The sequence below is a fragment of the Micromonospora sp. C28SCA-DRY-2 genome (genome assembly GCF_030519475.1).
GTDB lineage: Bacteria > Actinomycetota > Actinomycetes > Mycobacteriales > Micromonosporaceae > Micromonospora.
The window spans coordinates 801,448-857,614 of sequence record NZ_JAUMKD010000003.1 but is presented as its reverse complement, the minus strand read 5'-3'; the positions used below and the strand labels follow the sequence as shown (position 1 = coordinate 857,614).

The following is a 56,167-nucleotide window of genomic DNA, read 5'->3' as shown; positions in this document are numbered from 1 at the left end:
CAGGGAGAGCCGCACCCCGTGCGGTACGACAGTGACGCCCCGCTCGCGCAGCGCCGCCAGGCCGACCGGCAGCGGACCGGCCGCCGGCACGGACTCCGCCACCACCTCCACGAAGCGCAGGCCGGGCAGCTCGGCGACGAAGCCGGCGATCTCGGGGCGCCAGCCGATGCCCACCCCGGTCGGGCCGGTCATCCGCCGCACCCCCCGCCTCCGCAGCCGCCGCCCCCGCAGGAGCTGCCGCCGCCGCAACCGGAGCTGCTGCCGCCACCGCAGCCGCCGGTGCCGCCGCTGTTGCCCAGCGCCTGCCGCTGGATCTCGGCCTGCTCGGCGAAGCCCGGATCCATCGCCCAGAGCGCGGCGGTGCCGAACAGCGCGACGCCCATCGCGGCGCCGGCCGCGCCGTAGGTGGCGTACGCGGGGGAGGAGGCCGGGGCGAGGTGGACGTGCCGCTGGCGCAGGGTGCGCAGCGCGGCCCGGCCGGCCCGGGTCCGGTACGGCGCCCGGACCAGGATCAGGAAGGCCACGAAGATCCCCGCCAGGCTGAGCAGCAGGTAGCCGACCGGCTTGTCGCCGGAGAGCCCGGCGAAGAGCCGGAACACCCCGACGGCCAGCAGGATCAGCAGACCCATCGCCCCGCGCCGGGCGGATTCCCGGCCGGCCGGCGAGAGGGCGAGCCCGCGCTGTTCGAGGTCGCCGCCGAGCTGGGTGAGGGCCGAGGCCACCCACTGGTCCCGGCGCAGGTCCGCGACCCTGGTCCGGCGGCCGGCCGCGTTGTGGACGGCCTGGGCCAGCGGCGTGGCACCCGCGGGCATCGGCCCGGTGGTGACCAGGCGGCGGTCCCGGCCGACGCCGACGGAACCGGTGCCGCGCAGGGCGCCCAGCGTGGCGTGCACGGCCAGCGCCGCGCCGCCGTTGAGGTAGGCGGCCTGCTCCGGGCTGAGCTGGTCGTAGCCGGGTTGCCGGGAGCCGGCGAGCACCCGGGCCCGGTGGATCGCGCCGAGGACCGCCACCAGGACGGCCGCGGCGAGGTAGAAGCGCAGGAAGGTCGGACCGGGGATGCCCCAGGTGTCGCCCGGTGCGGCAAGGACGGACATCGGCTGCTCCTGTCGCCGGAGGGATCGGCGGCCCCATTGTGGAGCAGGACCGCCACGCCGCACCGCCCGGTGCCACCCCGCCCGGCGTGGCGCGATTCCGGCCCGCGCCGGCTGCGGCGGGGTACGCCCCTGCGCTGAAAGGCCGGGCGTCAGCGCCGGCGGACCGCCTCCTCGACCAGGTCCAGCACCCGGCCGAGGTCGCCGGCCGGCCGGCCCATGGCCAGGTGCAGCACCAGCCCGTCGTAGGCGAGTTCCAGGAACTGGGCCAGCACGTCGATCGGGACGTCCTCGCGCAGCACGCCGGCCTCCCGCTGGCGGGCCAGCCGCTCCCGGGTCGCCTCGGCGATGGCGGCCGACCGCTCCGCCCACCGCTTGGCGAACGCCGGGTCGGTGCGCAGCCGCCGGGACACCTCCAGTTGGCTGCCGAGCCAGCCGGTGGTGTCCGGGGAGACCGCCCCGGCCAGCAGGTCGCGCATCACCTGGACCAGACCGTTGCGGGCCACCGTCTCGACCATCACCGCGGCGTCGTCCTCGGCGACGGCGAGGAAGAGCGAGTCCTTGTCGCGGAAGTGGTGGAAGATCGCGCCCCGGGACAGCCGGGTGGCCTCCTCCAGCCGGCGCACGGTGGCGCCCTCGTAGCCGTGCCGGGCGAAACACGCCCGCGCGGCGGCAAGGATCTCCTGCCGGCGCGCGTCGAGCTGGTCCTGACTTACTCTGGGCACGGGTCGATCGTGTCAGGTCACCCCGCGTACTGCAAACCGTACGTACGGCTTGGATCCGGCGGTTGGTCGATCACCGCGCCGCCGCGGCCCGGCTACGATCGCGCCGTGACGCCACCCCCCGCTCCCACCGCCCTGCCCGCCGCGCCGCTGACCGTGGCGGCCGTCCAGGCCGGACCCGTCCCCGGCGACGTGGCCGGCAACGCGGCCACCGCCGGCCGGCTGGCCCGTCGGGCGGCCGACCAGGGTGCCCGGGTGGCGGTGCTGCCGGAACTCTTCCTGCCCGCGTACCACCCGCCGGTGCTGGCGGCCGACCCGGCCGGCACGGACGTCGCGGCCGATCCGGCGGCGGGCGTCGACGACCCGCGGCTGGACCCCTTGCGGGCTGCCGCCCGCGACGGCGGCACGGTGGTGGTGGTCGGCGCGGCGGTCCGGCACCCGGACGGCCGGCGGACCATCTCCTCGCTCGTCGTGGATCGCACCGGCGGTGTCCGGGTCGGGTACGACAAGCAGCAGCTCTGGGGCGGCGAGCGGGAGCTGTTCGTGCCCGGCCGGCGCGGCGCCACCCTGCTGGTCGACGACTGGCGGTTCGGGCTCGGCATCTGCTACGACGGCTGCTTCCCGGAGCACGGCCGGGCCGCCGCGGCCGACGGGGCGCACGCCTACCTCTGCCCGAGCGGCTACCTGGCCGGCTCGGAACACCGCCGCGACCTCTACTACCCGGCCCGGGCGCTGGACAACACCATGTACGTGGTCTTCGCCAACTCCGTAGGCGGCGAACCGCCGTGGCGGTTCAACGGCGGCGCGGCGGTCTACGACCCGGAGGGCCGCCCGCTGGCACGCGGCGCGGACACCGGCGAGGACGTGCTGGTCGCGACGCTCGACCCGACCGCCCTGGCGGCCACCCGGACGGCCCACTCCATGCTGGTCGACCGCCTCGCGGACCAGGGAGCGGCCCGTGCGGTGCTCACCGCCTGACCGGAGTCGGCGCCCCGCCGGGCCCTGTCGGCCGTGCACCGGTGTCCCGTAGGGTGCCCGAGTGCCGCTGCTCCTGCTGGACCTGGACAACACCCTGCTCGACCGGGCCGGCCCGTTCCGCGCCTGGGGTGAACGGTTCCTGGACGGCATCGGCGCGCCGCCGGCCGACATCGACTGGCTGATCTCCATCGACGCCGACGGGCTCACCGACAAGTGGGACGTGGCCGACGCCATCCGGGACCGGTACGGGCTGCGCATCCCCTCCATCGACCTGGTGGAGGAGCTGTACGAGGGAGTGGTGGCCAACGTCCGGCTGGACCCGCTGGTGGCCTGCGCGCTGCGGATCGCCGACGACGCCGGGTGGGTGCCGGTGGTGGTCAGCAACGGCACGGTCCGCCAGCAGGAGGCGATGATCCGGCGGACCGGGCTGGACCGGTTCGTGGCCGACTGGGTGATCTCCGAGGAGGCCGGGGTCAGCAAGCCCAACCCGAGGATCTTCGCGCTGGCCGCCCAGCGGGTCCGGATGCCGCTGCGCGGCGCATGGGTGGTCGGCGACAGCCCGGAGACGGACATCGGCGGCGCCACCGCCGTCGGCCTGCCCAGCGTCTGGCTGCACCGCGGGCGCACCTGGACCGACCCACGGTTCGCGCCGACCCGGACGGCGGACGGCCTGATCGCCGCCGTCGCCACCGTGCTCGCCGGCTGAGCCCGCGGCGCGGCCGGCGAGGCCGCCGCGACGGTAATTCGGTTGACCAGGCGCGACCCGGGTCGCGAGCATGGTCGGCGCATCGTGCACCCGGGCGCGCGCCCGGTCGAGGAGAGGGGGTCGGTCATGGCCGTCTTCGCAGGTCGCTTCCACCTGCCTCCATCAGCCTCGAGCAAGGGATCACCACCGCAGTGCGCGATCACGACCTTCCGGCGCGCGAGCGCCGTACCCGCGGCAAGCGCCGCTTCGACGACGACGAACCGACCTTCCTGAAGCGCGGGCGGGCCCCCGAGCCCGTCCTCGCCGACCCGGACGCCGAGCCGGACCCGGAGACCGGGGAGAGCTGGTCCTCCTGGGACGACGCCGTGCACGGCCCGCAACCCCACCCGGACTGGCTGGTCACCGAACTGGCCGCCAAGGACACCGAACTCGGTGTGCTGAAGACCGGCAAGGAGGCGGACGTCCACCTGGTCCGCCGGGCGGTGCCCGGCACCGACCGGTCCTGCCTGTTGGCGGTCAAGCGCTACCGGGACGCCGAGCACCGGATGTTCCACCGCGACGCCGGCTACCTGGAGGGGCGCCGGGTCCGCCGGTCCCGGGAGATGCGGGCGATGACCGGCCGGACCGCGTTCGGCCGGCAGATGATCGCCGGGCAGTGGGCGGCGGCCGAGTTCGCCGCGCTGGCCCGGCTCTGGGAGATCGGCGCCGCGCACGGCCGGATCGCCGTGCCGTACCCCGTGCAGTTGCGGGGCACCGAGCTGATGCTGGAGTTCCTGGGCGAGCCCGAGGAGGGGAGGGCCGCGCCCCGGCTGGCCCAGTTGCGGCCCGATCCGGCGCAGTTGCGCGACCTGTGGGAGCAGTTGGTCGACGCGCTGGTCGTGCTGGCCCGCGCCGGCTACGCGCACGGCGACCTGTCGCCGTACAACCTGCTGGTGCACCGGGGGCGGCTGGTGCTGATCGACCTGCCCCAGGTGGTCGACGTGGTGGCCAACCCGCAGGGCCCGGACTTCCTGGCCCGCGACGTCCGGGTGGTCAGCACCTGGTTCGCGGCGCGCGGCCGGGGTCTCACTGGAGGTAGCGCTCGACCTCCGGCTTGGGCCGTACGCCCTGGGCGTCCGGGTCGCCATGGGTCTGCCGGGCCGCCCGCCGGCGGCGCAGCAGGTCCCAGCACTGGTCGAGGGACTCCTCCAGCTCGCGCAGCCGCTCGCGGGCCGCGTCGTCGGTGCCCGTCTCGTTGGCCTGCGCGTCCGCGCGCAGCCGGTGCTCCTCGTCGACCAGCTCGGAGATCCGGTTCAGGATGGTCTTGTCGTCCATGCCCATGAGCCTGGCACAGGGGGCCGGGACACGCGCGGATTCATCCCCGGCCGATCGCGCGCGGTCCCGGCCCGGCCGGCCGCTGCGGTAGGTTGCCGGGTCATGACCGTCACCGTCCGCCCCGCCGGCACCGACGACGCGGAGCCGGTCGCCGCGCTGCTGCGCGCGGCCAGCCCGCTGATCGCCACCCCGGAACTGGTCCGCTGGCAGCTCACCGGCGCGCCGGCCGCGGAACGCTTCGGGCTGCTGGTCGCCGAGGCCGGTGGCGAGGCGGCCGGGGTGGCCCGTACCGGGCTGCTGCACGAGAGCGGGGAGCCCGACTGGGGCTTCGTCAACCTGGTCGTGCACCCCGGGTGGCGGGGTCGCGGCGTGGGCTCCGCGCTGCTCGCCGCCGCCGAGGCGCGGCTCGCCGGGCTGGGCGTGCGGCGGGCGTACGCCCGGGTGGTCGACGAGGCGGCGGCGCTGGCCTTCGCCGAGCGGCACGGCTACCAGCGCGGCCGGCGTTCGTTGCTGCTCGGCCTGGACCTGGCCGCCGCGGTGCTGCCCGAGCCCCCGCCGCTGGCGTTGCCGGTGCGGCTCGCCACGGCCGCCGACCTCGGCGACCCGCGCCCGCTCTACGAGGCGGACCTGGACGCCGCCCGGGACGAGCCCGGCGACGTCGGCATGGTGGAGGTCGGTTACGCCGACTGGCGCTCGGCGTACTGGGAGCGGCCGGACCTGGACCGGGGGCTGACCACGGTGGCGGTGGTGGACGGTGCGGTGGTCGCCTTCAGCGTGGCGCTGACCGACGGCCGGGACCGCTACCAGTCGGGGATGACCGGCACCCGCCGCGACTGGCGCGGCCGGGGGCTGGCCCGGGCGGTCAAGGACGCGTCGTTGCGGGCGGCCCGGGCCGCCGGCTACCGGACCGCCCTCACCGTCAACGACGCCGGCAACGACGCGATGCTGACCCTCAACCGGTGGCACGGCTACCGGCCGATCGCTGCCGAGTACCGCTACCTGCGGGATCTGCGCCCCTGAGCGTTCCCACGTCAATCCCTTCTGGAGTGCGGCAATGCCGACCGCGAAAATTTCTCTTGGTACGACTAGAGAAACTTGACGCGGCAATGGCATGCTCGGCGAAACGCTTACTGCACACAGTCGTGCCGCGACGCACGGTTGCCGAAGGGGGCACAGAGCACCGTGGGAGTGCCACACACCGCGCCGGTCCATACCAGACGAGCGGACGCGGTCCCACTGCGCCAGGTGGTGCCGAGCCTGCTCCGTGACCCGGCGCAGGCGCTGGTCGAGTTCGGGGAACGGTCCCGGGGCGAGGTGGTCAAGCTCAACCTCGGCTCGTTCCGTCCCTACCTGGTCACCCGGCCGGAGCACCTGCAGCAGGTGCTCCGGGAGAAGGCCGCCAACTACGTCCGGGCCGGCGACGGGCTCCAGTGGCGGCCGCTGAAGCGGTTGTTCGGCGAGGGCATCCTCAGCGACGGCGAGTACTGGTCGAACAGCCGGCACATCCTCCAGCCGCTGTTCACCGCGCGGCGGATCGACAACCTGGTCGACCGGCTGGCCGAGGCGATCGAGGACGCGGTCGACGAGCTGGACGCCCCGGCCCGGGCCGGCCAGCCGGTCGACATGGGCACCGAGCAGGCCCGGATCGTCTGCTCGGCGATCATGCGGGTCTTCTTCGCCGACAAGATCTCCGTGCCGGACGCCATGAAGATCATGGAGGCGCAGGACGCGATCGCCTGGTCGGTGATGCCGCGCATCATGGTGCCGTGGGCCCCGCTGGCCATGCCGATGCCCGGTGACCGCGCGTTCCGCCGGGCCGTCCGGCTCATCGACGACACGCTGATGCCGATCGTCCGGGCCTCCCGGGCGACCGCCGACTCCGACGGCGACGACATCATCTCCACCCTCTGGCGCGGCCGCGCCGAGGACGGCAGCCGCCTCGACGAGCGCCAGGTCCGCAACGACACGGTGGCCATGGTGGCCACCACCACCGAGACCACGATCAGCGTGCTGACCTGGCTCTGGCCGCACATCGAGCAGGACCCGGTGATCGCCGAGCGGCTCTACGAGGAGATCGACCGGGTGGTCGGCGACGCCCCGGTACGCCGCGAGCACCTGCGCGAGCTGCGCTACACCCGGCAGGTCCTCGACGAGCTGCTCCGGCTCTACCCGATCGGCTGGCTCTTCCCGCGCCGGGCGGTCGAGGCCGACGTCCTCGGCGGGGTGCGGATCGAGGCCGGCGCCACCCTCGTGGTGAGCCCGCTGATCACCCACCGGATGTCGATGTTCTGGGACCGGCCGGAGGTCTTCGACCCCGACCGGTTCGCCCCGGAGCGGGCCCGTAGCCGGCACCGGTACGCGCACTTCCCGTTCGGCGGCGGCCCGCACCAGTGCCTCGGCATGCACCTGTTCTACCTCGAGGCAACGCTCATCGTGGCGACCCTGCTGAGCCGCTACCGGTTCCGCCTCCAGCGCCCGGCGGTGCCCGGCATCAAGGTGGCCGCCGCGCTGCGGCCCCTGGAGCGGGTCGAGCTGACCCTGCGCCCGGTGCGGAGCGCCGCGGCATGAGCGCCCGACCCGCGTCGCCGCCGTCCGACGGCGGCGACCAGATCGCGCTGGCCGCCGAACAGGGCCGGATCTGCGCCCTCGCCGCCAAGGGGCAACGCGACCTGGCCGAACGCGCCGCCGCGTACCCGGAACTCTTCCCGCCCCGGCCGTTCGACCCGGCGTTGTTCGGCAACGTCGCGATGGCCATCGCCTTCGGCGCCCCGTGGTGCGACCTTGACCAGCTGCGGATCACGAACCGGGCGGTGCTCTGGGGCTTCGCCGTCGACTGGCAGGTCGACTACGTCGCCAAGGGCCGGGACGAGATCGACCGGCTGGCCGCGAACTGCCTGGCGGTGGCCGACGGCGCCGCCCCGGCCGGCGACGACCCGCTCGGCCGGTTCCTGGCCGAGCTGCGCGACGAGCTGGCCGCCGTGCCGGCGTACCGGACCCACGCGCCGGTGTGGCGGGCCGAGCTGCGCAAGGTGCTCGACGCCATGGCGCGGGAGTGGGACTGGAAGCAGGCGGCCGGCGCCGCTGGCCTGCCCACCCTCGACGAGTACCTGGACAACGCCGACAACCTGGCCTGCACGGTGGTCAACGTCGTGCACTGGATCCACTCCGACGACCCGGTGACGCTCGCCCACCTGGACGCGCTGGTGGTGGCCAGCGCCGAGGTGCAGCGGATCCTGCGCCTGGTCAACGACCTCGGCACCTACGAGCGGGACCTGCGCTGGGGCGACCTCAACGCGCTGTTGCTGGTGGACGACCCGGCCGTGGTGCGGCGGCGGATCGACGAGCTGGTCGCCCGCGCCCGCGAGCTGCTGGCCCCGCTGCGGGACAGCTGCCCGGTGCAGGCCGACTACCTGGCCCGGCAGATCGGCTTCAGCAGCGGCTTCTACCGTTCCACCGACTTCTGGGGCACGCTGTGACCGCCTCGGAGCTCGGCACCAGGGCGGGGTCCGAGGTCGCCGCGGCGGCCCGGGAACTGCTCGCCGCGCTGGCCCTGGAGCCGGCCGGCCGGGTGACCGCGTCGGTGTACGAGACCGGCCGGCTGGTCGCCGACGCGCCCTGGCTCACCGGCCACGACCGGCGGTTGGCGTACCTGCTGGGCAACCAGCGCCGCGACGGCGGGTGGGGTGCGCCCGGCGGCTACGCCCTGGTGCCCACGGCCAGCGCGGTGGAGGCGCTGCTCGCCACGTTGCGCGCCGGCGGCGGCAGCGGGCCGGGTGAGCCGTCCTGGACCGATCTGGCCGGCGCGGCCCGGCGCGGGCTGGACGCGCTCCGCGGGTGGCTCGCCGACGGGCTGCCGCTGCCGGACACCCCGGCCGCCGACCTGATCGTGCCGGCGCTGGTCGAGCGGATCGACGCCCACCTGGAGTGGTTCGACGAGCGCCCCGGCACCGGCCCGGACGGCTGGGCCGGCCGGCGCCTGCCGGCGGTGGACCGGCGGCGGCTGGACGGCCTCGGCGCGCTGCTGGCCAGTGGCCGGCCGGTGCCGCAGAAACTCCAGCACGCCTTCGAGGTGCTCGGCCCGGCCGCCCGGGGGCGGCCCGACGTCGCGCCGGTCGCCGGCGCGGTGGGTGCCTCGCCGGCCGCCACCGCCGCGTGGGTCGGCGGCACCCCGGACGCGGCGGACCCGGCCGTGCGGGCCTACCTGACCGAGGCGGTCCGCCCGCACGGCGGCCCGGTGCCCTGCTGCACCCCGATCACGGTCTTCGAGCGGGCCTGGGCGCTGAGCAACCTGGCCCGGGCCGGGGTGCCGGTACGGCCGGCGCCGAAGCTGGTCGCGGAGCTGGCCGGCGCGCTCGGCCCGCAGGGCACCCCGACCGGGCCGGGCCTGCCGGCCGATGCCGACACCACCTCGGTCACCCTGTACGCGCTGGCCCGGCTCGGCCACCCGGTGGACCCGGCCAGCCTGCTGAACTACGACGTGGGCAGCCACTTCTGCACCTGGCGCGGCGAGGACGGGCGGTCGGTGACCACCAACGCGCACGTGCTGGAGGCGCTGGGCTGGCACGCCCGGCACACCACGACCGGCGCCGCCCGCTACGGCGAGCGGGTCACCGCGCTCGCCGGCTGGCTGCGCGAGCAGCAGCAGCCGGACGGGCGGTGGGCCGACCGCTGGCACGCCTCGCCGTACTACGCCACCTCGTGCGCGGTGCTGGCGTTGACCGGGTACGCGCCGGCCGAGCTGGCCGGGGCGGCGGTGGACCGGGCGGTGGACTGGGTGGTGGCCACCCAGCGGCCGGACGGGTCGTGGGGGCGCTGGAGCGGCACCGTGGAGGAGACCGCGTACGCGCTGCACGTGCTGCTCGGCGCCGACCGGCCGGCGCGGCCGGGGGTGCCGGAGGCGGCCCGCCGGGGCCTGCACCAGCTGGCCACGATGGACGGCCGGCGCGACGATCCGCCACTGTGGCACGACAAGGACCTCTACGCTCCCGTGCTGATCGTCCGGTCGGCCGTGCTCGCCGCCCGGCAGCTCGCGCTGACCAGATCGGACCTGCTCGGGGCGGGTGGGGCGGGGCGGCGCGCGGCCGCCCCGGACGATTCCATGATCAGGAGCGCTTGAGTGACGAAGCGGACGCTGCTAGCGTGCGCCGGGGTCGATGCGTGCGCGCACGTGCGCCACTGACTGACGGATCACACAGGCCACGCCAGGGACGGTGTAATGGGTTCCCGCAGTTCGAATCTGCGTACCAAGGTTGTCGCCCTGCTCGCCTCGCTGGTCGCGCTCTGGAGCTTCACCGCCTGGGTGACCATCCGGGACGGCGTGAACCTGCTCGGCGTGCAGGCGTTGGACAGCAAGGTCTTCAACCCCACCGAGCCGCTGCTGCTGCAGCTGCAGCTGGAACGCCGGACGTCGCTGACCTTCCTCGGGCGCCCCGACGACGGTCAGCGCGCGGCCCTGGCCGAGGTGCGGCAGCGCACCGACCAGCTGGCCGCCGAGTTCACCGAGTCCATCGACAGCTGGCAGGTCGCCGCGCTCGGCAGCGACACGCTGGACCAGCGGCTCGACGAACTGGTCGGCGGGCTCGACGAGCTGTCGGCCACCCGTACCGCTGTCGACGACAAGAGCATCGACCGGGCCGAGGCCGGTGGCGCGTTCACCGAGCTGATCGAGTCGATCTACCGCGTCTACGACGCGCTCGGCAACCTCGACGACGAGCAGGCCGCCGAGGACACCGCCGCGCTGATCGGCCTGAACCGGGCCCGGGAACTGCTGTCCCAGGAGGACGCCCTGCTCGCCGGCGTGCTGGCCGCCGGGCGGATCACCCCGGCGGAGCGGGCGGAGTTCACCCGGATCGTCGGTGCCCGGCAGTTCACCGCCGCCCAGTCGATCGTCCGGCTGCCCGCCGCCGACCAGCGCCGCTACGACCAGATGTCCACCGGCGAGACCTTCCGCCGGCTGGCCGACCTGGAGAACCAGGTCATGCAGAGCGACGCCGGCACCCGGCCGCCGGTCGAGGCGGCGGAGTGGAACGACACCACCGGCCCGGCGCTGACCGAGATCGGCGACGTGGTGCTCGCCGGCGGTGACGACATCGTCGACCGGGCCACCCCGATCGCGATCGGCGTCATCGTCCGGCTGGTGCTCGCCGCCGGCCTCGGCCTGCTCGCCGTCGTCGCCTCGATCATCGTGTCGATCACCACGGCCCGGGCCCTGGTGCGCCAGCTGGAGCGGTTGCGCGAGGCGGCCTTCCGGCTGGCCAACGAGCGGCTGCCCAGCGTGGTCGAGCGGCTCGGCCACGGCGAGGAGGTCGACGTGGCCAAGGAGGCGCCGCCGCTGGAGTTCGGCGACGACGAGATCGGCCAGGTGGGCAAGGCCTTCAACGCGGTGCAGGAGACGGCGATCCGGACCGCTGTCGAGCAGGCCGAGCTGCGCCGCAACGTCCGCGAGGTGTTCCTCAGCCTGGCCCGGCGCACCCAGGCGCTGGTGCACCGCCAGCTCACCCTGCTCGACGCGATGGAGCGGCGGGAGCAGGACGCCGAGGAGCTGGAGGACCTGTTCCGGGTCGACCACCTGGCCACCCGGATGCGGCGCAACGCGGAGAACCTGATCGTGCTCTCCGGCTCCACGCCCGGCCGCGCCTGGCGGCGCAACGTGCCGATGGTCGACGTGGTCCGCGGCGCGGTCGCCGAGGTCGAGGACTACACCCGGGTCAACGTGCTGCCGCTCGGGCCGGTGTCGCTGACCGGCCGCGCGGTCGGTGACGTCATCCACCTGCTCGCCGAGCTGATCGAGAACGGCCTGTCCTTCTCGCCGCCGCACACCACCGTGGAGGTGCGCGGCCAGATGGTGGCCAACGGCTTCGCCATCGAGATCGAGGACCGTGGCCTGGGCATGAGCGAGGAGGACCTGGCCGCCGCGAACCACCGGATCGTGGACCAGTCCGAGCTCAACCTGGCCAACGCCGCCCGGCTCGGCCTGTACGTGGTGAGCCGGCTGACCGAGCGGCACGGCATCCGGGTGCAGCTGAAGGAGTCCGCGTACGGCGGCACGACCGCTGTCGTGCTGATCCCGGCCGACCTGGTCACCGCCGACGACGCCGACCCGAGCACCTCCGGCGGTTTCCCGGTGGGTGCCCCGGCGGCGGCGCCCGCCGTCACCGCCGGTCCGGCCGCGCCGGCCGGCGAACAGCCGCCCGCCCCGCTGGTGGCGCCGGTGGCGCTGGCCGAGCCGCCGGTCGTCGCCGAGCCGGCGGAACCGGCCCCGGTGGCCACGGTGGGCGGCGACGGCGGTGCCGACGACGGCGGTGCGGGCGAGGGTGACGGAGGTGCGGACGGCGGGCTGCCCACCCGGACCCGGGGCCGGAGCCTGCCGGCCGGCGAGGACCCGCTGCCCACCCGCGCCCGGCGCTGGTCGGAGCAGGCGGCGCTGGACGGGCCGACCTTCCCGACCGGCCTGCCGATGGCGGCCGCCCGGTCCGACCTGGACGCCGCGCCGACCGGTTCCCCGGCCGGTCCGCCGCCCGCCGGCGAGGTCGCGCCGGCGACCGACGGTGGCCCGGAGGCCGCCGTCCCCCAGCCGCGACCGGCCCGGACCGACTCCGGGCTGCCGGTCCGGGTCCGGCAGGCCAACATCGTGCCCGAGCTGCGCGACGAGCCGGCCGCCCCGGACGACGACGAGGACGTGGTCCGCCCACCCGAGCAGGTACGCCGGATGATGAGCTCCTACCAGACCGGCACCCGGCGCGGGCGTACGGACGCGGCGCGACTGCTCGGCGGGCCCGGCGCCAGGCCGGACTCCGGGCCCGACCCCGACGAGCAACAAGCGACCTGACCGGTGCGGGCGGTGCGGGTACCCCGCTCGCGACGTGACGGTCAGCCCCACACGAGCACGGCGACAACAGCCGGGGGAGAAGAGGACGACGAGTGGCGCAGAAGACGGCTTCGAGTGCCGACCTGACGTGGTTGCTGGATGATCTGGTCGGCCGGGTTAAGCAGGCCGAGCATGCGGTCGCGCTCTCGACGGACGGCCTGCTGATGGCCTCCTCGCAGGGGCTCAGCCGCGACGACGGAGAGCACCTCGCGGCGATGGCGGCCGGGATCCAGAGCCTGGCCCGGGGCGCCGGCAAGCGCTTCGGCGGCGGGCAGGTGCAGCAGACCATCATTGAGATGCAGTCCTCGTTCCTGTTCGTCACAGCCGCCGGGCGCAACGCCTGCCTCGCGGTGCTGGCCAGCGAGGACGCCGACGTCGGCCTGATCGCGTACGAGATGGCGATGCTGGTCACCCGGGTCGGCAAGTTCGTCGCCTCGCCGACACGCAACGCCGAGCAGTCGGCCGGCGAGAAGTAGCCGCGATGACCGTGCAGGGAGAGTCCGCGGAACATCAGTGGGTGGACGACCATGCGGGTCCGGTGGTGCGTCCGTACGCGGTGACGCGTGGCCGGGCCCGCCCGGTCACCGGCACGTTCGACCTGATCTCCCTGGTGACGGCGACCCGGGCCGACGTGACGCCGGAGGTCGGCCTGGGCCCGGAGCACCTGGCGATCGTCGGGCTCTGCCAGCGGATGCAGTCCGTCGCCGAGATCGCCGCCCACCTGGATCTGCCGGTGGGCACCATCCGCGTCCTGCTCGGCGATCTGGTGGCCCGCAACCTGGTGCAGGTCCGCGAGCCGCGGAACACGGCCGGCCTTCCCGACAACAGCGTTTTCGAGGCGGTAATCAATGGACTACGGGCACTCTGAGCGGCCGGCGGGAGCGACCCCACTGCCCACCGCGATCAAGATCCTGGTCGCGGGCGGCTTCGGCGTGGGCAAGACCACCATGGTCGGTGCGGTCAGCGAGACGCGCCCGTTGCGCACCGAGGAGGTGCTGACCGAGAGCGGCGTCGGCATCGACGACCTCTCCGGCGTGGAGAGCAAGACCACCACCACGGTGGCGATGGACTTCGGCCGGATCACCATCAGCGACGACCTGGTGCTCTACCTGTTCGGCACCCCCGGCCAGGACCGGTTCTGGTTCGTCTGGGACGAGCTGGCGCTCGGCGCGATCGGCGCGGTCGTGTTGGCGGACACCCGCCGGCTGGCCGACTGCTTCCCCTCCATCGACTACTTCGAGGGGCGGGGCACCCCGTTCGTGGTGGCGGTGAACTGCTTCGAGGGCGCCCGGCAGTACCGGCTGGACGAGGTGCAGGCGGCCCTCAACCTGGACCCGGGGGTGCCGGTGCTGCTCTGCGACGCCCGGCAGCGGGAGTCCAGCAAGGAGGTGCTCATCACGCTGATGGAGCACGCCATGAAGGTCCGGGACGCCCGCCGCCGCGCCGAGTGACCCGGCCCGGTCCGGCCGCCGGTCGCCCGGCGCCGGCAACCTGAGGCGTACGCCGAAGGGCCCCTTCCCGCTCGCGCGGGAAGGGGCCCTTCCGTCGTCACCGTCAGCTGGCGATCATGCGGCGCAGCACGTACTGCAGGATGCCGCCGTGCCGGTAGTAGTCCGCCTCACCGGGGGTGTCGATCCGGACCACCGCGTCGAACTCGATACCGGTGTCGGTGCTGACCTTGACAGTACGCGGCGTCTCGCCGTCGTTCAGCGCGGTCACCCCGCTGATCGAGAACGTCTCGGTGCCGGTGAGCCCGAGCGACTCGGCGGTCTCGCCGGCCGGGAACTGCAGCGGCAGCACGCCCATGCCGATCAGGTTCGAGCGGTGGATCCGCTCGTACGACTCGGCGATGACCGCCTTCACGCCGAGCAGCATGGTGCCCTTGGCCGCCCAGTCCCGCGACGAACCCGAGCCGTACTCCTTGCCGGCCAGCACGACCAGCGGCACGCCGGCCTCCTGGTAGGCCACCGAGGCGTCGTAGATCGAGGTCTGCTCGCCGGTCAGGTGGTTGACCGTGAAGCCGCCCTCGACGCCCGGCACCAGCTGGTTGCGCAGCCGGATGTTGGCGAAGGTGCCCCGGATCATCACCTCGTGGTTGCCCCGGCGGGAACCGTACGAGTTGAACTCGTGCCGCGGCACGCCGTGCTCGGCGAGGTACTTCCCGGCGGGGGAGTCGGCCTTGATGGAGCCGGCCGGCGAGATGTGGTCGGTGGTCACCGAGTCGCCCAGCTTGGCCAGCACCCGGGCGCCGGCGATGTCGGTGACCGCCTTCGGCTCCCGCTCCATGCCCTCGAAGTACGGGGGCTTGCGGACGTAGGTCGACTCGCCCTCCCAGGCGAAGGTGTCGCCGGTCGGGGTCGGCAGCGACTGCCACCGCTCGTCGCCGGCGAAGACGTCGGCGTACGCCGAGCTGAACCCGGAGGCGCCGATCGCCGAGGCGATGACGTCCTGGATCTCGGCGCTGCTCGGCCAGATGTCGCGCAGGAAGACCGGGTTGCCCTGGCTGTCCTCGCCGATCGGCTCGTTGGCCAGGTCGATGTCCATCGTGCCGGCCAGCGCGTACGCGACCACCAGCGGCGGGGACGCCAGGTAGTTCATCTTGACGTCCGGGTTGATCCGGCCCTCGAAGTTGCGGTTGCCGGAGAGCACCGAGACGACGGCCAGGTCGGCGTCGTTGACCGCGGCCGAGATCTCCTCGGGCAGCGGGCCGGAGTTGCCGATGCAGGTGGTGCAGCCGTAGCCGACCAGGTGGAAGCCGAGCTTCTCCAGGTAGGGGGTGAGGCCGGCCCGCTCGTAGTAGTCCATGACGACCTTGGAGCCGGGCGCCAGGGTGGTCTTCACCCACGGCTTGCGGGCCAGCCCCTTCTCCACCGCGTTCCGGGCCAGCAGCGCGGCACCGATCATGACCTGCGGGTTGGAGGTGTTGGTGCAGGAGGTGATCGCGGCGATCACCACGGCGCCGTGGTCCAGCTCGAACTCGGTGCCGTCCGCGCCGGTGACCCGGACCGGGTTGGTGGCCCGGCCGCCGGCCCCCACCGCTGCCGTCTCCAGGTCGCGCGGGGCGTCGGCCGGGTCGTTGACGCCGTTGGCGGGGGAGTCGCTGGCCGGGAAGGACTCGGCGCTGGCCTCGTCGGCGTGGCCGACCACCCCGAACGGCTTCTCCTGCTGCGGTACGCCCGCGGCGCGGCCCCGGTCGCCACCGGTCTCGTCGGCGGCCACGTAGTCCTTCAGGGCCGAGCGGAACAGCGTCTTGGCGCTGCCCAGCGGCACCCGGTCCTGCGGGCGCTTCGGGCCGGCCAGGGACGGCTCGATGGTGCTCAGGTCCAGCTCCAGCCGCTCCGAGTACTCCGGCTCGGCGTCCGGGTCGTGCCAGAGGCCCTGCTCCTTGGCGTACGCCTCGACCAGCGCGACCTGCTGCGGGTCGCGGCCGGTCAGCTCCAGGTAGCGGACGGTCTCAGCGTCGATCGGGAAGATCGCCACGGTGGAGCCGTACTCCGGCGACATGTTGCCGATGGTCGCCCGGTTGGCCAGCGGCACGGCGCTCACGCCGGGGCCGTAGAACTCGACGAACTTGCCGACCACACCGTGCTTGCGCAGCATCTCGGTGATGGTGAGCACCAGGTCGGTGGCGGTGGTGCCGGCGGGCATCTCGCCGGAGAGCTTGAAGCCGACGACCCGCGGGATCAGCATGCTGACCGGCTGGCCGAGCATCGCGGCCTCGGCCTCGATGCCGCCGACGCCCCAGCCCAGCACGCCCAGGCCGTTGACCATCGTGGTGTGCGAGTCGGTGCCGACGACCGTGTCCGGGTACGCCTGCCCGTTGCGCTCCATGATGGTGCGCGCCAGGTACTCGATGTTCACCTGGTGCACGATGCCGGTGCCCGGCGGGACCACCTTGAACTCGTTGAACGCGGTCTGGCCCCAGCGCAGGAACTGGTAGCGCTCCTTGTTGCGCTCGTACTCCAGCTCGACGTTGCGCTGGAAGGCGTCCTCGCGGCCGAACAGGTCGGCGATGACCGAGTGGTCGATCACCAGCTCGGCCGGGGCGAGCGGGTTGACCTTGGTCGGGTCGCCGCCGAGGTCGCGTACCGCCTCGCGCATGGTGGCCAGGTCGACCACGCAGGGCACGCCGGTGAAGTCCTGCATGAGCACCCGCGCCGGGGTGAACTGGATCTCCACGCTCGGGTCGGCGGTGGGGTCCCACGCGCCGAGCTGCCGGATGTGGTCGGCGGTGATGTTCGCGCCGTCCTCGGTCCGCAGCAGGTTCTCCAGCAGGATCTTCAGGCTGTAGGGCAGCCGCTCGTGGCCGTCCACCTTGCCGATCTTGAAAATCTCGTAGCTCGCGTCTCCGACGCGTAGCTGGGTCTTCGCACCGAAGGTGTCGAGGCTCGCCACGTCGTACTCCTTCACACCAGCGACCGTGAGTAGTCCTGAGCAGTCTGTCGCACCGGCCGGAGTGCCGCCGTGGTTAGGTGACACTTACCGCCGATTCTCGCTTTCAACAAAACCGTACGTCCGTCTTGCTAAAGGCGCAACCTCGTGCCATGGTTCGGGACGAGGAGGTACCACCATGATCCATCACGTCCAGCTCGCCTGCCCGCGCGGCTCCGAGGATGCGTCCCGGTCCTTCTACGTCGGCCTGCCCGGCCTCACCGAGAAGCCCAAGCCGCCGGCGCTCGCGGCCCGCGGCGGCTGCTGGTTCACCGGGTACGGCGCCGAACTCCACCTGGGCGTCGAGGACGACTTCCGGCCCGCCCGCAAGGCGCACCCCGCCCTGCTCCGGCCGGACCTGGACGCGCTCGCCGACCGGCTCGCCGCCGCCGGTCACCCCGTCACCTGGGGCGATGGCGAGCTACCCGGGATGCGCCGGTTCCACACCGAGGACGTACACGGCAACCGGCTGGAGTTCCTCGCCCCGCTCGACTGACTGCGCGGCGGGCGCGTCGGGGTGGCCGTGCGCAGCCCCGGGGTCGAGCCCGCCGGCGGCGTCCGGCCCGGCGCGGGGGGAGCGTCGCCCGTTCAGGCCGTGCCGGCGGCGCGGCGCACGGCCTCGTCCAGCGCCTCAGGGGTACGACCGACCAGCGCGCCGCCGTCGTCGAGCAGCAGGATCGGTCGCTGGATCAGCTCGGGCGAGGCGACCATCGCCTCGATCCAGCGCGGCTCGGCCGCCGTGTCGCGCGGCCAGTCGGCCATCCCCCGGGAAGCCGCCGCCGGCTCCTGGAGCCGACAGATGTCCCAGGGACGCGCGTCCAGCCGGCGCAGCACGTCGGTCAGTTCCTCGACGGTCGGCGGCTGGTCCAGGTAGGGCCGGACCTGGTAGCCGACACCGGCCTCGTCCAGTGCGGAGCGGGCACCGGCGCTCTTGGAGCAGGCGGGGTTGTTCCAGATCTCCATGCCCGCCATGGTGCCAGCCACCCGTCGAGCCGCGCCCGCCCCGGTACCCCCACCGATCGGCTCGCACGAGGTCCGGGATATAGGGGCCTCGGGGTGCCCGGGAGGCCACCACCTGCGGGATGTTGCGGGGATCTGCCTGGCGGGTACCGGTCGATCGGCCCGGTCGGGCCGGTTGGGGGCCGGGCCGGTCGGGCCGGTTGGGCCGGTTGGGGCCGGGTCGGTCGGGGCGGGTTGGGGGGATCGGGTCAGGCCGGTCTGAGTGGGTCGGCCGCGCCGGTCGGGGGTGGTTGGGGCGGGCCGGGGCGATCGGGACGGGTCGGTCGGGCCGGTCGGGTGGGTCGGTCCGCGCCGGTCGCGCCGGTTGGGGCGGGCCGGGGCGATCGGGACGGGTCGGTCAGGCCGGTCGGGGCGGGCCGGTCGCGCCGATCGGGGCGGTCGGAGTCGGTCGGCTGGGCGTGTCGCGGCCGCGGCGGGCGGTTGCGCGCTGGCGTGATACCTGGGCGTCATAAATATGCCGCTGAGGTATCACGCCCTCGGTCGATTGGCCGGCGCTTGGCCGTCCCCGGGACGCCGGCGGCCTGCGCCCTGGCCCGGGTTGCGTTCGGCTGGGTTGATCCACTCCATGTCCGGGATATGGCGGCATCCCGAGCCTGCGGACACCGCGATATCCCGGACACGGTGTGGATCACCGGGGTGGCGTGGTGAGTCGTTGGCGATATCAGCTCCCCGGGGTGGCGCGGTGAGTCGTTGGCGGCATCAGCTCCCGAGCGTGGCCGGTGGGCCACCGTCGTCGCCCCACCACCGAACGCAAGAGGTCGCCCCGCTGGGCGGGGGCCGGCACAAGCTTGGCGGTTCCAGGGGGTCGTGCATGGCCGGGACGGATCCCGACGTAGCCCCTGAGCGCACCTTTCGGGGCGGCGCGGTCAGGCCGCCCCGAGGCCGGTCGTGCCGGTGACCGGGCTGGCTGTCCGGCTATGGTCTGGGGCGTCCGTCACGGGCCGGGCTTCCGATCAGGCGGCGCGTTCCGATGACGGGGGGCCGCCCTGTCCGTGACCGGGCCACCTGTCCGTGACGGGTTGCCTGTCCGTGACGGGTTGCCTGTCCGTGACGGGTTGCCTGTCCGTGCCGGGCTGCCTGTCTGCGACGTGCTACCTGGACCGGTAGTGGCCGGGTGTCCGGTTCGCGGTGTCCGGTGGTGTGTCGGGGTGCGGGGTTTGGGTGCGGTTGTGGGGTGGTCGGGGCCACCCTGGCGGCGGAATCGGTGGCGGGTCGGGGTCGTTGAACATGGCAGACCCGCGCCACACCCCCCGGCCTGCTGGCCTCGCGGGTAGCGGCCCAGCCGGATCGCGGGTGGAATGCCCGCTCGCTGCGGGTCGTTGACTCCCCCCCGACGGGCCAAGCAAGCCCCCGGGCGCCGGAGCCCCCCGGAATGGCGGGCCGGCCCGGATGGTTACACCCCCGACGGGCCGAGCACGCCCCCCGGCACCGAGCCCCCGGAATGGCGGGCCAGCCGGGATGGTTACACCCCCGACGGGCCAAGCAAGCCCCGGCCCCCGGGCGCCGGGTGCTGGAGCCGCCGGAATGGTGGGCTGGCCCGGATGGTTACACCCCTGGGACGCCCGAGCAGGCCCCTGGCCGCCGGGAGCGACCCCCCTTCCTTTGCACGACCTTTCCTTGCGCGCGGCCCACACCGCCCCCCGTTTGGTGTGCCTCGCGTTTCCCCCGATCGAAAGGCTTGTGATCATCATGCGTACCGACATCCTGCGTAAGACCGCTCTGACCGCTGCTGGTCTCGCCTTCACCGGCGGCGCCCTCGCCGCCCCCGCCACCGCGTTCGCCGCCCCGGCCGAGAAGCCGGCCGTGTCGATCACCACCGACCGCAAGCACGGTGAGCGGGAGCTGGGTGTGCGCTACGAAGCCCAGCCGAACTTCTACTACTGCGGCCCCGCCGCCGCCCGCAACGCCCTGTCCGTGCAGGGCAAGAACATCGACGTCCACGCCATGGCCAAGGAAATGGGCACCACCGAAGCCGGCACCAACTCCATCAACGACATCACCCCGGTGCTGAACAAGCAGACCGGCAAGGACGTCTACCACAGCGTCGAGATCCGCGACCGTGCAGCGGACGACAAGCAGACCGACAAGCTGCGCACCGACGTCATCAAGGCCGTCGACGAAGGCCGTGCCGTGGTCGCCAACATCGCCGGCACCGCCACCGACACCGACGGCAACAGCCACTCCTTCGAGGGCGGGCACTACATCAGCGTCGTCGGCTACCGCGACGGCGGCAACACCGTCACCATCGCCGACTCGGCCAACCCGGACACCGCCAGCTACCGGATGAGCATCGACAACCTCGCCGACTGGATCGCCACCCGCGGCTACACCGCCTGACGAACACCGGCGACAACCCAAGAACACCAAACGCCGAAGGGCCGACCCCCAACCCGGGGGCCGGCCCTTCGGCGTCTGCGCGTTTTCCGGCACCGGGAGCGGGAACCCGGCCGCCGGGAGGAACCGACCGACCGTACGCCGAGGGGAGTGGTCCGGTGGGGTACCAGAGCGTGGGTACGGTCGCCGCGGTGCGCCGTACGCCCGTGGCCGGCGCGCCGCTGTACTGCGACGCCCGGGAGTACGGTCTGCGGGGCGACGGCGTGACCAACGACCAGCCGGCGCTGGCCGCGCTGGTGGACCGCCTCGGCGAGGGCTACGCGGCCGACGGGCGGGCCCGGGTCATCTACTGCCCGCCGGGCATCTACTCGATCCGCGACGCCGGCACGGTCTGGCGCAGCGGGGTGTCGTTGATCGGCGCCGGGCCCGGGGCGACCCGCTTCCTGCTGAGCAACGAGGGGAACCGGGCCGACCCGACGCCGCTGGCGTTCTGGACCACCGTGCAGCACGGCGCGGACCGGGACCGGCACATCGCCGACTGCACCTTCGCCGATTTCGAGATCGACGGCTCGGGGGTGGCCCTGGCGCAGTACGACTACCTCGCCAAGGGGCTCGGCCTGCAGTACGTGGTGCGCGGTGTCTTCCGCAACCTCTACATCCACCACACCGGCGCGACCGGGCTCGGCTGCGACTTCCTCCAGGACAGCCTGATCGACGGGGTGGTGGTGGTCGGCTGCGGCCGGCTGGACAACGGCGAGGAGATGGGCGGCGCCGGCATCGGCGTGGGCATCGGCGGCTGGGGCCCGGTGGAGCGGCTCACCATCGCCAACTCCACCGCCCTCGGCAACGGCACCAACGGCATCTTCCTGGAGTTGCAGAAGGACTACTGGACGCCCCCGCGCGGCTACCGCATCGTCGGCTGCCACAGCGAGGCCAACCGGTTCGGCATCTCCGACTGGGGCGCGGACGGCCTGATCGTCTCGGCCTGCACCATCACCGGCAACCTGGAGGCCGGCTTCGACGTCTCGGCCAACGGCACGGCCGGGATCGCCGGTCGCGGTGGCCTGCTCACCGACTGCGTCGTCGACGGCAACATCGGCGACGGGGTGAGCATGGGCAACACCCCCGGCCCGTACACCGTCCGGGGCAACCGGATCAGCCGCAACGGCGGCCACGGCTACCGCGAACACGTGCTCGGCCACGGCTACCAGGGCCCGGCGCTGGACGTCGTGATCGACAGCAACGAGATCTGGGAGAACGGCTGCGACGGGATCCGGATCGACCGACCGATGACCGACCCGACGATCGTCGGCAACCGGATCCGCAACAACGGCCGGCGGTGCGCCCCGGCGACCTCCGGCGGTGGCGAGTCGGTGTGGTACGGCGCCCGGTCGATGACCGACCGCCGCGCCCACTGGGCGCCCGACGGGCATCGCGGCAAGGTGCTGCGGGTCGGGTCGCGGGCGGCGGTGGTGGCCGGCAACACCGACACCGAGCTTGCCCTGTCCGAGATCCGCCCGGACACCGTGACCGCGTGGAACGAGGACACCCCGGCGCCCGGCACCCGGTACGAGCTACCCGACGCCCCGCCGGTGCGGGCCGGGATCACCGTCAACGCCCCAGTGGACTCGGCGATCGTGCGCGGCAACCGGATCTGGGACCGGCGGGAGGAGCAGACCCAGACGTACGGCGTGTGGATCACCGAGCGGGGCCGCTGCGTGGCCTGTCGGATCGAGGACAACGACTTCGCCGGCAACGCCGCCGGCCCGGTGCGCCGGGACACGCCGCTGGCCGGCGGCAGCTGGGACCGCAACCACGACGACACGCCCTGACCGCGCCGCGGCCGCGCCGCTCAGGCCGCGTCGTCGGCCGGCTTCGCCGTGCTGGCCTGCGCGTGCCGGTCCCGCAACCGGGCCCGGATCTCCTCCGGGGTGTACGCGCGCCGCCGCCGCTCCGCGCGGGCGATCACCACGCCGGACGCCGCCACCCCGGCCAGACCGGCGAGTCCGAGCACCTTCCACCACCGCAACCGTCGCCGCATCGGCCTAGGGTAGACGGCCATGAGGGTGCGAATCAGCGGTCCGGCCCGCGGTGGCGTGTCGCCGGCGGGCGACGGTGGAGCGCCGGCATGAGCGGGCGCCGGCGAGCGAATCGTCGGGGCGGTGCGACCGCGCCTCGTGGCGGCACGGAGCGAAGCGGAGTGCCGGCATGAGCGTGAGCCTGGACGAGGCGGTCGAGCTGACCCGCACCGGCGATCTGTGGGTGTTCCGTGGCCGCAGCGTGCCGGACCGGGCCATCCAGTTCACCACCAACAGCCCGGTCAACCACGTCGGCATGGCGGTGGTGCTGGACGACATGCCGCCGCTGATGTGGCACGCCGAGCTGGGCCGGTCGCTGCCGGACCTGTGGGCGGGCACCCACCAGCGTGGCGTGCAGCTGCACGACCTGCGGGACGCGGTCTGCGTCTGGGCGAACCGGTACGGCCAGCGGGCCTGGCTGCGCCAGCTCGACCCGCCCGCCGACGCCGGGATGGAGGACGCGGTGCTGCGGACCATCGCCCGTCTGGACGGCACGCCCTTCCCGTCCACCGCCCAACTGGCCTGGCGCTGGCTGCGCGGCCGGGTGCCGGCGGTCCGGCTGCCGGCACCCGGGCTCCGGGGCGGGGGCGGTGGCGGCACGCCCGTGCGCGACCGCGCGCTGGAGACGGCGTACTGCGCGGAGGTCGTCGCGGTGACCTACGAGGCGATGGGGCTGCTCCCCGCCGGGCGGCGGCCCAACTGGTACGACCCGGGCCGGTTCTGGAGCGGCGACGACCTCGGCCTGACCGGGGGCGCGCAGCTCGGGGCCGAGATCGAGGTGCGGGTACCGGCGCGTTGAGGTTTGGCCGGCCGGTTGATCGGCAATTGTCAGCCGGGTGAGAGCCTCCACCGACCTGGACACGCTGACCGACTTCTTCGACCGGTACGGCGTGGCGCTGACCGCCGGCGACGTGCCCGCCATCGCCGGCTGCTACGCCCTGCCCGGGCTGGTGGTCGCCGACACGTACAGCTTCTCGTTCACCTCGCCGGCGGCGGTCGCACTGTCCTTCGTGGGCGCCGCGCCGGACTACCAGGAGCGGGAACTGGTCGCCGCGCACGCCGCCATCGAGGACGTGCAGCCGGTCTCCGCCCTGCTGACCATGGTGGCGGTGGAGTGGGAGTTCCTGGACAGCACGGGGCGCAGGGTGCCCGGCGAGCGGTACCGCTACCTGCTGCGGACCACCGACCAGGGCCCGGTCATCTGCACAGTGGTGCGGACCGCCTGACCCGCCGCCGGACGGACCGGGTGGGTAGCGGCTCAGGACTGCCCGGTGGGCACCCAGAAGCGCAGCTTGCCGGCGCGTTCGTCGGCGAGGACCCCGCCGTTGCGCTCGATCACCCGACGCGAGGCGACGTTGTCCACGTCGCAGGTGACCAGCGCCGGATCGATGGCGAGCCGGTGGGCCACCGGCAGCGCCGCGCGCAGCATGGCGGTGGCGTGCCCGCGACGGCGGGCGGTGGGCCGTACGTCGTAGCCGATGTGGCCGCCGACCTCCCGCAGTTGCGCGGTGAGCAGGTGCCGGACGGAGATCCGGCCGAGGTACTCGTCGCCGTCGACCCACCACAGGGTGGTGTCCGGGGCCCAGCCCGCCGGTCGCGGCGTGTCCGGCAGCGCCTGGGCGCGCAGGTCGGCCACGTACCGGGCGAACGCCTCCGGGCGGTGCCAGGTCGCCGCGTACCGGCGGATCTCGGCGCCGACCATGGTGAGGTCCCGCCGGTCGCCCCGGCCCTCGGCCTGGAACTCGGCCATCGCGGCCAGGAAACTGGCGTGTACCCGTTCGGTGGGCGGCGTCAGGGCGGGCATGTGCCGATCAGATCCGAACCGCCGCCGGTCGGCCAACCGTTTTCGGCGGCGTGCCGGCCGGTCGGTCGGATCGCGGACGGCTCCGTTCCGGCCGACCCGACCGCTGGCTACGCTGGCGAGTCGGCGCCGACGAGGGGGGAACGGATGTCTGTGCGGCCCGTCGGCGATCCGGAACGGCACGCCGCGCCGCGGGTGCTGGCGTCGGTGCCCTGGGTGATCGTCCTGCTCGGTGTCGCCCTGCTGGCCGCCATGCTCGTGGTCGCGCTGGTGGCGTTCCGCGCTCCCGAGCGCCGTCCGGCGGCCGCACCGCCGCCGGTGCAGCCGCTGGCTCTGCCGTCCCTACCCGTGCTGCCGGGATTGTCGGCGTCCCCGCTGTCGGCGGCGCCGACCCCGACGCCGGTGACGCCGTCGGCCGGGGTCACCTCGCGACCGCCGGTGCCGGCCAGCGACCGCTCGCCGCGAACCGCCGACCGGGCCGACGGCGCGGTGACCGCCAGCTACCGGGTGACGGAGAGCGGCCGGGACTCGTTCACCGCCCGGCTGGTGGTCGGCAACGGCACCGGCGATGCTCGTGAGTGGCGGGTGGAGCTGGTGTTCGGGGGCAACGTGAAGAGCATCGAGGTCTCCTCCGGGGGCGCCGGGGTGGCGGTGTCGGCCCGGGACGGCGGCAGGTTCGTGGTGCGCGGCACCGGAGCGCTGGGCGCCGGGCAGAGCCGGACGATCGGGCTGCGGTTCACCCGCCACGGCACCGGTGACCGCCCGGGAAGCTGCACGGTGAACGGCGCCGCCTGCGTCATCGGCTGAGCGGTCGGACCCGGTCGGTGAGGGGCCGGGCCGAGGTCACCCGCGCGCCATCGACCGTTACGCTTCCGACGACCGCTGGAGGGAAGAGATGTCCGGTTCGGGCCGAGCACCGCGCAAGTCGTACGGCACGACCGCCGTCGCCTCCTCGCCCTGGATCGTGGTGTCGATCGGCGTGGCCGTGATGGTGGTGCTGCTGGTCGTCGCGCTCGGGGCGTACCGGGGACGCAGCCCCGACTTCGACGCGCAGCCGGGTCCGCCGCCGCCCACGGTGGCCCTGCCCGAGCTGCCCCTGCCGCCGACCGGCTCCGCCTCGCCGACGCCGTCCCAGCGGGCGACGCGTACCCCGGCCGAGCGCAGCTCCAGCCCGTCCACCCGGCCCACGCCGAGTCGGAGCAGCCGCGCTCCCGCACCCACCACCGGCGGCGACGACGCGCCGCTGGCCGTGCCGCCGTCGCCGATGAGCGGCCGCTACCGGGTGGTGAACTCGTTCCACGACGGGTTCATCGGCGAGGTGTTGATCCGCAACTCCTCCACCACGGACCGGGACTGGACGGCCCGGCTGGCCTTCCCGGGCGGGCGGGTGGACAGCGCCTGGGTCGAAGGGGCTCCACAGGGGACGATGAGCCGCACCGGCGACGGCTTCAGCTACCGCAGCGGCCGGGACCTGGCCGGCGGCGCCTCGGTGGCGCTGCGGTTCTACGTCGAGCGGGCGGACAGCCGGCCGGCGAGCTGCACGGTCGACGACGTCGCCTGCACCGGCCTCTAGTGCCGTATCAGCCAACGTTCGCCCTGTAGTGCCTCAGATCGTGGATGGCACATGTCTCGGCGATCGCGACGTCTGAAATCCGCCAGCATGCTCGCGGTCGGTCGGGCGAGAATCCGCTCATGATCGCTGAAGCGCAGGGAGTCCGCATCCGGCACCGCGGGCGTGAACCGCAGGTCCATCCCACCGCCTACGTCGCCCCGACGGCCACGCTGGTCGGTGATGTCCGCGTGGGGCCGAGGGCGCGGGTGATGTACGGTGCGGTGCTCGATGCCGAGGGGTCTCGGATCGAGGTCGGGGAGGCGACGGTGATCTGCGAGAACGCGGTGTTGCGCGGGTCTGCGGTCGCCGGCGATCAGCCGGTGCTTGTCGGCGATCACGTCTTCGTGGGGCCGCATGCCACGCTGCTGGGTTGCGAGGTCGGCAGGTGCGTCTATGTGGCGACCGCGGCGACGGTCCTGCAGTGCGCACGGTTGGGGGCCGGCTCGGTTGTCGCTGTCGGCGCGCTCGTCCATGCCCGCACCGGTCTGCCGGACGAGTACTTCGTGCCGCCGTACACCGTGGCGCTCGACTCGCCGGTGCGGCTGCTGGCGCCTGGCGATCCGGGCCTGGCCGAGGCCGTCAGGCGGGTGGGCTTCGCGCAGGTGGCGTTCGGCGTGGACGCGGAGTGGACCGACCGGATCCGCCGGTACGAGCACATCGCGGAGGTGCGCGTCGCCGAGTTCGGCACGCACGCGGACGATGAGGTTCTGAATCTCGGCTAGCGCACCATCGCCGACGGCGAGGTCATACCCGAGGAGGGCGAGCCGGAGATGGTGTTCTGTCTGGACGAGTTCGGCCCGCTGAACCTGCAACCGCACCCGGGCCGGCAGTGGGCCGAACTCGGCGGCAGGCACGAAGACCCCGACCGTGGAGCACGCCGCAGGCGGCGGGCAACCTACAACCGCCCACCCGGAGTGCGGCACCTGTTCGCCGCCTACGACCTGGCCAAGGACAAGCTCTACGGCCACATCAAGAAGACCAAGAACCGATCGAAGTTCTGGAGTTCCGCCGCTACCTGCGCACCCTCTACCCGCCGACAGTCCGCCTGGCGATCGTGTGGGACAACTCCGCCTGCTCCGGTCGTCGTCCTCCCGGCCCACCCGTCAATCGGTCGCCAGCGGAACGGTGCGGTCAGGACGGGCCTTGCTCGGCCAGCACCGCCGTCACCGTCCCTATCCCGGGGAAGTCCGCCGTGACGGTGTCGCCCGGCGCGATCGTGATGGCCCTGGTGATGGAGCCGGACAGCACGATCTGGCCCGGCTCCAGCGACACCCCCTGCGCACCGACGGCGTTCGCCAGCCAGGCCAGAGCATTGATCGGGGTGCCCAGGACCGCGGCTCCCATACCGGTCTCCGTGACCGTGCCGTTCCTGAGCAGCGCGCAGTTCACGGACGGCAGGTCGACGTCGGCTGGATCGATCGGGGTGCTGCCGAGGACCACCGCCCCGGATGACGCGTTGTCGGCGATCGTGTCGACGATCGAGACTTTCCAGTCCCGGATTCGGGAGTCGACGATCTCGAGTGCCGGCAACAGGCAACGCACTGCTCTCCCGGCGTCGTCGACCGTCACTCCGGGCCCTCGGAGAGGGGCGCCGAGGACGAAGGCGATCTCCGGCTCGATCCGGGGTTGAAGGAAGGTGCCGGCGGGGATGGGCCGGTGCTGCGGGTGGAACATGCTCGCGGTCAGATGGCCGTAGTCCGGCTCGTGGACGCCCATCTGCCGCTGGATCGCCGCCGAGACCAGGCCGATCTTGTGGCCGCACACCCGGTCGCCGACCTCGGTCCAGACGCGCACCTGCTCCTGCTGGATCCGGTAGGCGTCGTCGATCGTCGCGCCGGGGTAGGTCGTGCTCAGGGGCGGAATCGGTGTGCCCGACCGGTAGGCACCGAGCAACGCGGCGGCCGCCTCGCGGACCTCGGAAGACCTCACCTACGCCCTCCGTGCCCGGCTCGAAAGCTCCGCCGCGACATCGATGATCATGTCCTCCTGGCCGCCGATGACCTCGCGCCGCCCCAACTCGAGGAGGAGCTCGCGAATGGGCACGCCGTACTTGACCGCGGCGCGCTTCGCCGGGTGGAAGAAGGTGGAGTAGAGACCGGCGTAACCGAGCAGGAGTGCGGTCTCGTCGACGATCTGGGGCTCGGTCATCAGCGGTGCCATGACGCGTTCGGCGACCTCGATGAGCGCGAACACGTCGACCCCCGGGTCGTGACCGGCACGTTCCAGCGCTGCCGCGAGCACCTCCGTCTGGGCGTTGCCCGCGCTGGCCCCCAAACCTCGGAGTGACCCGTCGATGTAGGTCGCGCCGTTCTCGACCGCGGCGAGGGCGTTGCCGATGCCCACCCCCAGGTTGTTGTGGGCGTGGAACCCGATGTCGGCGCTGACCGCGTCGCGCAGCGCGGCGACGCGAGCCCCGGCGGACCCGGGCACGAGCGCCCCGGCGGAGTCGACCACGTAGATCACCTGCGCGCCGTAGGACTCCAGGGCGGCAGCCTGCTCGGCGAGCGCTGCGGGTTCGAGCTTGTGGCTCATCATCAGGAAGCTCATCACGCGCATACCCCGCTCGCGGGCGTGCCGGATCGGCTGCTCGGCGCAGTCGGCCTCGGTGCAGTGCGTGGCGACCCGCACCGTGGTCGCCCCCGCCTGGTGGACGGCGTCCAGGGCCGCGAGCGTCGAGATTCCCGGCACGTACAGCACGGCGATGTCGGCGGTGTCGACCGCGGCGACGGCGGCCTGTACGTACTCGACATCCGTCGCGGCGGCGATGCCGTACTGGATCGAGGAGGCGCCGATGCCGATGCCGTGGGCGACCTCGATGACCCGGACACGTGCCCGGTCGAGACCTCCCGCCACCGCGGCGACCTGTTCCGGCGTGAACTGGTGCGACACGCTACTCATGCCGTCGCGCAGGCTCGTGTCAACAAGAGTGATCATCGTGCGACCCCAAATCTCTTTTCCGCGATCCGCTCGGCGACGGCGACTGCGGCGGCGGTGATGATGTCGAGATTGCCGGCATAGGTGGGCAGGAAGTCGCCGGCGCCCTCCACCTGCACCATGACGGTGACGAGGTCGCCGTTGACCTCGACGAGCCGCAGCCGGTAACCCGGCACGTAGCGCCGGACCTTCTCCACCATGTCGCGCACGGCCTGCTCGATCCGGCCGGCGTCGCTGCGGCGAACCCTCGCGTACACGGTGTCGCGCATGACCATGGGCGGCTCGGCCGGATTGATCAGCGAGAACGCCTTGGCCTCGTCCACTCCCGCGACCGCGACCAGAGCCTGTCCGGTCTTCTCACTGAACTCGCTGAGATTCCACCGCGTGCCCGGCCCGGCGCTGGCGCTCGCGATGGTGGCGACGATCTCGCCGTACGAGGCGTCGGCGACCTGGTTGATCGCGTGTAGGAGGGGGATCGTGGCCTGTCCGGCGCAGCTGACCATGTTGACGTTCGGTGCCTGCAGATGATCGTCGAGGTTGACGGCGGGTACGACCCAGGGGCCGACCGACGCGGGTGTCAGGTCGATCGCGGTGATCCCCGCGGCCGCGTAGCGCGGCGCGGCTGCGGCATGCACCTTCGCCGAGGTCGCCTCGAAAACCAGCGGGGGCCGGTCCGGCCGGTCGAGCAGCCAGTCGATGCCCTCCGCGGACACCTCGACGCCGAGGTCCTTCGCCCGCCGCAGACCCTCGCTGCCAGGGGCAATGCCGATCATGAAGCGCGGATCGACGAGCTCGGACCGGCGTAGTTTGTAGAGCAGATCCGTACCGATGTTGCCTGAACCGACGATCGCCGCCGGCAGTTTTTCGGGCATACGGGCCTCCTTGTGATCGAGAGGTGTCGCCCCTCCCTTGGGGCGGGGCTCCGGAGATTCGCGGACTCAGCCGCGGGCCGGCCGGTGAAGCTCGACCAGGAGTTCCAGTTCGACGGGTGCGTTCAGCGGCAGCGACGTCACCCCGACCGCCGAGCGGGCATGCCGCCCGGCGTCGCCGAAAATTTCGCAGAGCAGGTCCGACGCCCCGTCGCCTACCTCTGGGTGCCGGGTGAAATCGGCCGTCGACGCGACGAATACCAGGGCTTTGACCACGCGGGCCACCGCCATCAGGTCACCGGCCTCCGCCTTCAGCGCCGCCAGCGAGTTGAGCGCGCACTGGCGTGCGCACGCGTACCCGAGTTCTACGCTGACCGTGTCGCCGAGCCGGCCGGCCGCGATCAGCCGTCCCTCGCGCAGTGGCACCTGGCCCGACACGTAGACGTGGCCACCGCTGCGTACGGCTGGCACATAGGTCGCGACCGGTGGGACGACCTGCGGCAACGTCAGCCCCAGTGCGTTGAGGCGCCGTTCGGGGTGCGGCATGGCGGGATCCGGCTCGTAGCGTCCTGGGCTCATCGAGGGCCGCCGCGCCAGTCTGGCATTGGCCGCTCGCCCACGGCGACCTCATAGGCCGCTCGGGCCAGCAGCCGAGTCGAATCCAACGTCGGCAGGCAGGACACATCAGGCGTGATCAGCATCGGGATCTCGGTGCAGACAAGGGCGACCGCGTCGCAGCCCCGATCGGCCAGCCGTTCGATGACGCGCAGGTATTCCTGGCGCGAACCGTCGCTGATCACGCCGTTCACCAGTTCCGTGAAGATGACGTCGTTGACGAGGTCGCGGTCGTCCGCGTCGGGCAGCTCCGCGGCGATCCCGCGAGCGGCGAGCGCTCGCGGGTACAGCTCGCTGTCCATCGTGTATCGGGTGCCGAGCACGCCGACACGGGTGCGCCCCTCGGCGGCGGCCTGCTCCGCGACGACCTCGGCGATGTGCAACCCCGGCAGCGGAAGCTCAGCTCCCGGCACTTCCAGGGCCAGGTGTGCGGTGTTGTCCGGACAGACGAAGAAATCCGCGCCGGCCCGGGCGAGCCGGTGCGCGCTGGTGGCCAGGGTGTCCCGGACCGCGGCGTGATCTCCCGCGTCCCAGGCGGGCATGCTGTATCCGAAGGCGATGTAGTCCAGGGTGACGTCGGGATGCTCGTTGCGGCCGGTCCTGCGGAAACCCTCCTCACAGAAGGTGAGGAAGCACAGGGCGGCCCCTCCCGTGCTGTGGGCGAGAACTCCAAGGTGTTTCACGACGCCCTCCGGCGTTTCGGGGAATCGAGGTGGCTTCATTCTTTACCGACTGATCCCCGACGCCTACTCTGCAGCATGGATTGATATACGCACCATGCCTCGGAGGTATGGATGGAGCTACGTCTGCTGGGCTATGTGGCGGCGATCGCCGAGGAAGGATCCATCAGCGGGGCCGCGCGCCGTCTGCATCTGACCCAGCCGACCTTGAGTCGGCAGCTGGGTGAGCTGGAGCGACGCCTGGGGGCCGAACTGTTCGCCCGCACCGGCCGCGGACTCGTTCCCACCGCGGCCGGCGAAGCGCTGCTTCGGCGGGCGGTGCGCATGCTGGCCGACGCCGAAGCCGCTCTGGACGACGTAAGGCTGGCTGCCGCGGGTAAGACTGGCCGCTTGACGGTAGGGTTCGCCGGATCAGGCATCAACGGCGTGCTGGGGGACGCCCTCGGACGACTACGAGTGGAACTCCCGGACGTCGACCTGTGCCTGGTGGAGCTGTTCGACGACGCCGAGATGTCGGCCGGCATCCTGGGCGGCAGCCTCGACGTGACGGTGCAGCGACTGCCGGCCCGCGACGCCCGTCTGGCCACCCGCGTCTGGGCGCGCGAGCCGCTGGCCCTCTTCCTGCCGGCCGGGCACCCTCTCGCCAGGACCCCCGAGCCGGCGCCGGTGTCCGTACTCGATGAGATTCCCTTGGTGCTGTGGCCGCGGGAGTCCGCGCCCCATGCGCACGACGAGATCATCTCGTTGTGCCACCACGCCGGGATCGTGCCGCGCGTCGCCGCACGGGGCCGGACCGTGCAGACGATCCTCGCGCTGGTCGCAGCCGGCTTCGGCGCGGCCGTGATGGCCGACTCCTATCGCGTGCTGCATCGGGAGGGCGTGACGCCTCGACCCCTCGCGGGCACCGCCACCACCTTGCACCTGGTCTGGCGAGCCGAGGACACCAGCCCGCTCCTCACACGTTTCATCACCGCCCTGAACGCCGTCGATGGTCGGCACCGCGCCGCAGATCCGATATTTCCGGGCAACTGAACCGCCCCGGTTCTGGTGGAGATCTCCCGACAGATAACGGCGAGTTGCCGAGGTCGTTCGGCGATCGGGTTGCGCGGTGATGTCGGGTTGTGGCGAGTGCGGAGGACGCGCCAACAACCTCCTGCCCCGCAACATCCAGTCACTGCCAGCGAACCGTCGACGGCCCGGCGCGGGACAGCGCCGGGCCGTCCTTCTTGCAAGCGAACTGCTTTGTTGCGACTTGGTTTGCAAGGTATTGCAGAATGTTTCGGCAAGGGCTAGCGTGCGGGCCAATCAGCGACCAGAGGAAGGCCGTCGATGAAACCCCCGCCGATACCGCGCAAGGCCCTGCTCGCCCTCGTCTGCATGCTCGCCGTCGCCCTCGTCGCGGTACCGGTCGCTGTACGCCAGTTCGACGGCGCCGCCGCCGGCCAGGCGGGCACCGACCCGCTCGCGGCCGCCGGCGCGGTGCAGTGGCGCGCCGAGCCCTCCGCCGAGGCACTGCTCCGCGCGGGCACCGACGACGCCCGGGCCGAACAGTTCTACTTCGTCCTGCCGGACCGGTTCGCCAACGGCGACCGGCGCAACGACCGGGGCGGGTTGGCCGGAGACCGGCTCAGCACCGGCCTCGACCCCGCCGACAAGGGCTTCTACCACGGCGGTGACCTCAAGGGCGTGATGGACCGGCTCGACTACATCCAGGGGCTCGGGACGACGGCCATCTGGCTCGCCCCGATCTTCAAGAACCGGCCGGTACAGGCCCGGGGCGACGACGTCTCCGCCGGGTACCACGGATACTGGATCACCGACTTCACCCAGGTCGACCCGCACTTCGGCACCAACGAGGACCTCAAGCGGCTGGTCCGGCTCGCCCACCAGCGGGGCATCAAGGTCTACCTGGACGTCATCGTCAACCACACCGCCGACGTCATCCGGTACGGCGAGTCCGCGCCCTACGTGGACAAGGCGAGCGCGCCGTACCGGGACGCGCAGGGGCGCGCGTTCGAGGACCGCAACTACGCCGACGGCAGCCGCGACTTCCCGGCGGTGAACGCGCGGTCCTTCCCGTACCCGCCGACGTTCGACACCCCGGCCGACGCGAAGGTCAAGGTGCCGGCGTGGCTGAACGACCCGACGATGTACCACAACCGGGGCGACTCCACCTTCGCCGGCGAGAACAGCGAGTACGGCGACTTCTTCGGCCTCGACGACCTGTGGACCGAGCGCCCCGAGGTGGTGCGCGGCCTCACCGAGGTCTACTCGGACTGGGTGGTGGAGACCGGCGTCGACGGCTTCCGGCTGGACACCGTCAAGCACGCCAACCTGGAGTTCTGGCCGCAGTTCAGCCAGGGCGTCGAGCGGGCCGCCGCGCGCGCCGGCAAGCCGGACTTCTTCATGTTCGGCGAGGTCTACAGCGCCGACCCGGAGATCACCTCGACGTACGTGCGGCGCGGCGGGCTGCCGGCCACCCTCGACTTCGCCTTCCAGGAGGCGGCCCGCGGCTACACCGCCGGCGACGGCTCGGCCAGGGCGCTGGCCGACGTGTACGCCCGCGACGACCTCTACAACTCCCGGGACACCGACGCCGGCCGGCTGACCACCTTCCTCGGCAACCACGACATGGGCCGGATCGGCGGGTTCATCGCCGGCGGTGGCACCGACCCGGCCAGCCACCTGCGCCGCGACCGGCTCGCCCACGAGCTGATGTTCCTCACCCGGGGCCAGCCGGTGGTCTACTCCGGCGACGAGCAGGGCTTCACCGGCCCGGGCGGCGACAAGGACGCCCGGCAGGACATGTTCGCCTCCCGTACCCCCGACTACCTCGACGACGACCTGCTCGGCACCGACCGCACCCACGCGGTCGACCAGTACGACCCGGCGCACCCGCTCTACCGGGCCATCGCCGAGCTGGGCCGGCTGCGCCAGGCGCACCCGGCGCTGCGCGACGGCGTCCAGGTCACCCGGTACGCCGCCGACGGGCCGGGCGTCTTCGCCTTCTCCCGGATCGACCCGAAGCAGCGCACCGAGTACGTGGTGGCGGTGAACAACGCCGCCACCGCGCAGACTGTCACCGTGGACACCTGGTCGGCCGGTGCCACCTTCACCGGCGTCTACGGCGGCTCGGCCGCCCCGGTCGCCGCCGCCGACGGCCGGCTCACCCTGACCGTGCCACCGCTGTCGGCCGTGGTGCACCGCGCCGGCACGCCGATCGCACTGCCCGACGCCACGCCGTCGGTCACCATCACCAGCCCCGCCCCCGACCAGCCGGTCGCCACGAAGGCAGCGATCACCGCGCAGGTCACCGGGGATCCGCTGGCCACCGTCACGGTCGCCGCCCGGGTCGCCGGCGGCCGGTGGACCCTGCTCGGCAGCGCCGACCGGGCGCCCTACACGGTGCACCACGACCTGACCGGGCTGGCCGGCGGCACGACCGTGGAGTACAAGGCGGTGGTGCGCGACGGCAAGGGGCGCACCGCGACCGCCCGCTCCACCGCCACCGTGGGCACCCCGGGGCAGGCGTCCTCGCGGGACTGGGTGGTGGTGCACTACCAGCGCCCGGCGGGCGACTACGCGGACTGGAGCCTGTACGCCTGGGGCGACATCGATCCCGGGTACGTCACCGAGTGGCCCACCGGGCAGCCGTTCGCGGGCACCGACTCGTACGGCCGGTTCGCCTGGGTGAAGCTCAAGCCGGGGGCGAGGTCGGTCGGCTTCCTGGTGGTCGACAAGTTCGGGAACAAGGACGTCGAGCAGGACCGCACCATCGACGTGACACAGACCGGTGAGGTCTGGGTCGAGCAGGGCGACCCGACCGTCCACCCGAGCCGGGAGGCGGCCACCGGCGAGCCGGACCCGCCGGTCGCCGACGGCACAGCGGTCATCCACTACCGCCGGGCCGACGGCAACTACGACGGCTGGGGCCTGCACCTCTGGGACGGCGCGGCCAACCCGACCGACTGGGCCACCCCGATGCCGCCGACCAGCGTCGACTCGTTCGGCGCGGTGTTCCGGGTGCCGCTGGCGCCCGGCGCCACCGGGCTGAGCTACATCCTGCACTCCGGAGACGAGAAGGACCTGCCGGAGGACCAGCGACTCGACTTCGCCGACGCCGGGCGGGAGGTCTGGCTGCTCGCCGGCGTCCGGGGCCGGTTGGTGCCGTCGACCGCCACCGGCACCGGCCGGGACACCGACATCACCAAGCAGCGGGCGCACTGGATCGACCGGTCCACCGTCGCCTGGCAGACCGGGCCCACCGACGGCAGGACGTACGCCCTGGTGGCGGCGCCGGCCGGCGGGGTGAGTGTGGTCGACGGCGAGCTGGCCGGGACGTACACCTCGCTGCCGCTGCGGGCGCAGCGCAACGGGCTCACCGAGGCCCAGCGCGCGGCCTTCCCCCACCTCTGGGCGTACCAGAGCTTCACCCTGGACCGGCGGGACCTGGCCAAGGTGCCGGCGGCACTGCGCGGCCAACTGCTGGTGACCGAGCGGGACGCCGAGGGCGAGCTGCTGGCCGCCACCGGCGTGCAGATCCCCGGGGTGCTCGACGACGTCTACGCCCGGGCCACCGACGCCCGGCTCGGCCCCACCTTCTCCGGCGGGGTGCCGACGCTGTCGGTCTGGGCGCCCACCGCCCGCACCGTCTCGTTGCAGCTCTTCGACTCGCCCACCGGCGAGCCCACGTCGGTGGCGATGAGCCGGGACGACCGCACCGGCGTCTGGTCGGTGCGCGGCGCGCGCGCCTGGGCCGGGAAGTACTACCGCTACCAGGTCGAGGCGTGGCAGCCGGCGGCCCAGCGGGTGGTCACCGCCGCGGTGACCGACCCGTACTCGCTGGCCCTCGCGCCGAACTCCACGCACAGCCAGCTCGTCGACCTCACCGACCCGAAGCTCGCCCCGCCCGGCTGGGCGAAGCTGCGCAAGCCGGCGGCGGTGCCGTCGACCCGGGCGCAGGTCTCCGAGCTGTCGGTGCGGGACTTCTCCATCGCCGACAGCACCGTGCCGGCGGAGCGGCGCGGCACCTACCTGGCGTTCACCGACCCCGGCACCGCCGGCATGACGCACCTCAGGTCGCTCGGCGAGGCCGGGGTGACCCACCTGCACCTGCTGCCCGCGTTCGACTTCGCCACCATCCCCGAGCGGCGGGCCGAGCAGCGGCAGCCGGCCTGTGACCTGGCCGCGCTGCCGCCGGACTCGGACGAGCAGCAGAAGTGCGTGGCGGCCGTCGCCGACACCGACGGCTACAACTGGGGGTACGACCCGCTGCACTACACGGTGCCCGAGGGCGGCTACGCGGTCGACCCGGGCGGGGCGCGGCGGACCACCGAGTTCCGGCAGATGGTCGCCGGCATCAACGGCGCCGGCCTGCGGGTGGTGATGGACGTGGTCTACAACCACACCTCGGCCGCCGGCACCGACCCGAAGTCGGTGCTCGACCAGGTGGTGCCCGGCTACTACCACCGGCTGCTGGAGGACGGCACGGTGGCGAACTCGACCTGCTGCGCCAACACCGCGCCGGAGCACGCGATGATGGGCAAGCTGGTGGTGGACTCCCTGGTCACCTGGGCCCGGGCGTACAAGGTGGACGGGTTCCGGTTCGACCTGATGGGTCACCACCCGAAGGCGAACATCCTGGCCGTACGGGCGGCGCTGGACAGGCTGACCCTGGCCCGCGACGGCGTGGACGGCAAGTCGATCCTGCTCTACGGCGAGGGCTGGAACTTCGGCGAGGTGGCGAACGACGCCCGCTTCGTGCAGGCCACCCAGGCGAACATGGCCGGCACCGGGATCGGCACCTTCAACGACCGGCTCCGCGACGCGGTGCGCGGCGGCGGGCCGTTCGACGCCAACCCGCGCCAGCAGGGCTTCGCCTCCGGCCTGTTCACCGACCCCAACGGCGACCCGGTGAACGGCTCGGCGGCCGACCAGCGGGCCCGGCTGCTGCACCAGCACGACCTGATCAAGGTGGGGCTGACCGGCAACCTGGCCGGCTACCGGTTCACCAACTCCGCCGGCGACCGGGTCACCGGCGCCCAGGTCGACTACAACGGCTCGCCCGCCGGCTACACCGCCGCGCCGGGGGAGGCGGTCACCTACGTCGACGCGCACGACAACGAGATCCTGTACGACGCGCTGGCGTACAAGCTGCCACAGGACACCTCGGCGGCGGACCGGTCCCGGATGCAGGTGCTGGCGTTGAGCACCGTGGTGATGGGGCAGGGGACCGGCTTCGTCACCACCGGCACCGAGCGGCTGCGCTCGAAGTCGCTGGACCGCAACTCGTACAACTCGGGGGACTGGTTCAACCAGATCCGGTGGGACTGCGCCCGGGGCAACGGGTTCGGCGCCGGCCTGCCGCCCGCGCAGGACAACCAGGACAAGTGGTCGTACGCCCGGCCGCTGCTGGCCGACCCGGCGCTGATCCCGGACTGCGCGGCGATCGACACCACCGCCGCCCGGTACGCCGAACTGCTGCGGATCCGGGCCTCCTCGCCGGTGTTCGGGCTGGCCACCGCCGAGCAGGTGCAGCGGCGGGTGGCGTTCCCGCTGTCCGGCGCGGGGGAGACCCCGGGCGTGCTGACCATGACGCTGGACGGCCGGGGCCTGGATCCGCGGTGGCGGTCGGTGACGGTGGTCTTCAACGCCACCCCGGAGACGGCGGCCCAGCGGGTGACCGGGCTGCGGGGCGCGGACGTGGCGCTGCACCCGGTGCTGCGCACCTCGGCGGACGAGGCGGTGCGGACGGCGTCGTTCGACCCCGGCACCGGCACGTTCACCGTGCCGGCCCGTAGCGTGGCGGTCTTCGTGCAGCGCTGACCCGTCGCGGGCCGCGCGGACCGACCGCGGCGACGACGAGGACCGGCCCCCTTCCGCTGGCGCGGAAGGGGGCCGGTCCGGGTGACGGCACCCGATCGATCAGCCGAAGCAGTTCTCGATCTTGTCGAAGCTGCCCTTGCAGTTGGTCGGGTCGTTGCCCTTGATCGCGGACTTGTCGTCCACGTTCACCTTGCCGCCGATGCTGAACACGCCGCCCGGCTCGAAGGTGGACCGGTTGTGCGACACCTTGGTGTCGTACAGGTCGACCTTGCCCAGGACGTTGAAGATCCCGCCGCCGGCGATGCCCGCGAAGTTGCCGGAGATCTCGCTGTCCCGGAAGGTCACCGCGGAGGCGAAGACGAACACCCCGCCGCCGAAGAGCCCGGCCTTGTTGTCCTTGATCTCGCTCTTCTCGACGTTGGCGATGGCGCGGAAGGCCAGGGCCATGCCGCCGCCGACACCGAACGTGTTGTTGTTGCTGATCTTGACTTCCTTCAGGTCGAGGTTGCTGTCCCCGGCCGCCGCGACGCCGCCACCGGCGAGCACCGCGAGGTTCTCGGAGATCTTCGACTTCTTGACGGTGGTGTCGCCCTCGATGTCGAGCAGGCCGCCGCCGAAGCCGAGCACCTCGTTGCTGCTGATGTCGGTCTTCTCGACCCAGACCGTGCCACCGGAGATGTCGTCCCGGAAGATGAAGGCCGCGCCGTTGGCGATACCGCCACCGCCGATGACGGCGGCGTTGTCCTTCACGTTGGACTCCGAGACCTTCAGCACGCCGGCGTTGAAGATGCCGCCGCCGTAGAAGAACGCGGTGTTGTCCGAGACCGAGGTGTGGTGGAGGCTGGTCTTGCCGAAGTTGGCGATACCGCCGCCGACCCCACCGGCCTGGTTGCGCTCGATGTGGGTCTTCTCGAACTCGGCGCTGCCGCCCTCCTGCACCAGGACGCCGGCACCGTCGTGGACGTTGCCGTCCTTGAGGACCGCCACCTCGGCCTTGCCGGCCTGCGCGGCCTTCAGTGCCGCGCCCTTCGGGTTGGCCTGGAGCAGCGGCAGGTACGGCTGGTTGGCCTGGGCGGCCTTGCCGGCCTCGACCGAGTTCGAGTACCGGGACCAGACCGCCTCGGGCGTGTCACCCAGGCGCTCGTTGTCGATGGTCTTGCCGCCCTTGATCGTCAGGTCCTTGACCTTCAGGTGACCACCCCGGCCGACGTTGAGGATCCGGAAGTGGTCGGCCGTGGCGTCCCGCTCGATCTTGGTGTCGTGACCCTTGAGCGTGATGTGCTCCTTGATCACGGGCAGACCGTTGCCGTACTTGTCGGAGCGGGTCAGCTTGTAGGTGCAGTCCTTCGCGAGCTCCAGTACGCCGCCGTGGTTGTTGTTGGCGTAGATGATCGCCTGGATCAGCTTGTCGGAGTCGCAGGGCACCTCCTTCCCGCGGTCCTTGTCCTTGTCCTTGTGGTCGCGGTCCTTGTCGGACCGGTCCCACTCCTTGTCCTTGTCCTTGTGGTCGCGGTTCTCCTCGGCGGCACCCCGGTCGCTGTCCTTGCTGACCTGGGCGGTGGACCACTTCAGGGCGTCCGCGCCCACTGCGCCGGCACCGGTGGCGATGCCGACCGCGGCGATGCTGACTACGCCGGTGAGCCCGGCGACGCCGCTGGCGAGCCAGAGCCTGCGGCGCCCCTTGGACGCCGCGCCCTGCCCCGAGGCGCTGTTCTTAGCTGGGTAGTTGGACATCGGAGCTCTCTGCCCTCTCTTCGTACCAGACAGGGTCGCCACGCCTCAGGCGAGCGTCCCCTGCTACAAATCGGTTGTAGCTCCCAGAAGCACCGTATGAGAATCTTCCTCGCCTCGTGGCCATATCCGAAATAAGCCCGCATTTAGCGCGGCTCGCCCTAGTCCGGGCTGGACGGCGTGCTGGGGCACCATCGGCCCACAGGGCGACCGGGGAGGCGGTTAGCGCCCCGAGCCGCCCCAGATCGCCCCGATCGGCGCGCAACGGCCGGCGGGGGACGAGGGCGTACGGCGAGGGCTCCTCCGCACCGCCGTGGTGGCGCGGAGGAGCCCCCTTCTCTATGTGGTGTCGCACTCGGGTGGATCAGCCGAAGCAGTTGTCCGGGATGACCGGGCTGCCCTGGCAGTTGGTGGGCCGGTTGTCCTTGACCGCCGACTTGTCGTCGATATCCACGCGGTCGTTGTTGGTCCAGATGCCGCCCGGCGGTTGGGTGGCCACGTTGTGGGTCACCTTGGTCCGGATCAGCGTGGTCCTGCCGAAATCGTTGACGATGCCACCGCCCACCGAGAACAGGCCGACCGCACGGTTCGCCACCACCTCGGTGTCGCGCAGGGTGGTGCTGCCCAGGTCGTCGGTGTAGACGCCCCCGCCGCCGAACCCTTCGGCGACGTTCTCCTTGATCACGCTCTGCTCGATCACCGCGTGGGCATGCCGGCCGACGCCGACGCCACCACCTTCACCCGCGGTGTGGTTGTTGGCCACCAGGACGTGCTCCAGGCTCAGCTTCGTGTCGCGGAAGGCGATCACGCCGCCGACGTCCCTGGTGCCGGTGTTGTCGGTGATGCGGCTCTGGGTGATCGTCGTGTCGCCGCCGTTGTCGAAGACGCCGCCACCGAGGCCGGCGGTCCGGTTGTGGCTGATGGTGCCCTTCCACACCCAGACGGTGCCGCCCGTGGCCGGGAAGCCGTTCGGCGCGGTGCCGTTGGCGATCCCGCCGCCACCCTCGCCGGCCGTGTTGTTGTCGACCTTCGACTCCTCGACCCGCAGCACGCCGGCGTTGAAGAGGCCGCCGCCGAACAGCCCGGCGGTGTTGTGCTCGACCGAACTCTTGCGGATGTTCGTGGTGCCGTAGTTGGCGATGCCGCCGCCGTTCCCACCGGCCTGGTTCTGCACGAACACACTGTGCTCGATGTCGGCCTGGCCGCCGCGCTGCACCAGGAGGCCCGCCCCGTCCGCGGCGTCGAGTGGCGGCTGGGTGGGGGCGAGGTCGGGCGCGGGTGTCGGGGTGCGGTCGGGCGACGCCAGCGCCGGCCCGCCGCCGGGTCCAGGGCTCGGTGTGACGGACACCTGGGGTGCGGCCGTGACCGCCGGCCGGGGCGCGACCATGGCCGGCCGGGCGGCCGGCGCCGGTGCGACCTGCGTCGAGCCGCCGAACTCCGCCGCCGACATCGGCTGCGGCACCATCTTCCGGGCCTCGGTCTGCCCGCCCTTGATCGTCACGTCCTTCAGCGTCAGATGACCGCCCCGGCCCACGTTCAGAATCCGGAACCGGTCGACCGCCGCCGCCCGGACGATCTTCGTGTCGTGGCCCCTGAGGACGATCTTCTCCTTGATCACCGGCAGGCCGTTGCCGCGCTCGCTGCGGGTCAGCTCGTACGTGCAGCCCTTGGCGAGTTCCAGCACGCCGCCGTGGTTCTCGTTGGCGTGGACGATCGCCTGGATCAGCTTGTCGGTGTGGCACGGCACGTCCTTCGCCTTGCCCTTGTCGTCCCGGCGGTCCTCCTGGCCGCTCCAGTTGGCACCGGACCAGTCGTCCTCGCCCTTGCCGGTCTCGCGCTTGCCGGCCTCGCTCTCACCCTTCCCGTCACCGGCGCCGTCGGCCTTGCCGGCGTCGCTGACGTTCTGCCGCGCGTCGGAGCGCGCGTCCGGCCGGTCGGAGCCGCCGGAGGAGTCGTCACGGGCGGCGATGCCACCCAGGGCGGCCAGACCGACGATGCCGGTCAGCCCGGCCACGCCGGCGGCGACCCAGAGTTTCCGCCGCCCCCGGTTCGGCGGGCCGGTGAGGGCCGTGCCGTCAGGAGTCGTCTCATCAGTGGACATCAGAGCCTTCCGCCCTTTCCGCTACCAGACGGGGTCGTACCAGTCGAAGACCCGCGACCAGCCACAAATCGCCTGCGGCCTCTGTTCGCCACCGTATGAGAGGTTTCCTCGTGATGAGGACGTATCCGAAAAAAGCCCGCATTCGACGCAGGCGGGCGTGGTCGCCACCAGGCGGCTCGGTGTGGGAGGAAGGGAGTTGGGCAGCACAAACGCGTGCCAGCGCCGGGCGAAGAGACCGCGCCGCGACAGCGAACAGCCCGGCCGGGACGACGTCCCGGCCGGGCTGCGGCGTGTTTCGGGTGGACTCAGCCCGGCAGGCGCGGACCCGCCTCGCGCTGCTCGGCCAGCCAGGTCTCCACCTCGTCGGCCGTCCGGGGCAGCCCGGCGGAGAGGTTGACCGCGCCGGTGGCGGTGACCAGGACGTCGTCCTCGATCCGTACGCCGATGCCGCGCAGCTCCTCGGGGACCAGGTCGTCCTCGGGCTGGAAATAGAGCCCCGGCTCGACGGTGAGCACGTAGCCCTCGCCCAGCGTGCCGTCCCGGTACATCTCCTTGCGGGCGTTGGCGCAGTCGTGCACGTCGATGCCGAGCATGTGCCCGAAGCCGTGCAGCGTCCAGCGCCGGTAGACCGTCGACTTCTCGTCCATCGCCTCGTCCACGCTCACCGGCAGCAGGCCCAGGTCGGCCAGGCCCTCGGCGAGCACCCGCATGCAGGTCAGGTGCACGTCGCGGAACTTCACGCCCGGCTTGATGAACTCGATGCCGGCCTGCTGCGAGGCGTGCACGATGTCGTAGACCTGCCGCTGCAACGCGGTGAACCGGCCGTTGACCGGCAGCACCCGGGTCACGTCGGCGGTGTAGAGGTGGCGGTTCTCCACGCCCATGTCCATCAGCAGCAGCTCACCCGGCCGGGTGGCGCCGTTGTTGTGCACCCAGTGCAGGATCGTGGCGTGCTCGCCGGCGCCGACGATCGAGTTGTAGCCGACCTCGTTGCCGTCGTGCCGGGCCCGCAGCGCGAAGACCCCCTCCAGCAGCCGCTCGGAGACGCTCCGGTCCGCCGGCAGCACCCGGGCCACGTCCTCGAAGCCCCGCACGGTGGCGTCGATGGCGTCCTGGAGCTGCGCGATCTCCCACTCGTCCTTGACCAGCTTCAGCTCCGAGATGGCGATCGCCAGCTCCCGGTCGCGGGCCGGCTGGCCCTCGGCGCGCGGCCCGTCGTACGGGCGCACGGCCGCGTCCACCCGGGCGTCGAACCCGCGCAGCACCCGGGTACGCCCCGGCGCCAGGTCGGCCAGCGCGGCCTCCAGCTCGGTCAGGTCGGCCGTCGGCAGGCCGAGCTCGGTCGACTTCTCGGCCAGGGTGTGCCGCCGGCCGACCCACAGCTCGCCGTGCCGGCTGCGGAAGAACTCGTCGGTCTGCCGGGACGACCGGGGCCGCATGTACAGCGTCGCGTCGTGCCCCGAGCCGTTCGGCCGCAGCACGAGCACGCTGTCCGGGTCGTGGTCGCCGGTCAGGTAGGCGAAGTCGCTGCCCGGCCGGAACGGGTGGTCGGTGTCGTTGGCGCGTACCTTCTCACCGCCGGTGGGGATGACCAGCGTCTCGCCCGGGAAGGCCGCGGAGAGCGCGGCCCGGCGCTTGGCGTAGTTCGGCACCTCCGGCCGCGGGCCGACCGGCAGCGTGGTGTCCCGCCAGCCCTGCCGCATGAACGACAGGAACGCCTCCGGAAAGTCCGGGTCGTGCGATTCGGTGCCGTCCGTCGGCTTACCACCGGTGCGTTCCTCGGTCATGCTCGCTCCCTCCTCGTTACTGGCCCCGACGGTACCGCGCGACCGGCGCCGGAGGGAGCCGGTGGTGGCCCGGCGGAGCGCCCTCCCCGGTGCCGGCGGCCCGCTCGGACCGGTACGGGGTCTGATCCGGGCGGCCCGTTACCCGCCGGCCCCGGGCACACCGCCGGAGCGCCGGTGCCGGACACTGTCCCCGCCCGGTGCCGGACGCCGTCGCCGCCCGGGCCCGGACGAGAGCCAACGGTGCCGCGACGTCCGCTCCGGTCGCGTGAAAAGATGACCCCCATGTGCGGACTCCTGGCCTTCTTCAGCGCGCGCGGTGACGCCGCGGCCCACCGCGACAACATCGCCGGAGCGTTGGAATGCCTGCACCACCGCGGGCCGGACGAGACCGGTGTCGAGGTGGTCGGCGACGCCTCCGGTCGCTACGCGGACGGTGTGTTCGCCCACAAGCGGCTGGCGATCATCGACGTGGCGCTCAGCCACGAGCCGCTGCCCTACGCCGGCGGGCGCTACCTGCTGACCTTCAACGGCGAGATCTACAACTACATCGAGCTGCGCGAGGAACTGATCCGCGACTACGGCGCCCAGTTCGCCACCAACGGCGACGGCGAGGTGATCGTCGCCGGCTACCACTACTGGGGCGAGCAGGTGCTCACCCGGCTGCGCGGCATGTTCGCCTTCGTCATCTGGGACCGGCAGGAGCGGCGCGCGTTCGGCGCCCGCGACTACTTCGGCATCAAGCCGCTGCACTACCTGGAGACCGCGGACGGGCTCTACCTCGCCTCGGAGAAGAAGGCGCTGCTGCCCTTCGCGCACTCCAACTACTCCGGCGACGCCGGCATCGACACGGCCAACCTCAGCCACTACCTGACGCTGCAGTACGTCCCAGAGCCGGGCACCCTGCACAAGGGGATCAACCGGATCGGCTCCGGGGAGTACCTGACCTGGAGCCCGGGCGGCCGGATCGACGTGCGCCGGTGGTACCGGCCGGTGTTCCGGCCGGCGCCGGTCGACGACGAGCAGAAGCTCTACCACGAGATCCGGGAGACGCTGCGGGAGAGCGTCCGGATGCACATGCGCTCGGACGTGCCGGTCGGTTCGTTTCTGTCCAGCGGCATCGACTCCACCGCCGTGGTCGCGCTGGCCCGCGAGTTCAACCCGAACATCCTCACCTTCACCGTCGGCTACGACGTGCCCGGCTACTCCGAGATCGACGTGGCCCAGGACTCGGCCCGCCACCTCGACGTGACCACGATCCCCACCAAGATCGGGCCGCAGGACATGATCGAGGCGCTGCCGAAGATCGTCTGGCACCTGGACGACCCGGTTGCCGACCCGGCGCTGGTGCCGCTCTACTTCGTGGCGAAGAAGGCCGCCGAGCACGTCACGGTGGTGCTCTCCGGTGAGGGCGCCGACGAGTTCTTCGGCGGCTACACCATCTACCGCGAGCCGCTCTCGCTGAGCACCGTCAACGGCCTGCCCGGCGGCGTGCAGAAGGGGCTGCGGGCGGTCTCCAAGGCCATCCCGCAGGGGGTGAAGGGCAAGAGCTTCCTGGAGCGCGGCACCACCCCGATCGAGCAGCGCTACTACGGCAACGCCCGGATGTTCACCGAGGAGGAGAAGCAGCACCTGCTGCGCCGCTACGACCCCTCGGTGCGCTACACCGACGTGACCGCGCCGATCTACGCCGAGTGCACCGAGCTGGACGACGTCACCAAGATGCAGTACGTCGACCTCTACACCTGGCTGCGCGGCGACATCCTGGTCAAGGCCGACCGGATCTCGATGGCCCACTCGCTGGAGGTCCGGGTGCCCTTCCTGGACCGTGAGGTGTTCGACGTGGCGGCGAAGATTCCGGTGGACCTCAAGCTGCCGCCCCGCTCCGACGCGACCAAGTACGCGATGCGCCAGGCCCTCCAGGGCGTGGTGCCGCCGGCCATCGTCAACCGCAAGAAGCTCGGCTTCCCGACCCCGACCCGGGTCTGGCTGCGCGGCGAGATGTACGAGTGGGCCCGGCACGTGCTGGCCACCTCCGGCGCCGGCGACCTGCTCGACCTGTCGTACGCGCTGCGGCTGCTGGAGGAGCACAAGCGGGAGGAGGCCGACCACTCCCGCAAGGTGTGGACAGTGCTGATCTTCTGCGTCTGGCACGCCATCTTCGTCGCCAAGACCCTGGACCCGGGCATCCAGCGCAACCAGTCCGCCCTGCTCACCAAGCCCGTCGTCGGGTCCATGGTCCGCTGACCCCGAGCGGGCCGCCCGCACCTGGATCAAGAGGTTTGCGTCGCCGGAACGTTCCCGGACGACGCAAACCTCTTGATCATTTCGGGGTGGGGGAGCGGGTCAGCGGCCGGTGCAGGTGACCGTGGGCAGGGTGTTGGTGCCGGTGCTGTTGGCCAGGAAGCCGAAGGTCGTGGTGCCCTCGGGGGCGAGCGTGCCGTTCCAGGAGAGGTTGCTCGCTGTCACCGACGTACCGGACGTGGCCTGTGCGGCGTTCCAGATCTGACTGATCGACTGGCCGCTGGGCCAGGTCCAGGTGGCCGTCCATCCGGACCAGGTCGCGTTGGTGTGGTTCATGATCGTGATCTCGCCCTGGAAACCGCCCTGCCAGGAGTTGACCACCCGGTAGACCGCCATGCAGTCACCGCTGTGCGGCGGCGGCGTGGTCGGGCTCGGCGGGGGAGTGGTCGGGTTCGGCGGCGGGGTGGTCGGGTCCGGCGGCAGGGTGCCGCCCGGGCCGACGCCGGTGACCTCACCGTTGCCGCCGTCGAAGGTGACGTCCGAGCAGCCGAAGAAGTTCTCCTGGCTGTCCGAGCGGACCCAGCGCGAGTAGATGATGTGCCGGCCGCTCTTGCCGGTCGGCAGGTTGCCGCTGAAGTAGTAGTGCCCGTCGTTGGTGCCGACCGCGCCGCGCTGCGGCGGGTTGGTCACCGTCAGGAACGGCTGCTCCTCCAGGTCGCTCCAGGCCAGCGGCCGGGTCGGGCTCCAGCTGTCCTTGGTCACGTAGAAGTAGAAGGTGCCCGGGTGGTGGGCCCAGTTGCTGTACCGGAACTCCATCCGCGCGCCGGCGGTCAGGTGGGTCAGCGGCCAGTCCGTACGGGCCAGGTCGTAGCCGCGGAAACCGGTGTTGCCGCCGCTGCACAGCTGCCCGTCGGGGATGAAGCCGACCGTCCGGCCGCCCGCGTCGGAGCGGAGCACGCTGAACCAGTTGTAGAGCGAGTTGGCGCCGCTCTGCGCGACCGCGGCGGAGCAGGCCGGGTTGTTCGGCCGGATCTCACCGGTGGCGGTGAGGCCGTCCTTCCAGCACAGGAACGTCCGGCTGCCCGGGGTCATCGCGGCGCCGTGCGCGGCGGCCGGTTCGGGGCCGCTGACCAGCGCGACGGCCCCCACGAGGAGGGTCGCGGCCGCGGTGAGCAACGCGGCCGTTCGGGAACGGTGGGACACGGGTTCTCCTGACTCGCGGGGCGTGCCGCCCGAGCCACCCCGCTGGAAGCGCGTGGGGTTGGCGGCCCCACGGCGACGAGCGGATACGACGATCGCGGCGACGGCCCCGGTGGGCGCGCGCCGCCGACGGCCCGCCCCTGCGGGCCGGTGCCCTCGCGGAAGAACCCGGCAGCCGGCGGGGCGCAGCCCACGCACCGCCCGGCATGCGTCATCCCACCACGCTCCGGAGCGGGACGCAATAGCCGTGTCTCGATGTGCCAGTCGACGGCTGGCGGCCACCCGTGCGGACGGCCGCCGAGAGCGGGGCTCGGCGGCCACCCGGGCGCGGGGACGTGGTCGCCCGGTCAGACCGCCGCGGCGGGGCCGTACCGCTCGGCCAGGTGTTCCCGCCCGGCCGGCGGCTCGTAGGGCTCCGGCCAGAACTCGGTGATGCCGGTGATCCGGCCGGCGTCGTCCAGGTCGAAGAAGCTCACCGCGGGCTGGTCGGCCCCGTCGACAGTGCAGGTGATCCACGTGGCCGCCCGCTGACCGGCGCCGGTCACCCGGGTCACCGTGACGTGCCAGTCGCCCGGGTATTCCTGGTTGAACCGGAGGAAGGCCGCCCGGCCACGGATCCGCTCCCGGGTCTGCGGCAGGTGGTAGACCACCTCGTCGGCGAGCAGCGTCGCCACCCGTGGCCAGTCCCGCGCCTCGCACGCCTCCCAGTACGCCAATACCGTGTCTTCTGCGGTCGTCATGCCGCGCACTGTGCCAGCCTGGTGCGACAAGATCTCCCCAGGAGCGTCGACGGACGGGCCGGTTTTCCGGCGGGCGGCGCGACCGGTGACGACGGAGGGACAGTGATGGGGTACGCGGTGGTGCTCGGCGAGGCACTGGTAGACCTGCTCGACGCCGAGTGCGACGGGGAACCGGTCTACCGGCAGGCGATCGGCGGCGGCCCGCTGAACGTCGCGGTCGGGGTGGCCCGGCTCGGCGGCGACGTGCAGTTCGTCGGGTCGCTCGGCGACGACGTGCTGGCCGGCCGGATCCGCGCCTTCCTCGCCGACGCCGGGGTGGGCCTGGCCGGCGCGGTCACCGTGCCCACGCCGACCGCGCTGGCGGTGGCCACCTTCGCCGGGCCCGAACCGGACTTCCGCTTCTACGGCGAACCGCCCTCGTACGGGCTGCTCACCGCCGGCGACCTGGACGCCGACCTGGTCGCCGGGGCCGGTGTGCTCTACTGCGGCTCGATAGTGCTGCTCCAACCGTCGGTGCTGGCCGCCGCGCGGCGGGCCTGGTCGCTCGCCACCGGGCTGCGCGTCTTCGACCCCAACGTGCGGCCCCGGCTGCTGGACGGCCCGGCCGCGCTGGCCGGGCTGCGCGAGGTGGTGGCCGAGTTCGCCGCGGGCGCCCACCTGGTCAAGCTCAGCACCGCCGACGCCGCGCTGCTCTATCCCGGCGAGCCGGTCGAGGGGGTGGCGGCGTACCTGCGGGAGCTCGGCGCGGCGACCGCCGTGGTCACGCTCGGCGCGGCCGGCGCGGTGGTCGCCGCCGCCGGCGCCGATCCGGTACGCGTGCCCGCGCCCAAGGTACGCGCGGTGGACGCCACCGGCGCCGGCGACTCGGTGATGGCGGCGCTCGTCGCCGACCTGCTGGCCGACGGGGAGCCGGTCGAGCCGGCCGGCTGGCACGAGCGGGTGGCGTTCGCGCTGCGGGTGGCCGGGTTGGTCTGCGAGTCGCCCGGCGGCGCCACCGCGATGCCGACCCGGGCCGAGGTGATCCGCCGCTTCGCCGGTTGACCGGCCCGGTGGCGGGTCAGCCGGTGCCGTCGAGTTCGGCGTAGCCGCGGCGGGCGGCGGCCAGCGCCGGGCGGGCCCCGAAGGGTGCCTCGGCGGCCACCCGCTCGGGCGGCGCGCCGCCGGTGTGCCCGGCCCGGATCAGCCAGGCCAGCTCGACCAGCTGGGCGTGCTGGGCGCGGACGAACTCGGCGTCGACCGGTTCGCCGTGCCCGGGGACCACCACTGTCGACGGGGTGGTCAGCCGGAGCAGCTCGGCCACCGCGTCCGGCCACTGCAACGGGTAGGACTCCTCGAACGCCGGCGGGCCGCTCTGCTCGACCAGGTCGCCGGCGACCAGCACGTCCGCGTCGGGCACGTGCACCAGCAGGTCGGCAGCGGTGTGCGCGCGACCGGGGTGGCGCAGCACCACCTCCCGCCCGCCGACGTCGAGGGTGGCCTCGGTGTGCACGGTGTGCGTGGGCGCGAGCAGTACGGTGTCGGCCAGCTCCCCGGCCAGCGCCGGGTACTCGTCGCGGATCTCCTCGTACGCCTCCCGGCGCAGCCGGTCCGGGCGCTCGCGCAGCTCCTCGGCGGCCAGCGGGTGTGCGTACACCGGGCGGGGCGGGTCGGCCGCGAGCGTGGCGTTGCCGAAGCAGTGGTCGAAGTGGTGGTGGGTGTTCACCACCGTCCACGGGTGCGGGGTGACCGCCCGCGCGGCGGCGGCCAGCTCGGCGGCCTGCCCGGCGGTGGAGAGCGTGTCGACCAGCAGGGCGGCGCCGTCGCCGACGACCAGCGTGACGTTGACCCGCAGCAGCGGCTCGCGGTAGACGTGCACCCCGTCGGCGACCTCGACGAACCGGCCGGTCATGACGCCCGGGACGCGCGTTCCACGAAGCGCTGCCGGTCGACCAGCACCCGCTCCACCCGACCCTCGGCCACCGGCTCGCCGCCGTCGGTGACGCTGACCTCGAACAGCAGCCGGCGACCGTCGACCTTGGCCAGTCGCGCCTCGGCCACCACCGTACGGCCGACCGGCGTGGCGGCCAGGTGCTCCAGCTCGACCCGGACCCCGACGGTGGTCGACCCGGGCTGGATCCGGGTCGCCGTGGCGGCGACCGTGGCCGCCTCGGCCAGCGCGAGCACCCGGGGCGTGCCGAGCACCGGCACGTCGCCGGAGCCGACCGCCTGGGCGGTGTCGGCGTCGGTGACTGTCAACTCCACCCGGCCGGTCAGCCCCGGCGTGACGGCGTGCTCCGGCTGTTCCCGCATGGACAAAGCCTAGACGAGCGGGCGTTGCCGCGTCCGTCTCCCGGGCCGCCGGGCGGCTACGCGGCGACCACGCAGAACTGGTTGCCGTCCGGGTCGGCCAGCACGGTCCAGCCGTCGAACGCCCGGACCTCGCTGGCGCCGAGCCCGCGGATCCGGGCCACCTCGGCGGCCGGGTCGGCGGTGAAGAGGTCCAGGTGCAGCCGGTTCTTGCCGGTCGCCGGCTCGGGGACCAGCTGGACCCACAGGCCGACGCCGGCCTTGGCCGGATCCTCCAGGTAGTTGCCGCTCTCGTCCGAGGAGGCGAGCTGGTAGCCGGTCACCGCCTGCCAGAACGCGGTGGCGCGGGGCAGGTCGTTGGTGTCGATGCCGACGTTGCCGATGCGGATGCTCATGATCGGATCCCTTCCTCTAACCGACGTGAGCCGTACGCTAGTTAGGTAACCGGCTACGGTCAATAGCCGGTTAGGATGTCCCCATGGCACCCGACGCCGTCCCCGCCGCCCCGCCGGACGGCGACGCGGCGCCCGCCCCGCTCGACCGGATCGAGGCGTTCGTCAACACCCGGAACGAGGGCCGCGACGACCTCGACACACCGGCCCGGCTCGTCGACTGGCTGCACGCCCGCGGCCTGGTGCCCGCCGGCAGCACGGCCACCGCGGCGCAGCTCGACCGGGCCCGCGCGGTCCGGGAGGGGATCCGCGCGCTGATCGCCGAGAACAACACCGAACCGGTGCCCAGCCCCCGGGCGGACGGCCTGGACCCGGCCGCCCGGAGCGGACTGGCCGAGCTGACCCGCGACCTGCCGCTGGTGCTCGACGTCACGGTCGACCCGCCCCGGCTGGTGCCCGCCGCCCGGGCGCCCGTCGACGCCGCGCTGGCCGGGCTGCTCGCCGTGGTCGCCGAGGCGGTGGCGCTGGGCACCTGGAGCCGGCTCAAGGCGTGCCGGGAACCGAGCTGCCGGTGGGCCTACTACGACCACTCCCGCAACCGCCGGCGTACCTGGTGCTCGATGGAGATCTGCGGCAACCGGGCCAAGGCGCGCGCCGCCCACCAGCGCCGCACCGGTTCGCGACGCTGACCCGCCCGGGGCGGTCCGCGTCGGTCGATGCCGGACCCGCCGTTAACCTTGACCGCGATGGCCGTCGTGACTGACCCCCAGCCCCCCGCCCCGACCGACCCGCCCGCGTCGTCCGACGGCGGGCGCCGCCGCGTGGTCGCGATGACCGTGTGGGGGGTGGCCTTCGTCGCCGGCTGGCTCGCCATCGGGCTGCCCACCGACCCGGCGTACGCTTTCCTGTGGATCTGGGCCGCGACCATCGCCTGGAACTCCACCCGGCCGTGGCGCAGCCACCTGCGCTTCGCCCGGGACTGGGTGCCGGTGGTGCTGCTGCTCGCGGTCTACAACCTCTCCCGCGGGTTCGCCGACAACGGCGCCACCCCGCACGCGTACGAGTTGATCGTCGCCGACCGGTTCATGTTCGGCTGGGCCACCGGCGGTGAGGTGCCCACCGTGTGGCTCCAGGAGCACCTCTACCGGCCGGCGGTGCAGTGGTGGGACGTGCTGGCCAGCTGGGTCTACTTCTCGCACTTCGTGGTGGCGCTGGCCGCCGCCGCGGTGCTCTGGCTGCGCGACCGGGGGCGCTGGGCGGCGTTCATGCGGCGCTGGGGCTTCCTCTGCGCCACCGGCCTGGTCACCTACTTCCTCTACCCGGCCGCCCCACCCTGGTGGGCGGCGCAGAACGGCCTGCTGGAGGAGGTGGCCCGGATCTCCACCCGGGGCTGGAAGGCGTTCGGCATGCACGGCGCCGGCAACCTGCTCAACGCCGGCCAGATCGCCTCGAACCCGGTCGCCGCGATGCCGTCGCTGCACACCGCTTTCGCACTCTTCGTGGTGCTGTTCTTCATCCGGCAGACCCGGCGGCGCTGGTGGCCGCTGCTGCTGGCCTACCCGCTGGCGATGACCTTCACCCTGGTCTACTGCGGCGAGCACTACGTCATCGACGTGCTGGTCGGCTGGGCGTACGTGGGGATGACCTTCCTGGTGGTCGGCCTCGCCGAGCGCTGGTGGGCGGCCCGCCGGGCCCGCCGCCCCGCGCCGGAGCCGGACGCCGGCCCGAGCGACCCGCCGGCCGCCGCCGAGCCACCGGCGGTACCCGCGGCCCGCTGACCCCGGCCCGACCCCGCGCGGGGATGGTCCGGCCACCCGCCCTCGTGCGGTGACCGCCGGCCCCCTGGGCCCGGGGCGGTCAGCCGGCGCGGCGGGCGGCGTGCGCCCGGGCCGTCAGTTCCGCCGCCAGCGCCCACGCCTCGGTCAGGTCGCGGTCCCGGGCGGCCGCGCCCGCGCCGCCGGCGGTGTCGGCGTGCACGGTGGCCAGCCGCAACCGCCGCTGGAGCGGGCCCTGCACCACCCGCACGCTCTGGATCCGGGCGTACGGCACGATCGCCACCTGCCGGGTGAGCAGCCCGGAGCGGACCGCGAAGACCCGGTCGTGCAGGCCGGCGCCGAGCACGCCCCGGCTGAGCGGGTTGAGCCAGCGGGCCCGGGCCGGCGGCGGGCTCAGCGGCAGGGCGCCGATCCGCACCCCGGGCAGCACCTCGGCGACGATCGCCTCGCCGGTCGGCAGGTCACCGACCGGGAGCAGCCGGTCCGGCCGGTTGCGCTCGTCGGCCTCCCCGGCGGAGTAGCCGGCCACCTCCAGCCGCAGCCGGAGCCAGCCCTTGACCCGCCACAGCAGCGGCCAGGTCACCCCCACCGTCTGCACCCGGTGCAGCGGCACCGTCTGAGCGCGGGTCTCCAGCAGGCCGTTGCGCACCCGCAGCGTGCCCTCGTCCCGGGCCAGCCGGAAGTTCCAGTCGTCGAGCACCCGGCGGACCGGTTGCAGCAGCACGCCGGCCATCGCGGTGAGCGTGCTGGCCACCGCGATGAACGACCAGGACCCCTCGGAGAGGAACTGCACCGCCACGAAGGCCAGCCCGAACGGCAGGAAGAACGCCTGCGGGGTGAGCAACTGGCTGACCAGCAGATCCTCGTTGCGGACCGCGTGCAGCGGCCGGCCGGGCGGGACGGCGGCGTCCTCCGGGGCCACCGCCGCCGGGGCCGGCGCGCCCGGTGCCGCCGGGGCCGGCCCCGCCGCCCCGGGGGCGACCCGGCCGGCGAGGGCCAGCAGCCGCTGGCGCAGCGCGGCGGCGTCGGCCACGCTCAGGTACGCCAGCGGGGCCTCGGTCTTGCCCCCGCCGACCACCTCCAGCCGTAGCTCGGCCAGGCCGGTGAGCTGGGCGAGCAGCGGGCGGACCACCTCGACGGCCTGGAGCCGCTCCAGCGGGATCGCCCGGGTGCGCCGCCAGAGCAGCCCCTCGTACACCCGCAGCTCGCGGCCGACCACGTGGTAGCCGGTGTTGTACCAGCTCACCACCGACAGCACGGTGGCGCCCAGGGCGATCACCACCACCATCGCGGCGAACCAGCCGAAGCCCACCCGGGACAGCGTCGACCAGGACAGGCCGGCGATCACCACCACCAGCGACTTGGCGCCGTGCAGCGCCGGGCTCAGCGGGTGCAGCCGTTGCCGCGGCTCCACCGCGCCCGGCGGCGGCAGCCCGCCCGGCGGCGAAAAGGCGCCGGGCGGTGGGGCCGCGCCGGGTGGGAACGCGCCGGGTGGGAACGCGCCGGGCGGCGGGACGTCCGCCGGCGGGGTGGCGGGTCGGGTGCCGGGCATCGCCGGCCCGGGTGCGACCGGTTCGGCGCCGTGCCGCGGCTGGTCCGGGCCGGGCTGCGCCGGGCCGCTGCCGACCGGGTCGCTCACAGGCCCTCCGCCCGGTCCTCGCCGAGCGCGGTGAGCCGGTCGCGCAGTCGCGACGCCTCGGCCGGGCGCAGCCCCGGCACCCGGGCGTCACTCGCCGCCGCCGCGGTGTGCAGCTGCACGGTGGCCAGGTCGAACGCCCGCTCCAGCGGGCCGGCGCTGACGTCGACGAACTGCATCCGCGAGTACGGCACGATCGACAGCCGCCGGACCAGCAGCCCGTGCCGGACCAGCAGGTCGTCCTCCCGCTCGGCGTAACCCCAGGCCCGGACCGCCCGGACGACGGCCACCACGCGCAACGCGGTGAGCAGCAGCACCGCGCCGAGCGCCGCGCCGAACAGCCAGTGCCCGCTGAGCGCCCAGCCGATGCCCAGCCCGAGCAGGACCACCCCGACGACCGCGGCCAACCGGAGCAGCTCCACCCAGATCAGGTCCGTCGAGATGGGCTGCCAGCGGACGGTGGCCGGCCACGGTTCCAGGGGGCCGGGCGGCGGACCGGGCGGTGCGCCCGGGCCGGCCGGCGCTCCGGCGGGATCGGCGGGCACGCGGCCCTCGGGCTCGGCACCGCTCACCGTGGACATCCGTCGTGCGCGCTCACACGTCGAGCGTAGGCGATCCGGACACCGGTACGACCTCTCGCAGGAAGCCCCGGGCGTCCAGAAAATCACCGAGGGTGGCGCGGTGCTCGGCGCAGGCCAGCCAGGTCTTGCGCCGCTCGGCGTCGTGCAGCCGGGGATTGCGCCACCGCAGCGCCCACCGCGCCGGGGCCCGGCAGCCGCGCGCCGAGCAGATCAGCGCCGAGTCGGCGACCCCGTCGGGCGGGGAGGGGGTGCTCATCCCGGCCAGTCTAGGCGGGACGGAAGAGTGAGCGCCGGGCGGCCACGGGGGGAGCCGCCCGGCGACGGGGTGAATCGTACACGCGCCGGGCCGGTCCCGGTAAGTCCGTGATCCGCGATTCGGTAGCCCGGGGACGGCGCGGCGAAAATCGCCTTCTCCCCACCTCGGCTCTCAGCCGGGCATGCGAGTCTTGATACGCACCACCCCGCGACGACCGACCATGCTGTGGAGGACCGGTGGCCCAGCCGACCACGCCCGACGTACCGACCCCGAACGGGGCCGGCCCGGAGACCAGCGCGCCGGCGACCACGCCGGCCGAGGACGCGACCCTGCTCGAGCGGGCGCTGTTCGAGATCAAACGGGTGATCGTCGGGCAGGACCGGATGGTGGAGCGGATGTTCGTGGCGCTGCTCGCCCGCGGTCACTGCCTGCTGGAGGGGGTGCCCGGCGTGGCCAAGACGCTCGCCGTGGAGACCCTGGCCAAGGTGGTCGGCGGCTCCTTCGCCCGGGTGCAGTTCACCCCCGACCTGGTGCCGGCCGACATCATGGGCACCCGCATCTACCGGCAGTCGAGCGAGAAGTTCGACGTCGAGCTGGGGCCGGTCTTCGTGAACTTCCTGCTCGCCGACGAGATCAACCGGGCGCCGGCCAAGGTGCAGTCGGCGCTGCTGGAGGTGATGAGCGAGCGGCAGGTCTCCATCGGCGGCGAGACGCACCGGGTGCCCGACCCGTTCCTGGTGATGGCCACGCAGAACCCGATCGAGCAGGAGGGCGTCTACCCGCTGCCCGAGGCGCAGCGGGACCGCTTCCTCATGAAGATCGTGGTCGGCTACCCGACCGACGCGGAGGAGCGGGAGATCGTCTACCGGATGGGCGTCGCCCCGCCGGAGCCGACCCCGGTGTTCAGCACCCCGGATCTGCTCGCCCTGCAACGCAAGGCCGACCAGGTCTTCGTGCACAACGCCCTGGTCGACTACGCGGTCCGGTTGGTGCTGGCCACCCGGAGCCCGGCCGAGCACGGCATGCCGGACGTGGCCCAGCTCATCCAGTACGGCGCCAGCCCGCGCGCGTCGCTCGGCCTGGTCCGGGCCACCCGGGCGCTGGCCCTGCTGCGCGGCCGGGACTACGCGCTGCCGCAGGACGTGCAGGACATCGCGCCGGACATCCTGCGCCACCGGCTGGTGCTCAGCTACGACGCGCTCGCCGACGACGTGCCGGCCGACCACGTGGTGCACCGGGTGATGTCCACCATCCCGCTGCCCTCGGTCGCACCCCGGCAGCAGGCCACGCCGACGCCGGCCGCCGCCCCGCCGGGTGCCGGCTGGCCCGGGCAGCGGCCGTGACCTCACCCACCCGTCGACCCCTCGGCGCCCCCGCCGACCGCAGCGAGGCCGTGCTGTCCCGGCTCCAACTGCTGGTCACCCGCAAGCTCGACGGCCTGCTCCAGGGCGACTACGCCGGCCTGCTGCCCGGGCCCGGCAGCGAGGCGGGGGAGTCCCGCGAGTACCGCCCCGGCGACGACGTACGCCGGATGGACTGGCCGGTCACCGCGCGCACGACCACG

At 73.2% G+C, this 56,167-nt stretch carries 50 protein-coding genes and 1 pseudogene (2 of these 51 running past the window's edge); 27 read left to right on the top strand and 24 right to left on the bottom strand.

The genetic code is table 11. The features are described from left to right. The 3 genes from Q3W71_RS17490 to Q3W71_RS17480 all read right to left on the bottom strand — a co-directional run. Positions 1–192: the 5' portion of a DUF692 domain-containing protein gene (locus Q3W71_RS17490; RefSeq protein ID WP_302920398.1), read on the bottom strand. Its footprint begins 627 nt before the window's first position; only the first 192 of its 819 coding nucleotides appear in the window; the start codon lies at positions 190–192; the stop codon falls past the left edge of the window. Then, positions 189–1,094, bottom strand: a complete 906-nt coding sequence (locus tag Q3W71_RS17485) for a TIGR04222 domain-containing membrane protein (RefSeq protein ID WP_302920397.1) — start codon at positions 1,092–1,094, stop codon at positions 189–191. Before Q3W71_RS17485 ends, Q3W71_RS17490 begins: the two co-directional genes overlap by 4 nt. Before the next feature lie 149 nt (positions 1,095–1,243). After that, a complete protein-coding gene (locus Q3W71_RS17480) occupies positions 1,244–1,816 on the bottom strand; it encodes a TetR/AcrR family transcriptional regulator (RefSeq protein ID WP_302920396.1) in 573 nt (190 codons plus the stop codon). 105 nt (positions 1,817–1,921) lie between these two features. Between Q3W71_RS17480 and Q3W71_RS17475 the strand changes: the two genes are divergently transcribed. The 3 genes and pseudogenes from Q3W71_RS17475 to Q3W71_RS17465 all read left to right on the top strand — a co-directional run. After that, positions 1,922–2,791, top strand: coding sequence for a carbon-nitrogen hydrolase family protein (locus tag Q3W71_RS17475; RefSeq protein ID WP_302920395.1), 870 nt, complete (start codon positions 1,922–1,924; stop codon positions 2,789–2,791). 61 nt (positions 2,792–2,852) lie between these two features. Beyond that, positions 2,853–3,497, top strand: a complete 645-nt coding sequence (locus Q3W71_RS17470; RefSeq protein WP_302920394.1) for an HAD family hydrolase — start codon at positions 2,853–2,855, stop codon at positions 3,495–3,497. 191 nt (positions 3,498–3,688) lie between these two features. Beyond that, a pseudogene (locus Q3W71_RS17465) lies at positions 3,689–4,564 on the top strand (serine protein kinase RIO); the annotation flags it as partial. Here Q3W71_RS17465 and Q3W71_RS17460 read toward each other — a convergent pair. After that, positions 4,563–4,817, bottom strand: a complete 255-nt coding sequence (locus Q3W71_RS17460; RefSeq protein ID WP_172899298.1) for a DUF2630 family protein — start codon at positions 4,815–4,817, stop codon at positions 4,563–4,565. The pseudogene Q3W71_RS17465 and the gene Q3W71_RS17460 overlap by 2 nt on opposite strands. 96 nt (positions 4,818–4,913) lie before the next feature. Here Q3W71_RS17460 and Q3W71_RS17455 point away from each other — a divergent pair, with 96 nt between their 5' ends. The 8 genes from Q3W71_RS17455 to Q3W71_RS17420 all read left to right on the top strand — a co-directional run bounded on the left by Q3W71_RS17455 (position 4,914) and on the right by Q3W71_RS17420 (position 14,129). Next, positions 4,914–5,831, top strand: a complete 918-nt coding sequence (locus Q3W71_RS17455; RefSeq protein WP_302920393.1) for a GNAT family N-acetyltransferase — start codon at positions 4,914–4,916, stop codon at positions 5,829–5,831. Positions 5,832–6,056: 225 nt separating this feature from the next. After that, a complete protein-coding gene (locus Q3W71_RS17450; RefSeq protein ID WP_302920391.1) occupies positions 6,057–7,379 on the top strand; it encodes a cytochrome P450 in 1,323 nt (440 codons plus the stop codon). Further along, the gene (locus tag Q3W71_RS17445; RefSeq protein WP_302920390.1) at positions 7,376–8,287 is read left to right on the top strand and encodes a terpene synthase family protein; all 912 of its coding nucleotides are present in this window, start codon (positions 7,376–7,378) and stop codon (positions 8,285–8,287) included. Before Q3W71_RS17450 ends, Q3W71_RS17445 begins: the two co-directional genes overlap by 4 nt. Beyond that, a complete protein-coding gene (locus tag Q3W71_RS17440; RefSeq protein WP_302920389.1) occupies positions 8,284–9,927 on the top strand; it encodes a prenyltransferase/squalene oxidase repeat-containing protein in 1,644 nt (547 codons plus the stop codon). The genes Q3W71_RS17445 and Q3W71_RS17440 overlap by 4 nt, the downstream gene beginning before the upstream one ends. A gap of 99 nt (positions 9,928–10,026) precedes the next feature. Then, complete coding sequence (locus tag Q3W71_RS17435) at positions 10,027–12,639, top strand: nitrate- and nitrite sensing domain-containing protein (RefSeq protein WP_302920388.1); 2,613 nt, start codon at positions 10,027–10,029, stop codon at positions 12,637–12,639. Positions 12,640–12,731: 92 nt separating this feature from the next. Continuing rightward, the gene (locus Q3W71_RS17430; protein ID WP_088992930.1) at positions 12,732–13,154 is read left to right on the top strand and encodes a roadblock/LC7 domain-containing protein; all 423 of its coding nucleotides are present in this window, start codon (positions 12,732–12,734) and stop codon (positions 13,152–13,154) included. 5 nt (positions 13,155–13,159) lie between these two features. Next, complete coding sequence (locus tag Q3W71_RS17425) at positions 13,160–13,546, top strand: DUF742 domain-containing protein (protein WP_088992931.1); 387 nt, start codon at positions 13,160–13,162, stop codon at positions 13,544–13,546. Beyond that, a complete protein-coding gene (locus Q3W71_RS17420; protein WP_302920387.1) occupies positions 13,527–14,129 on the top strand; it encodes an ATP/GTP-binding protein in 603 nt (200 codons plus the stop codon). Before Q3W71_RS17425 ends, Q3W71_RS17420 begins: the two co-directional genes overlap by 20 nt. Before the next feature lie 103 nt (positions 14,130–14,232). Here the strand turns inward: Q3W71_RS17420 and Q3W71_RS17415 are convergent, their stop codons facing one another. Beyond that, complete coding sequence (locus Q3W71_RS17415; protein ID WP_302920386.1) at positions 14,233–17,088, bottom strand: aconitate hydratase; 2,856 nt, start codon at positions 17,086–17,088, stop codon at positions 14,233–14,235. A 160-nt stretch (positions 17,089–17,248) separates the two neighbouring features. Between Q3W71_RS17415 and Q3W71_RS17410 the strand changes: the two genes are divergently transcribed. Next, positions 17,249–17,605, top strand: a complete 357-nt coding sequence (locus Q3W71_RS17410; RefSeq protein ID WP_302920385.1) for a glyoxalase — start codon at positions 17,249–17,251, stop codon at positions 17,603–17,605. A gap of 92 nt (positions 17,606–17,697) precedes the next feature. Here Q3W71_RS17410 and Q3W71_RS17405 read toward each other — a convergent pair whose 3' ends face one another. Then, complete coding sequence (locus tag Q3W71_RS17405) at positions 17,698–18,072, bottom strand: ArsC/Spx/MgsR family protein (protein ID WP_302920384.1); 375 nt, start codon at positions 18,070–18,072, stop codon at positions 17,698–17,700. A gap of 1,746 nt (positions 18,073–19,818) precedes the next feature. On the opposite strand from Q3W71_RS17405, the gene Q3W71_RS17400 reads away from it, so the two are divergent. Both Q3W71_RS17400 and Q3W71_RS17395 read left to right on the top strand, forming a co-directional pair. Then, positions 19,819–20,466, top strand: coding sequence for a C39 family peptidase (locus Q3W71_RS17400; RefSeq protein ID WP_302920383.1), 648 nt, complete (start codon positions 19,819–19,821; stop codon positions 20,464–20,466). 155 nt (positions 20,467–20,621) lie between these two features. Then, positions 20,622–22,295 carry a right-handed parallel beta-helix repeat-containing protein gene (locus tag Q3W71_RS17395; protein WP_368050786.1) on the top strand — a complete coding sequence of 558 codons (1,674 nt, stop codon included), beginning with the start codon at positions 20,622–20,624 and terminating at the stop codon, positions 22,293–22,295. A 20-nt stretch (positions 22,296–22,315) separates the two neighbouring features. Here the strand turns inward: Q3W71_RS17395 and Q3W71_RS17390 are convergent, their stop codons facing one another. Beyond that, positions 22,316–22,504, bottom strand: a complete 189-nt coding sequence (locus Q3W71_RS17390; RefSeq protein ID WP_302920380.1) for a hypothetical protein — start codon at positions 22,502–22,504, stop codon at positions 22,316–22,318. Between the two features lie 167 nt (positions 22,505–22,671). On the opposite strand from Q3W71_RS17390, the gene Q3W71_RS17385 reads away from it, so the two are divergent. Both Q3W71_RS17385 and Q3W71_RS17380 read left to right on the top strand, forming a co-directional pair. Then, positions 22,672–23,340 (top strand): hypothetical protein, encoded by a 669-nt coding sequence (locus Q3W71_RS17385; protein WP_302920379.1) that lies wholly within the window; start codon positions 22,672–22,674, stop codon positions 23,338–23,340. Positions 23,341–23,377: 37 nt separating this feature from the next. Beyond that, positions 23,378–23,767 (top strand): hypothetical protein, encoded by a 390-nt coding sequence (locus Q3W71_RS17380; RefSeq protein WP_302920378.1) that lies wholly within the window; start codon positions 23,378–23,380, stop codon positions 23,765–23,767. Between the two features lie 32 nt (positions 23,768–23,799). Here Q3W71_RS17380 and Q3W71_RS17375 read toward each other — a convergent pair whose 3' ends face one another. Beyond that, positions 23,800–24,345 carry a GNAT family N-acetyltransferase gene (locus tag Q3W71_RS17375; RefSeq protein WP_302920376.1) on the bottom strand — a complete coding sequence of 182 codons (546 nt, stop codon included), beginning with the start codon at positions 24,343–24,345 and terminating at the stop codon, positions 23,800–23,802. Between the two features lie 144 nt (positions 24,346–24,489). On the opposite strand from Q3W71_RS17375, the gene Q3W71_RS17370 reads away from it, so the two are divergent. The 3 genes from Q3W71_RS17370 to Q3W71_RS17360 all read left to right on the top strand — a co-directional run bounded on the left by Q3W71_RS17370 (position 24,490) and on the right by Q3W71_RS17360 (position 26,676). Then, positions 24,490–25,149: a cellulose binding domain-containing protein gene (locus tag Q3W71_RS17370; RefSeq protein WP_302920375.1), complete on the top strand. Its 660-nt coding sequence runs from the start codon at positions 24,490–24,492 to the stop codon at positions 25,147–25,149. Positions 25,150–25,237: 88 nt separating this feature from the next. Beyond that, positions 25,238–25,915 carry a cellulose binding domain-containing protein gene (locus tag Q3W71_RS17365; RefSeq protein ID WP_302920374.1) on the top strand — a complete coding sequence of 226 codons (678 nt, stop codon included), beginning with the start codon at positions 25,238–25,240 and terminating at the stop codon, positions 25,913–25,915. Between the two features lie 119 nt (positions 25,916–26,034). Next, complete coding sequence (locus tag Q3W71_RS17360) at positions 26,035–26,676, top strand: gamma carbonic anhydrase family protein (protein ID WP_302920373.1); 642 nt, start codon at positions 26,035–26,037, stop codon at positions 26,674–26,676. 409 nt (positions 26,677–27,085) lie between these two features. Here Q3W71_RS17360 and Q3W71_RS17355 read toward each other — a convergent pair whose 3' ends face one another. The 5 genes from Q3W71_RS17355 to Q3W71_RS17335 all read right to left on the bottom strand — a co-directional run bounded on the left by Q3W71_RS17355 (position 27,086) and on the right by Q3W71_RS17335 (position 31,055). Next, positions 27,086–27,883: a 2-keto-4-pentenoate hydratase gene (locus Q3W71_RS17355; RefSeq protein ID WP_302920372.1), complete on the bottom strand. Its 798-nt coding sequence runs from the start codon at positions 27,881–27,883 to the stop codon at positions 27,086–27,088. Further along, on the bottom strand, positions 27,884–28,888 hold the full coding sequence (dmpG, locus tag Q3W71_RS17350; protein ID WP_302920371.1) for a 4-hydroxy-2-oxovalerate aldolase: 1,005 nt from the start codon (positions 28,886–28,888) through the stop codon (positions 27,884–27,886). Beyond that, on the bottom strand, positions 28,885–29,760 hold the full coding sequence (locus tag Q3W71_RS17345) for an acetaldehyde dehydrogenase (acetylating) (RefSeq protein ID WP_302920370.1): 876 nt from the start codon (positions 29,758–29,760) through the stop codon (positions 28,885–28,887). Before Q3W71_RS17345 ends, dmpG begins: the two co-directional genes overlap by 4 nt. 66 nt (positions 29,761–29,826) lie before the next feature. Beyond that, on the bottom strand, positions 29,827–30,303 hold the full coding sequence (locus Q3W71_RS17340; RefSeq protein WP_302920369.1) for a RidA family protein: 477 nt from the start codon (positions 30,301–30,303) through the stop codon (positions 29,827–29,829). Positions 30,304–30,332: 29 nt separating this feature from the next. Then, on the bottom strand, positions 30,333–31,055 hold the full coding sequence (locus Q3W71_RS17335) for an aspartate/glutamate racemase family protein (RefSeq protein WP_302920368.1): 723 nt from the start codon (positions 31,053–31,055) through the stop codon (positions 30,333–30,335). A 111-nt stretch (positions 31,056–31,166) separates the two neighbouring features. Here Q3W71_RS17335 and Q3W71_RS17330 point away from each other — a divergent pair, with 111 nt between their 5' ends. Together Q3W71_RS17330 and pulA are read left to right on the top strand one after the other, a co-directional pair. Then, positions 31,167–32,084, top strand: a complete 918-nt coding sequence (locus Q3W71_RS17330; protein WP_302920367.1) for a LysR family transcriptional regulator — start codon at positions 31,167–31,169, stop codon at positions 32,082–32,084. Positions 32,085–32,381: 297 nt separating this feature from the next. After that, positions 32,382–37,877 (top strand): pullulanase-type alpha-1,6-glucosidase, encoded by a 5,496-nt coding sequence (pulA, locus tag Q3W71_RS17325; RefSeq protein ID WP_302920366.1) that lies wholly within the window; start codon positions 32,382–32,384, stop codon positions 37,875–37,877. 99 nt (positions 37,878–37,976) lie between these two features. Here the strand turns inward: pulA and Q3W71_RS17320 are convergent, their stop codons facing one another. The 3 genes from Q3W71_RS17320 to Q3W71_RS17310 form a co-directional block, all read right to left on the bottom strand. Further along, positions 37,977–39,611 carry a right-handed parallel beta-helix repeat-containing protein gene (locus tag Q3W71_RS17320; RefSeq protein ID WP_302920365.1) on the bottom strand — a complete coding sequence of 545 codons (1,635 nt, stop codon included), beginning with the start codon at positions 39,609–39,611 and terminating at the stop codon, positions 37,977–37,979. Between the two features lie 361 nt (positions 39,612–39,972). Then, a complete protein-coding gene (locus Q3W71_RS17315) occupies positions 39,973–41,709 on the bottom strand; it encodes a right-handed parallel beta-helix repeat-containing protein (protein WP_302920364.1) in 1,737 nt (578 codons plus the stop codon). 305 nt (positions 41,710–42,014) lie between these two features. After that, positions 42,015–43,496: an aminopeptidase P family protein gene (locus Q3W71_RS17310; protein WP_302920363.1), complete on the bottom strand. Its 1,482-nt coding sequence runs from the start codon at positions 43,494–43,496 to the stop codon at positions 42,015–42,017. Between the two features lie 282 nt (positions 43,497–43,778). Between Q3W71_RS17310 and asnB the strand changes: the two genes are divergently transcribed. Then, entirely contained in the window at positions 43,779–45,740 is a 1,962-nt protein-coding gene (asnB, locus tag Q3W71_RS17305; protein ID WP_302920362.1) for an asparagine synthase (glutamine-hydrolyzing), read from the top strand. A 99-nt stretch (positions 45,741–45,839) separates the two neighbouring features. Here the strand turns inward: asnB and Q3W71_RS17300 are convergent, their stop codons facing one another. Then, positions 45,840–46,940 carry a lytic polysaccharide monooxygenase gene (locus tag Q3W71_RS17300; RefSeq protein ID WP_302920361.1) on the bottom strand — a complete coding sequence of 367 codons (1,101 nt, stop codon included), beginning with the start codon at positions 46,938–46,940 and terminating at the stop codon, positions 45,840–45,842. A 344-nt stretch (positions 46,941–47,284) separates the two neighbouring features. Then, on the bottom strand, positions 47,285–47,677 hold the full coding sequence (locus tag Q3W71_RS17295; RefSeq protein WP_302920360.1) for a nuclear transport factor 2 family protein: 393 nt from the start codon (positions 47,675–47,677) through the stop codon (positions 47,285–47,287). Between the two features lie 105 nt (positions 47,678–47,782). Here Q3W71_RS17295 and Q3W71_RS17290 point away from each other — a divergent pair, with 105 nt between their 5' ends. Further along, a complete protein-coding gene (locus tag Q3W71_RS17290; RefSeq protein ID WP_302920439.1) occupies positions 47,783–48,718 on the top strand; it encodes a PfkB family carbohydrate kinase in 936 nt (311 codons plus the stop codon). A 16-nt stretch (positions 48,719–48,734) separates the two neighbouring features. Here the strand turns inward: Q3W71_RS17290 and Q3W71_RS17285 are convergent, their stop codons facing one another. The 3 genes from Q3W71_RS17285 to Q3W71_RS17275 are packed head-to-tail and all read right to left on the bottom strand — an operon-like array spanning position 48,735 to position 50,358. After that, entirely contained in the window at positions 48,735–49,565 is an 831-nt protein-coding gene (locus Q3W71_RS17285) for an MBL fold metallo-hydrolase (protein ID WP_302920359.1), read from the bottom strand. Then, entirely contained in the window at positions 49,562–49,966 is a 405-nt protein-coding gene (locus Q3W71_RS17280) for a thioesterase family protein (RefSeq protein WP_302920358.1), read from the bottom strand. Before Q3W71_RS17280 ends, Q3W71_RS17285 begins: the two co-directional genes overlap by 4 nt. Before the next feature lie 56 nt (positions 49,967–50,022). Next, positions 50,023–50,358, bottom strand: coding sequence for a VOC family protein (locus tag Q3W71_RS17275; protein ID WP_302920357.1), 336 nt, complete (start codon positions 50,356–50,358; stop codon positions 50,023–50,025). A gap of 83 nt (positions 50,359–50,441) precedes the next feature. Here Q3W71_RS17275 and Q3W71_RS17270 point away from each other — a divergent pair, with 83 nt between their 5' ends. Further along, on the top strand, positions 50,442–51,044 hold the full coding sequence (locus tag Q3W71_RS17270) for a CGNR zinc finger domain-containing protein (protein ID WP_302920356.1): 603 nt from the start codon (positions 50,442–50,444) through the stop codon (positions 51,042–51,044). A 57-nt stretch (positions 51,045–51,101) separates the two neighbouring features. After that, on the top strand, positions 51,102–52,133 hold the full coding sequence (locus tag Q3W71_RS17265) for a phosphatase PAP2 family protein (RefSeq protein WP_302920355.1): 1,032 nt from the start codon (positions 51,102–51,104) through the stop codon (positions 52,131–52,133). A gap of 79 nt (positions 52,134–52,212) precedes the next feature. Here the strand turns inward: Q3W71_RS17265 and Q3W71_RS17260 are convergent, their stop codons facing one another. The 3 genes from Q3W71_RS17260 to Q3W71_RS17250 all read right to left on the bottom strand — a co-directional run bounded on the left by Q3W71_RS17260 (position 52,213) and on the right by Q3W71_RS17250 (position 54,603). Then, the gene (locus tag Q3W71_RS17260) at positions 52,213–53,682 is read right to left on the bottom strand and encodes a PH domain-containing protein (RefSeq protein WP_302920438.1); all 1,470 of its coding nucleotides are present in this window, start codon (positions 53,680–53,682) and stop codon (positions 52,213–52,215) included. A gap of 83 nt (positions 53,683–53,765) precedes the next feature. After that, on the bottom strand, positions 53,766–54,338 hold the full coding sequence (locus Q3W71_RS17255; protein WP_302920354.1) for a PH domain-containing protein: 573 nt from the start codon (positions 54,336–54,338) through the stop codon (positions 53,766–53,768). A 22-nt stretch (positions 54,339–54,360) separates the two neighbouring features. Further along, entirely contained in the window at positions 54,361–54,603 is a 243-nt protein-coding gene (locus Q3W71_RS17250) for a hypothetical protein (protein ID WP_302920353.1), read from the bottom strand. A 236-nt stretch (positions 54,604–54,839) separates the two neighbouring features. On the opposite strand from Q3W71_RS17250, the gene Q3W71_RS17245 reads away from it, so the two are divergent. Then, positions 54,840–55,946: a MoxR family ATPase gene (locus tag Q3W71_RS17245; RefSeq protein WP_302920352.1), complete on the top strand. Its 1,107-nt coding sequence runs from the start codon at positions 54,840–54,842 to the stop codon at positions 55,944–55,946. Continuing rightward, positions 55,925–56,167, top strand: partial view of a DUF58 domain-containing protein gene (locus tag Q3W71_RS17240; RefSeq protein ID WP_302920437.1) — the beginning only. The gene runs 765 nt beyond the window's last position; only the first 243 of its 1,008 coding nucleotides appear in the window; the start codon lies at positions 55,925–55,927; the stop codon falls past the right edge of the window. Before Q3W71_RS17245 ends, Q3W71_RS17240 begins: the two co-directional genes overlap by 22 nt.

Coding starts and splice junctions, on each gene's coding strand:
- Q3W71_RS17435 (WP_302920388.1), top strand. CDS start 10,027: ATGGGTTCCCGCAGTTCGAATCTGCGTACCAAGGTTGTCGCCCTGCTC.
- Q3W71_RS17340 (WP_302920369.1), bottom strand. CDS start 30,303: ATGCCGCACCCCGAACGGCGCCTCAACGCACTGGGGCTGACGTTGCCG.
- Q3W71_RS17250 (WP_302920353.1), bottom strand. CDS start 54,603: ATGAGCACCCCCTCCCCGCCCGACGGGGTCGCCGACTCGGCGCTGATC.
- Q3W71_RS17330 (WP_302920367.1), top strand. CDS start 31,167: ATGGAGCTACGTCTGCTGGGCTATGTGGCGGCGATCGCCGAGGAAGGA.
- Q3W71_RS17345 (WP_302920370.1), bottom strand. CDS start 29,760: ATGCCCGAAAAACTGCCGGCGGCGATCGTCGGTTCAGGCAACATCGGT.
- Q3W71_RS17285 (WP_302920359.1), bottom strand. CDS start 49,565: ATGACCGGCCGGTTCGTCGAGGTCGCCGACGGGGTGCACGTCTACCGC.
- Q3W71_RS17290 (WP_302920439.1), top strand. CDS start 47,783: ATGGGGTACGCGGTGGTGCTCGGCGAGGCACTGGTAGACCTGCTCGAC.
- Q3W71_RS17360 (WP_302920373.1), top strand. CDS start 26,035: ATGATCGCTGAAGCGCAGGGAGTCCGCATCCGGCACCGCGGGCGTGAA.
- Q3W71_RS17445 (WP_302920390.1), top strand. CDS start 7,376: ATGAGCGCCCGACCCGCGTCGCCGCCGTCCGACGGCGGCGACCAGATC.
- Q3W71_RS17295 (WP_302920360.1), bottom strand. CDS start 47,677: ATGACGACCGCAGAAGACACGGTATTGGCGTACTGGGAGGCGTGCGAG.
- Q3W71_RS17315 (WP_302920364.1), bottom strand. CDS start 41,709: ATGTCCACTGATGAGACGACTCCTGACGGCACGGCCCTCACCGGCCCG.
- Q3W71_RS17405 (WP_302920384.1), bottom strand. CDS start 18,072: ATGGAGATCTGGAACAACCCCGCCTGCTCCAAGAGCGCCGGTGCCCGC.
- Q3W71_RS17280 (WP_302920358.1), bottom strand. CDS start 49,966: ATGCGGGAACAGCCGGAGCACGCCGTCACGCCGGGGCTGACCGGCCGG.
- Q3W71_RS17400 (WP_302920383.1), top strand. CDS start 19,819: ATGCGTACCGACATCCTGCGTAAGACCGCTCTGACCGCTGCTGGTCTC.
- Q3W71_RS17375 (WP_302920376.1), bottom strand. CDS start 24,345: ATGCCCGCCCTGACGCCGCCCACCGAACGGGTACACGCCAGTTTCCTG.
- Q3W71_RS17410 (WP_302920385.1), top strand. CDS start 17,249: ATGATCCATCACGTCCAGCTCGCCTGCCCGCGCGGCTCCGAGGATGCG.
- Q3W71_RS17425 (WP_088992931.1), top strand. CDS start 13,160: ATGACCGTGCAGGGAGAGTCCGCGGAACATCAGTGGGTGGACGACCAT.
- Q3W71_RS17420 (WP_302920387.1), top strand. CDS start 13,527: ATGGACTACGGGCACTCTGAGCGGCCGGCGGGAGCGACCCCACTGCCC.
- Q3W71_RS17385 (WP_302920379.1), top strand. CDS start 22,672: ATGAGCGTGAGCCTGGACGAGGCGGTCGAGCTGACCCGCACCGGCGAT.
- Q3W71_RS17455 (WP_302920393.1), top strand. CDS start 4,914: ATGACCGTCACCGTCCGCCCCGCCGGCACCGACGACGCGGAGCCGGTC.
- asnB (WP_302920362.1), top strand. CDS start 43,779: ATGTGCGGACTCCTGGCCTTCTTCAGCGCGCGCGGTGACGCCGCGGCC.
- Q3W71_RS17485 (WP_302920397.1), bottom strand. CDS start 1,094: ATGTCCGTCCTTGCCGCACCGGGCGACACCTGGGGCATCCCCGGTCCG.
- Q3W71_RS17320 (WP_302920365.1), bottom strand. CDS start 39,611: ATGTCCAACTACCCAGCTAAGAACAGCGCCTCGGGGCAGGGCGCGGCG.
- dmpG (WP_302920371.1), bottom strand. CDS start 28,888: ATGATCACTCTTGTTGACACGAGCCTGCGCGACGGCATGAGTAGCGTG.
- Q3W71_RS17460 (WP_172899298.1), bottom strand. CDS start 4,817: ATGGGCATGGACGACAAGACCATCCTGAACCGGATCTCCGAGCTGGTC.
- Q3W71_RS17265 (WP_302920355.1), top strand. CDS start 51,102: ATGGCCGTCGTGACTGACCCCCAGCCCCCCGCCCCGACCGACCCGCCC.
- pulA (WP_302920366.1), top strand. CDS start 32,382: ATGAAACCCCCGCCGATACCGCGCAAGGCCCTGCTCGCCCTCGTCTGC.
- Q3W71_RS17390 (WP_302920380.1), bottom strand. CDS start 22,504: ATGCGGCGACGGTTGCGGTGGTGGAAGGTGCTCGGACTCGCCGGTCTG.
- Q3W71_RS17270 (WP_302920356.1), top strand. CDS start 50,442: ATGGCACCCGACGCCGTCCCCGCCGCCCCGCCGGACGGCGACGCGGCG.
- Q3W71_RS17365 (WP_302920374.1), top strand. CDS start 25,238: ATGTCCGGTTCGGGCCGAGCACCGCGCAAGTCGTACGGCACGACCGCC.
- Q3W71_RS17275 (WP_302920357.1), bottom strand. CDS start 50,358: ATGAGCATCCGCATCGGCAACGTCGGCATCGACACCAACGACCTGCCC.
- Q3W71_RS17370 (WP_302920375.1), top strand. CDS start 24,490: ATGTCTGTGCGGCCCGTCGGCGATCCGGAACGGCACGCCGCGCCGCGG.
- Q3W71_RS17260 (WP_302920438.1), bottom strand. CDS start 53,682: ATGCCCGGCACCCGACCCGCCACCCCGCCGGCGGACGTCCCGCCGCCC.
- Q3W71_RS17310 (WP_302920363.1), bottom strand. CDS start 43,496: ATGACCGAGGAACGCACCGGTGGTAAGCCGACGGACGGCACCGAATCG.